Below are 57,671 nucleotides of genomic sequence, written 5' to 3'. Positions count from 1 at the left end.
TTTTTGCTCCATGACCACGAAGACAGGGATCTTTTGCAGCAGCCATGTCAGACGCCCTTTGGTCTCAAAGGTCTTTCTGAAGTCGGATCTGATCAGAAAAGGGAGGATTGCAGGTGCTATCCCGCCCGTTATATATACACCGCCTGAAGCAAGGCACTTTAACGCCAAGTTTCCTGCTTCTGCACCGTATATCGAACAGAATATTTCAAGCGCCCTTGTGCAGAGTCCGTCCTTGTTTGCCATGGCGGATGCAGTTATCTCGGCAGGGTTGTGATATGATGGGTTGACGCCGTTTTTGTCTGCCAAAAAGCCGTAGATATTCATAAGGCCGGGTCCTGAGAGCACCCTTTCGACGCTTACATGGCCGAATTTTTTAGCAAGACTTTCTAAGAGTTCAATCTCAATAGGGCTATTTGGTGCAAAATCGACATGCCCTCCCTCAGTCGCCAGTATCTTGAACCTCATATCATCCAATGGGACAATTAATGCCTCGCCAAGACCTGTCCCTGCACCGATTACCGCCTTGGGCCCACGGTCTGTAGCCTCAAGACCACCGATCTTCACCATCTGGTGCGAGCCGAGCGACATGACCCCGAAGGCAGCGGCCTCGATGTCGTTTATAAGCATGACCATCTGATTAGGGATGTTTAGTATGTGAGACATCTCCAGGCTGGTTATAGTCCACGGCAGATTAATGGTGGAAGCCTCGCCTTTTTCCTTGTCGACAACACCTGCAACAGCTAGACATGCCCCTTTTATCTTGATCTTTAACGGACCGAGTATGCTCTCGGCGTCTCGAAGAAAGGCGGTCAGACATTGGGCAAGTGAATCGACAGCAGTAGATGGATAGCTGCGCTCAAAAAGTATTATATCGTCTCTGAAGATGGCAAGCCTACCATTGGTGCCACCTATGTCGCCCGCCAGTATCAGCATCTTATGTTCATGGAGAGATTACGGGTAAGTGCCATTGCCTTAACGGCCAGGTCCAATGGCAGAAGCCCTGTCCCGCAGCTTGGTGTGATGAGGCCTTGTGAGAGGATCAATGAGCTGTCGGCCCCGAGTCCGTCTACGCATTCTTGCCAGCGTAGAAGTAATCCGTCTGTATCGGCATTCCTTAGATCTTCTTCATTTAGCGTTGGCACAAGACCCCAAGCTATAACCCCACCCCTTTTGAGAAAATTCATCAGTTCGTTTTTAAACAGGAGGATGCGGTCAAGATAACCAAATGCATCGAAGCTCAAGATATCTATAGGCAAGGAGAGCACCAGCGGCCAGTCGGTATTGGCGCAGACATGAATTCCGGCCAGACCGCCCGCCTGGTGGACCGCTGAGATCACCTCTTTGAGGTCCGACGCCACATCATCCCTTGGTATACCGATCAGGGCGGATGAACCAAAGCCTGCCAGTGCAGGTTCGTCAAGGAAGATGATCACCCGCTCGACCTCGGTCTTTAGTATATGGACTTGATAAGCAGCCTTGAGGCCCAAGGCCTTTACCACTGCTTCCCTAAGGGTTGGGTTGAAATAGACGGCACGGCCCGAGCTGTCTTTGAGCCCTATGAGCATAGTGAACGGCCCAGTGATCTGACCCTTCAAGGCCAGAGGTCTAGTCTCGATCTTTCGAAGTGCCGCAAGAAGGGCATTGAGTCCCTTGCCGGTCGTCTCTGAAAAGGCAAAGATCGACCCTTCAAGCGGTGCAATGCCCTCTGTAACTGCCAGATATTTTTCATAAAAGGTCACGAGATCCTTTTCAAAGTCGGGTCCGCTCGTTTCGAAATATATATTATCTCCTTCGCCCCTTATACCTGGAAGACCTTCCGAGAATTGACTCAGCAACCTCTCGTTGGGATGGCACGGAAGCTGCACCCAGAGTGGGATTTCAGGTGTATATTTCATCATCAGCTCCGTCGCCTCAGCGTGATCTGTAAGCGGCAGGCTTCCTATGAGGAGAGGGAGCGAACCAGGTTTAAATGTCATCGTTACCTCGCTTTAAAAAGTGGTCGGATTATAAGTATGTTATTTCATATTGCTCAAGATGAAATGCAGATTTTGAGACAACGATTATCTCATGACCAGTATATTTCTCAAGTGTTGTAACATGTTGACTCTCTTCTTTTAAGAGCATATCGGCGATAGCTGGATGCACAGCTATTTCTATCTTGTTTGACTTGGATTGCCTTGATTTTCGCTGGATTAAACGGAATATCTCATAACAGATGGTTCTCTTGGCCTTAAGATAGCCCATGCCTTCGCAATAAAAACACGGTTCGCATAAGATGCTATTGAGGTCTTCCCTGTTTCTCTTTCTTGTCATCTGGATGAGGCCTAGCTCGGACATCCTCAATATATTGGCCTTGCTCTTGTCTTTTTTAAGGGCCTCCTTAAGGGTCTTAAAGACCTCCTCCCTGCTTGCAGGGTTCTCCATGTCTATAAAATCAATGATGATGAGACCGCCTATATTCCTAAGCCTAAGCTGATAAGCTATTTCCCTGGCGGCCTCAAGGTTTATCTTGAGTATGGTGTCTTCAAGGTGACGTTTTCCTACAAATTTACCGGTATTTACATCTATTGCGGTCAAGGCCTCAGTGCTTTCGATTACGATATAACCGCCTGATTTGAGCCATACCTTTTTTTCAAAGGCGCGGGAGACCTCGACCTCTATGCCGAATGCGTCGAATATAGGCAATGTTTGGGTATAGAGTTCGATTTTGGGCCTTAGATGTGGGGCAAATGCCTCTACAAAGGCCAATATGCGCCCATGCGCCTCATTTGAATCGACAACTAGTCGCTCCACATCGCCTGTAAAGAGGTCTCTGATGGCGCGAAGGGTTATGTCAAGGTCTTCGTAGACAAGGCTTGGTATGGGAGCGACGGCACTTTTCCTCTGAATATTTTCCCATAGATGTAGTAGAAAATCCATCTCGGTCTGTATATCTTTGGGGCCCAGACCTTCGCAGGCTGTTCTTGCAATAAAACCATAGCCCTTCGGCCGCATGGAGTCTATCGTCTCTTTGAGACGCTGCCGTTCGTTTTCATCTTCTATTTTGCGCGATATACCAACCTGATCAATGGTGGGCATGAGCACCAGGTGCCGCCCTGGGATGGAAATGTGCGAGGTCACTCTGGCGCCTTTTGTCCCTATAGGTTCCTTTATAACCTGGACCAATATCTCCTGCCCTTCATGCAGGAGATCTTCGATGCGGAAAGGGGTTGAGATATAATCGATCCGGTCATCTTCATTGCAATTGCACCCATTAGGATCTTCCGCGCATTCGGCCTGACCTAGCATGGCCTCGAATTCAGACAGATGGTCATATACATCCGTTACATAGATAAATGCGGTGCGACAGAGTCCTATATCGAGAAAGGCCGCCTGCATCCCTGGCAGTACCCTCACCACACGGCCTTTGTAGATGTTGCCAACATAACCCTTTTCAGCCTGTCTTTCTATGTGCAGCTCAGCTACCGAGCTGTTTTCAAGCAAGGCGAGTCTGGTCTCCCAGGGCGTAGTATTTATAATCAATTCGGAGGTCATAGATCTAAAATATGCCGCTCTTCATGAATATTCAAGTAATTATAAAAGGTGATTTGCTCGGTGGTGATGGTCTGGGACGATCTTCCATAAGTCTAATTGCGCGCAAGCACTTGCCGCCGCCCCATTGGATCTGCAGGTCCGACTATGCCGTCTTTTTCCATCTGTTCTATCATACGTGCGGAACGGTTGTATCCTATCCTGAGCCTTCTTTGCAGCATGGAAATGGATGCCTGACCGCTTTGTCTTACAATCTCGACCGCCTCCTCATAGAGCTCATCTTGCCAGTCAGGGCGGCACCCCCCGCCATCGCCTTCATCATCTTCGCCTGGGATGGCGTCCACGACGGACAGGTCATATTGTGGTTGGCCTTGGGCCTTCAGATGTTCTACTATCTTCATTATTTCATTTTCCGATACATATGCCCCATGTATACGCTGAAGGGTCGCCGTGCCGGGTGGAAGAAACAACATATCTCCCATGCCCAAGAGCCTTTCGGCCCCGATCACATCAAGGATGGTGCGTGAGTCAACCTTTGATGAGACCTTGAAGGATATGCGCGCAGGAAAGTTGGCCTTTATGAGGCCAGTTAGCACATCAACCGACGGCCTCTGTGTCGCTATAAGGAGGTGGATGCCAGCAGCCCTCGCCATCTGGGCAAGGCGGGCGATCGCCGATTCGACTTCTTTAGAGGAGACCATCATTAGATCTGCAAGTTCATCAATGATTACAACTAGATATGGGAGCAACTCATCGGCTATTTTATTGTAGCTATCCAGATTTCTGGCCTGGGCCTCTTCAAGGAGTTTGTATCGGCGCTCCATCTCCATCACGACCCATCTGAGGGCCCTTGTGGCATCTTTTGGTTCACTGACTACCGGATGGAGTAGATGGGGTATGCCGTCATAGAGAGAGAGCTCTATCCTCTTTGGGTCAACCATCAAGAACCGCAATTTCTCAGGGCGATGGCGATAGAGCATGGAACATATCATAGCGTTTAGGCCTACGCTTTTACCTGTGCCGGTTGCACCGGCGATCAGAAGATGCGGCATCCTGGCGAGGTCGGTCACTACAGGTTTGCCGATTATATCTTCTCCTAGTGCCAGGGGCAGGGCATACTTATTATCTTGGAAGGTCCCACTCTCAAGTATTTCTTTTAGATATACGGTCTGCCTTTCCTGGTTGGCAAGTTCAATCCCGATTACGGCCTTGCCTGGTATCGGGGCCACGATCCTAACGCTCTGGGTCTTTAAGGCCAGTGCCAGATCGTCGGCAAGGGACGCTACTTTGTTTATCTTTACGCCTGGTGCAGGGACGTATTCATACATAGTGACGACCGGGCCTGGACATATCTCGTCCACCTTGCCTGCAACGCCGAAATCCAGAAGTTTTTGTTCAAGCACACGGGCGTTTTCACGACAGGCCGATTTGTTTATTACATTAGTCTTTGAAGGCGGTGTATCAAGAAGGGAAAGGGGCGGCAGACTGAATTCACCCTTTATTGAAGTGGCCTGAAACACAGAGGCGTCTTCTGCCCCTGCGGTCTCTCTGCGTTGTTTCTTTTCACTTCGTTCTGTCTTAGGCTCGACGATCCTCGGATATCCATCATCATCTTTTACGGTCGTCCGTCCGGGCGTTTCTGGATATTCCAGGTTTTTTACCGACCCAGCGTTTGATTTCTTAAGATCAAGCCTGCCATGAAACACGTAACGAAATACGAACAGGAGGCGATTCACCCCCTTTTTGAGCGAAAATGGCGTTACGGCCATGAGCCCGGCAATAAAAAAGGCGGATAAAAATATAGCCGCTCCGCCTGTGCCGAGCAATTTTTTGGTTTCCTGCAAGACATAGGCGCCCAATATCCCGCCAGCGCCATTTTCGGAATGAGATTGAAACATCTGCAGTATAGCGCTCGCAGAGATCAAGGTTATCGTCCAGCCTGGTAGAAACCATGACGCCGGCTGTGCCTTGTCGGTCTGTGGCCCACTGAACAAAGAAAAGGCGGCGAAAAGCAGAGGCACTGGAACGACCCATACTGTATAACCGAACACATCGATAAGAAATGAGGCGATGATGGTGCCAGCCGGACCCATCCAATTTTTAAGATCGCTACCGTATAGATGACTTATTATCGAAACGAAGATGAAAACAGCAGTTGCAATCAGGAAAAGCCCTGTAACCTCCCTGAAGAAGTCCCTGCGCCTTTGAGATTCATTGTTTATGATCATATCATCTTTTGATTCGTTTGCCATCTTACCTTTGTCGGTCTTCTTGAGGTTTTACCTTGTTTTCCGAGTTGATGGTTAGTTACGGAGCGACCTATCCTTTTGCGGCAAGGCGGAACGCCGAGATGATCAGGCCAATTTTGTCATTTTCCATGCTTGATTTATTATTTTATCATTTTATGATGTATAATCATACCTATCTAAATGATTATTTTTATGTCATTCAGCCTTACTTTGCAGCCTCATGAAATCGTGTAATCGGCAATTTAATCTTAGTTTTTATCCAAATGGAATGCAAAAAAAACAAATACAAAAAAGATCCAACATCTCAGAACTTGAACAAAAGATAGGCTATCGTTTTTCCAATAAGTCATTACCAAAACAGGCGATTACGCACCGTTCCTATGCTGTAGAGCAGACACCGAGGGTGCTGGACAATGAACGTCTTGAATTTCTTGGGGATGCAGTCCTTGGTCTTGTGGTCAGCCACATGCTTTATTTCAGGTATGGGAGCGGATACAAAGAAGGCGACCTCAGCAGGATAAGGGCATTTCTTGTAAATGAGTCTCAATTGGCCAGGCAGGCCAGAAAGCTAGGACTTGCAAGCTGCATTCTGCTTGGTAAGGGGGAGGCGAGATGCAACGGCAGCAACAAGGATTCTATCTTGGCTGATGCGTTTGAGGCCTTGGTGGGCGCTATATATCTCGACGGCGGGATTGAGCCGGCGTTCCTTTTTATTAAAAGGTGGTTTGATGATCTATTTGATATTGCATTAGATTTCGGCCTGGAACAGGACTATAAGACAAATCTCCAGGAGATCACACAGCGGCTCTATCATGAGACGCCGGTTTATGAGGTTGAGCAGGTCTCTGGGCCTGACCACGAGCGGCTGTTTACAGTAGCCCTGTATCTCAGGGGCGATATGCTTGCGAGGGCTACTGGTTCCAGCAAAAAAGAGGCCGAACAGAGGGCGGCCGAGATCGCAATCGGAAAATTGAAGTGATGCGCAGTGAATTGGATGAAAAAGGGCCTTTCAGATCGGGGTTTGTAGCAATAATTGGTGCGCCGAATGCCGGTAAATCGACCCTTTTGAACCAGTTACTCGGAGAGAAGGTGGCCATAGTTACGCCCAAGCCTCAGACCACCAGGCGCAATATCAAAGGGGTTCTTACCGGCCGAGATTATCAGATTATATTTATCGACACCCCAGGCATCCATCGTCCTAAAAGGCCTTTAAACAAACTGATAGTAAAGTCGGCCATAGATGCCATGCGCGATGCGGATTTATTGCTCATGCTTGCCGATATATCCTGTAAAAAAGGGGTGGAAGCTGCGCTCTCGCTCGTAGATGTCATCAGGGAAAACAGTCGATGTGATACAATTCTTGCTTTTAACAAGATAGATATGGTCAAAAGAGAGACTCTATTGCCATTAATAGATCTTTTCAAAGATGCATATCCATTCAGGGCCATAGTCCCGGTTTCGGCCAGATGCAACAACGGCATGGGCAGGCTTGTCAGCGAGATACTGCGATCGCTTCCTGCCGGTCCTCAGTATTATTATGATGGCTCTTGTATAGTCGATCAGGGTATGGATGAGTTCGCTGCCGAACTTGTTCGTGAAAAGATATTTTTGACGACGAGGGAGGAGGTGCCCTATTCCGTTGCGGTCGAGGCTGAGAAGTTCGATAAAGGGAGGGATGGCCTGATCAGGATAAAGGTCGTAGTTTATGTAGAGAGGCAGTCTCAAAAAGGGATCATAATCGGCAAGGAAGGGGTCGGCCTGAAAAAAATCGGTACGCTTGCCAGGGTCGAAATGGAAAAAAGATGGGGGTGTAAAGTTTATTTGGATATATGGGTCAAGACGCTTAAAGATTGGTCTAGAGATAAAAGGCATCTCAGACGCTTCGGATTTGGCGATTGACATGTCAAATGTGACATTTTAGTCTCTTTTTTCTTTTAAGGCATGAGGTTAAAATGTCACACCACATTAATTTTTCTTTAATTCAGTTTTTTATCCTATTGATTTAATGCGCTATTCTTTTAATCATTTTTTGGCATATCTTTTGCTCTTCTTCTTTTTAAGAACTCTTTAAGAACCTCAAAAATAAAATAAGGGTTGTTGCCTGTGTAACTAACAGGGGATGTTGAGTGTGTTTATTTATAAATAATGTGGAGAGAGCAGGTGGTTTTTCAAAATACGCTTAAAAAATATGTAATGGCTTCAGGTATCGGCCTTCATACAGGGGCCAGGGTGACCATAAAATTGCATCCAGCGCCAGTTGATTCTGGCATTAGGTTTGTGCGGACGGATCTTGATCCAGTGGCACTTATACCTGCCAACATTGGATATGTCACAGAGACATCGCTTGCTACAACAGTGGGCAATGCTGCTGGGTCTGTTTCAACTATTGAGCACCTCATGGCTGCCTTTTTTGGGATGGGTATAGATAATGCCATTGTGGAGATAGACGGGCCTGAGGTCCCAATTATGGACGGTAGCGCCTATCCTTTTGTAGCCATGATTAAGCAGGTTGGTTTGAGTAGCCAGAAGGCGCCTAGGCGTTATATCGAGATACTTGAGCCTGTAACCGTTAGTTCGGGTGATAAGACTGTCACAATCTCACCGTGTGATAGTCTTTATGTGTCCGTCGGTATAGATTTTGATCACCCTATGATAGCAAGACAGCAATTCGATTCCAGGGTTACGCCTCATATTTTTGAACGACGTATAAGCAGGGCAAGGACCTTCGGTTTTTTAAAAGAGGTTGAATATCTCAAAGAAAATGGTCTGGCGCTGGGAGGTTGTCTTGACAATGCCCTTGTGCTTGATGACAAGACCATCTTGAACCAAGATGGCTTAAGATTTTCAGACGAATTCGTGCGCCACAAGGCCCTTGATTTAATTGGAGATATATACCTTTTAGGTAATCCGGTCTTGGGTAAGATAGATTCATTTAAAAGCGGTCATGCCATCCATCACCTTTTAAGCAAAGAACTTTTGAACCGCCCTTATACATGGCGACTGGTTGAATTGGATGCAGAAAGGCCGGCAGATCCATGGGCGGTACAGGCTATATCGGGAGAAAAGGGGATCTTTACATCCGTTTCTGTGTAAACTTGAGATTAGGGGGTGTCATGGATTCAAAGGAACTCTGTGAAAAGATCAGAGAGATATACCCTGATATCGGTAAATGCCATATAGACCTTGATGTAAGATACGATCAAGCAAAAAAAGCCTGGGTGGTTCGTTTGGAAAGGGGCGGCAAAAGACTTGAAACGTATTTAGAGCCTCAAGAGGCAGATGCATGTATGATCGGCAAGGAATGCATATCACTTGGCATCCAAGTCGCCCAGCTTGTAAGGGATCTGGAGGAAAGACCTGAAACTAGACAGTCCGAAGGTGTATAGACTATGTCTGGCGTGTACGGTGTGTCGCTTTGCATGTGAGACAAGTACCCTGGAAAAGTCTTTTTTTTACCCAACGAATCCCGTATTTGAGGAGCTCGAGCTCGTCATTAGTAATCTTTCTGATTATCTCCCCTGATTCTAGATAGCGATCAAGATTTGGACCTTTCAGAAAAAAACGTCTGAATTCATCAAGATCGTAACAGCCGCGGTAAAATATCTCTATCTGATCTGCCGTGAGGCTTGGGTCGCCTACTTCTATCTTTGCCTGCAAAAGCTCTCCAAATATATCGTTTATTTCGTTATACGGTTTTATCTCTTGGTTTTTGACCCATTCTTCTACTGTCCATTCCACCCCGTCTTGAAAGCCTAGACAATCCGGTTCCTTAACTATATAATAAAATTCTTCAACACCGTTTCTATCTTTGGAACGGCAGGATATCCTTGCAAGGGGATATGTCCTGCAAGCGCCGGGTCTGTCGTCATAAACTGTGCATCCCTTGCCGGTTTCAAGAAACGGGCACTTCATGTCGGCGCCTTCCATTTTAAGCATCACCACCGGAAGGCCTGAACCAGGCCCGACATGCACGCTTGTATAGCGCTTCAGGAAATCCCATGATTTCAAGCCCAGGCATTTTTTAAGTCTTAAGATATCATAGGGGGTCAATATAAGATTGAGATCGTGGCAACAGGCTGTAAAACAGGCCCTTTCAGGGGTGCACGAAAAGCGGAACGTATCCCTGCCCACCATCTTTTTTGAAGAGTCGAAACAGATTTGAGGTCCTTCGGCCATCTGATTCTCCATTTTATTTTTATGCATCGAGATGCCAAATTAAAATACGAAATTTTGCGGCATCGGACAAGGCGCCTTTTGTTTGATTGTATTGTATGACGATCATGTTACATAAAATGGTATCATCGATTTTTATATGGTAAAAGAAAAAATTTGGTTTAATATCAGATAGCATAAATAAGGCTGTGAAATTTTTATCCATCAAATAGGTTTGCAAACGGGGATCCGAGGCTTGTTTCGCTATTTAATAGCTAAAAATGACAAATCAGGTTCATGGGCGCATCTCCCCATTTTTGACTCGGCCTTCAGATTTATTACGTTAGCTGCGGCCCTTTCCATACTGATCTTGCTTGTAATGATGCTTGCAGTGCTTATATACAACGCTTGGCCTTCCATTCAACGTTTTGGTTTGAAATTTCTCATATCCACCACATGGAACCCAGTTACCTCTGAATTCGGGGCCCTTACAACAATAATAGGTACATTGGTATCCACAGCGCTTGCCATGTTGCTTGCAGTCCCTGTCGCCCTTGGAGTGGCCATATTTCTTACCGAACTCTCGCCGCTTGCGCTGAGACCCATCTTCGGTGTGGCTATAGAACTTCTGGCTGCGATACCGTCTATTATATATGGCATGTGGGGCCTTTTTGTCCTTGCGCCCTTCATGTCGGATTACATACAGCCGTTTCTTGGGAGATATTTGGGGTTTTTGCCGCTTTTTCAGGGACCGCCCATGGGCATAGGGATGTTCACGGCCGGCGTAGTGCTGGCCATAATGATATTGCCCTTTATGGCATCTATCATAAGAGATGTATTTTTAATGACGCCAAGGGTTATAAAAGAATCCGCCTATGGACTTGGTGCAACGATGTGGGAGGTGGTTAGACAGATAGTACTTCCCTACGGTATGAGGGGTGTAATAGGTGGGCTACTTCTAGGCTTGGGCAGGGCTATCGGCGAAACGATGGCGGTAACGTTTGTGATAGGGAACGCCCATGAATTGTCACTTTCCCTGTTTGCCCCTGGTAATACCATTGCCTCAACGCTTGCCAACGAATTTACAGAGGCGTCGGACAGAATCTATCTCTCGGCCCTTATAGAACTAGGGCTCGTTTTATTTTTGATCACCTTTGTCGTGTTGGGACTTGCAGAATGGTGGCTTAAAAAAAGCACGTCAGGGGGATATAAGGCATGAAGAAGAAGTCTATGTTGCCCAGACGGCTTGTAAACAGCGTGGCCTTGGTCGCCTCCTCAATATCCGCCTTTATAGGGATATTTTTTCTCGTATGGATACTTTTTGAAATACTAGCCAGGGGTTTTTCAGCCATAAATTGGGCGTTTTTTACCGAACTCCCGCTTCCACCCGGCGAGGCAGGCGGTGGACTTGCAAACGCCATGTTGGGCACCGTCATTATCACCGTTCTTGCCATGATAATGGGCGTTCCGCTTGGGATCTTGGCAGGTACATATCTCTCAGAGTTTGGTCACGGCAGATTTGCAGGGGTTACCCGTTTCTTGTCCGGCATATTCGGTAGCGCCCCTGCGATTGTAATCGGGATATTTGTTTATGCCATCATTGTCGTGCCGATGAAAAGTTTTTCCGGTCTTGCCGGGGCTGTGTCCCTGGCCATCCTTATGTTGCCGGTCATTACAAGGACAACCGAAGAAATGCTGAAGCTTGTGCCATCCGGGCTGAGGGAGGCGGCGCTTGCCTTGGGTGCGCCCTACTGGCATATGGTTGTCCAGGTGGTATATCGTGGTGCAAGGGCTGGCATGTTGACTGGTATAATTCTCGCTGTAGCCAGGGTCTCGGGTGAGACCGCACCGCTCTTGTTTACATCGCTGAACAGCCCTTATTGGCCGAGCGGGATACTGCGTCCGATGCCGAATCTTACGGTCACTATCTTTAATTATGCGATGTCACCTTATGATGATTGGCAGATGAAGGCCTGGGGGGCGTCATTTATTATTGCCTTTTCAGTCCTTGTCATGAATATAATAGCCAGATTTTTGGTTCATCGCATGGAGAAATAAAAATAGGGGGAAAGAGGGGTGTTTCTTCCACCGGATACGCCTGTCAAGATAAAGGTTAGAAATCTCAATTTCTTTTATGGTAAGGTCCAGGCGCTGTTTGATAATAGCATAGACATAGCCGAATATAAGGTTACGGCCTTCATAGGCCCATCAGGCTGTGGAAAGTCCACACACATTAGGACATATAACCGTATGTATTCATTATATCCTGATCAGAGGGCGGAGGGCGAGGTCATCTTCGACGGTGTAAATATCCTTTCATCCGATGTCAATTTGATTGATCTTAGGATGAGAATTGGGATGGTCTTTCAAAAACCAACACCGTTCCCTATGTCGATATTTGACAATGTAGCCTATGGCATCAGGTTAAAGTACAGCCCGAGCAAATCGGAACTAAACGACAGGGTGGAGCAGGCCCTTAAAGATGCGGCATTGCTGGATGAGGTTAAAGACAATATCCATGCCGTCGGGACGGCCTTGTCCGGTGGACAGCAGCAACGCCTCTGTATAGCAAGGGCGATCGCTGTCGAGCCTGAGGTGATATTGATGGACGAGCCATGCTCTGCCCTTGATCCTATCGCTACATACAAGATTGAGGAATTGATAGAACGTCTGAAGGAAAGATTCACCATCGTGATCGTAACACACAATATGCAACAGGCGGCACGTGTTTCTGATTATACTGCCTTTTTTTATCTCGGGCGATGTGTGGAATTCGGGCCGACTGACAAGATGTTCACCAATCCTACAAAGAAGGAGACAGAGGACTATATAACAGGTAGATTCGGCTAATTTTTCATTGAAGCGACTAAGGTCTTAGAAATGACGATAATTACAATAGACGGACCAGCGGGTGCCGGAAAAAGCACCATAAGCAGATTGTTGGCAGCGAGGCTTGGTTATAAGTATCTCGATTCAGGCGCTATGTATAGGGCTGTGGCATGGATTGTGAAAAAAAACGGTCTAGACGTAACAGATGAGGAGGCTGTTTCTGGGTTGTTAAAAACTATACGGTTAGACTTTGATTTTAATAACAATAAGATTATTATGAATTGTAAAGATATCTCTGATATCATCCGCGGTCCCGAAATGGACGCCCTTTCCTCTGCGGTATCGAGGCTTAAGCCTGTTAGGGATTATTTGACCAGGTGTCAAAGGGAAATCGGCGGCAAAAATAATATCGTCGCCGAAGGAAGGGACATGGGGACGGTTGTCTTTCCTGCAGCTGATTTTAAGTTTTTTATTACCGCCAGCACGCCGGAGAGGGCTATGAGGAGGATGAGGCAGCTTGAAGCAATCGGCAAGACCGTAAATTATCATGATATGTTATTACAGATCGAGGCAAGAGATGCCGCGGACTCTACGCGCGACCTTGCCCCATTAAAAATGGCGCCTGATGCGTACTTTATTGATACAACAGGGCTTACGGCAAACGATGTTCTTGAAAAGATATTAATTTTAATGAGTCATAAAGATAATTATGAAAAATGATTTTAATATTGATAATTGTCTAGGTTTTATTGCAAACAGACTGGTCAAGGAATTTCAAAGAAGTTTTGATGAAAAATTGTCTCAATACAACCTTACGTGCGCCCAGTTTTGTGTGCTGATGAAGCTTTTTGACGGTGACGGGCTTACGCAGACGGAGCTTGCCGACCGCCTTTATATAGAAAATCCCACCCTTGTCCGTACATTGGACCGCCTGGAGGCATCGGGCCTTATAGAGCGTCGTAGAAGTCCGAGGGATAGGAGGGCTTATCACGTATATCTACGACCCAAGGCATTGGAGCTGAAGGCCATAATGGAAAAGGCCGGCGAAGAGATGAATAAAAAGGCGACCGACGGTCTTTCTCCCCAGGAAGTCTCCGAGGTGAGGAAGCGTCTCATCTTTATTTGGCAAAATCTGGCCAAAAGAAGCCAGCTTTAATCAAACTCGAATCGGATATTAAATTTCTTGTTGATTTTTTTTAAAGAATAAAGTAGTAAATTTATTAGAATACTAATTTTTATTCTAAATATTAAAAGGATACTATATGTTTAAAAAGAAGGGCCATGTCGCCGGTTCGGTTTTTTTTGCATTTTTTATCATCCTTTTTTCCGGTTGTGCAAAACCTGGGGTGGCGATTCATACGACACATGATATTGGAATGGCAAATGCAGAGAGGATTACATTGCTCGGTTCGGGTAGTTCAAATAAAGACATAGAGGCGCTTTGCAACGGAGATCTTGAAAAGATTCTCGCCGCCGTAAGCTCGCTTGATGGTAAACAAAAAGAGATGGTCCGTTACTACATATGTGGAGGGAAGGATTTGACAAAGGCCTTCAGGGATTTCTATTACGGCCTCCCTGATGCGTCGCGGCTGGACCTTGCTAGGGCCTTTGCGCTCTACGGGTATCAGATACGTGGTTTCAGCTGAGGAGGATGATCTTCGGCTGCGCGGCGCGCAGAGAGATTGTTCTATGAAAAGTTCGTTTGTTATTAATAAGTTATTTGAAAGGAGGTTTTGCTCTATGTCGTTAGTCAAGAGAAATGTATTGTCTATGGTGTCCATAGTCTTTCTCTTTATGGCGGCCATTGTCCTTTCCGGCTGCGCAAGGCGTGCCGTTATAGTAACCTCGACACACTGGCTTGGGATGGCCAGTCTTGAGAGGACTACTTTGCTTGGTTCACCTAATAAAGGCAAGGACAGGGATGCCCTTTGTCACACCTATTTGAAAAAGATTCTGGCCTCCACATCGCTCAATCAAGGACAACAACAAAAGATCTATTCATATGCATGCTCGGATAAGGATTATGTAAGTGAATTCTATAATTTTTATTACAGCCTGCCCGATGATCAACGTATAGAACTTGATAAGGCCTTTGCCCATTATGGATATTATGTCCAGGGGTATGGCTGTTTTAATAGCTACGGCTGATAATCTACCCAAGCCTGCGCGGTGCGCAGGCAGCTTTTAGAATCATGACTGGTTGACTACCTCTGATATTGCGCAAATAAGTCCATCCAGCTTGAACGGTTTGCAAAGGACCGCAGCTATGCCTCTGGCCTTGAGGTCTTTCCCGTCATAATCACATCCCCAGCCAGTAAGGAGGATTACAGGTACAGGGGGGGATTTTGCATGGGCTGCTGCGGCTATCTGCCAGCCGTTTACCAGCGGCATGCCTAGATCTGTTATTATGAGATCGAATCTTTCAGTTTCAATGAGCGATAAGGCCTTTTCGCCGCTTGAGGTACCTGTTACGATGTGGTTCATATCTTTTAACATGACAGATAAAAGATCGACAAGGGGCGCTTCATCGTCTACCACAAGTATCCGCAGCGCATTTATGGCGGCAAGACCTTCCTTGTTTGCCGCGTCCGGCTGATGGTGTTTGACGACAGGCAGGGACAAGATAAATGTCGTGCCCTTGCCTGGTTGGCTTTTTACCCTTATATCTCCACCGCTTCCAACGATGAGACCATACGATATGCTGAGCCCGAGGCCGGAGTTTTCAACGCCTTTTGTACTAAAGAATGGGTCAAACACCTGTCTCTTTATATCATCGGACATACCTGAGCCTGTGTCCTCGATCTCGAGGAATGCTGTCGAACCGTGCTGATAAGTGCGCAGCGTGATGTCACCCCCATCTGGCATGGCCTCAATGGCGTTGAATATCATGTTTATCAACACCTCTCTCAACTCGGACTGCTGGATGGATACCGGCCCGGTATCATCAAGTTGTTTAATAAGATTTATCTGGATCCCCTTTCTCTGACAAATATCTTTCCATCGCGGGCTTGTGAGTTCTATTGCATCTTCTATGGCTGTCTTTACATCAGTCGGGGCATAATTTTCTTGTTTTAAGGCATTGAACCTAGTAAAGGTCTGGAGCCGGCGTATCATCTGCGCCCCGTCAAGCACCGCCCTTTCTATATTCTTTATACGTTTGAGCGCAATAGGGTCTGTTATGCCTCTTGCGAGAAGCTCTATATTACCAAGGATGGCTGTCAAAAGGTTATTAAAGTTGTGCGCTATCCCACCTGCCATGGTGCCGATAGCCTTAAGTTTTTCATCACGCAATAGATCTTCACTTATGGATTGCCTAGTCGAAGGGTCATAGATGACCAACATAACCCCATCGATATGGCCGCCCCGGCCCTTCAATGGATGGAGAAATATCTCAACCGGCAGCGCCGATCCGTCTGCTTTCGCAAGATGTACGTCAGACGCTCGGGTTATCTCTCTTTTATAGAGGACGTGCTTAAACACCTCATCAAAGCCTGCCGCGTCAACAACTATCTTACTTATCGGTTGGTTCCTCAGATGGTTGATCTCACTGTCAAGCATATTCAAAAGGCGCTGGTTTGCATAAACAATGTCGCCGTTTATATTGATAATGCATATGCCCTGGGGGATATATTGCATGACTGATTCTAGATATGATGCTGACTCCTTTAGCCAGGCGTCCGCACCATGACCGATGATGCCAGCCTCAACGAGTTGCTGCAGATTCAGATGTCCGCTGTTGAGATGGTCTTGAAGGTCTGCCTGTCGAAGCAGATGTCCTGCGAGATCGGCAAGGATTATAAGGCATCTTCTCTTGATCTCTGGGAGCATCCTTTTTCTGGAAGCACTCATATTGATGACCCCTTGGTCCCCAAGAGGGAGACAGACAAAGGATCCGGGATTTATTTTTGCCCCCTTTTTATTGGGTAGCGGTTGGCTTTCGCAATCTTCTATAAAAAATGGGGTTTGATACTTGAATACACGCCATGCAATACCCTCATCCCTTTGAAAAACAAGATCTTTATTGTAATCGATTTCGATATTGTCACCCAGGACATCCAAAAACCCAGTCGCCTTATTTAACCTTAGACAATCATGCTCTTTGTCATAAAGAAGAATAGATGCGTTTTCAAAATCTGTATCTTCTATGAGTATCCTTGTGATATGTTGTGCCAGTATATCGCGCGGTAAATTGGCGGTTGCCGTTCGTATCATTCTTAGAATGATACCCAAGGCATTGATCGTTTCTAATTTTTGGCTTCTCAATTGCAAAAAATCATCTCTGATCGATGCTGATACAGGATCAGCAGTGATCGTGGATTTTCTAACATTCTGTCTGTTGTTGTTCATGTTTCAATAGTTCGATTATGGTTGATTTATTAGATGGCATCATTGATGAATGCCTCTATCTTGTTTGTTAGATTTTTGAGCGTATCCATGGAATCCTGCAATTTCCATAGATTTATATCTGCAAGAGATAAGATTTTTTCATTGGGGACTATTTGCGGCACTATAACGGACTTTCCAATAGTGTTAGCAAGATAATCCGCTATATATATAAGGGCCACCTGTTTTGAATAGATGCCTTCCTTTATTGGATCGTGGTGCCAGCGGATCACTAGGCAGACAGGTTCCGGCAGTCTCCATTTTTTTGCAAGTGCCCATCCCAAGAATGAGTGTGTTATACCTAGATCATTTTCAGCCTCGCAGAGCGATTTGCCCCCATTAAGTGAAGACGTAACGGCCTTATTAAACCAATCCGGCAGCAATGCGGCCATGGCCAACCTGCCGATATCGTGCAGAAGACCATAAAGTTGCGCCTCATCCCTTTTGATCCATGTTTTGTCCATCGCAAGTTCGCTTGCAATGAATGAGGTCAGCATAGAATGACGCCAAAATTTTATGAGATCGAAGGCAGTGGGCAGCAACGCCTGAGAGAATTGCTGCATCAAGGCCGTTGACAGACATATACCTTTTGCCTCTCTCAGACCTATTGTCATTACGGCCCTGCGGACATCATGTATTTGCTTGGTCGCACCATAAAATGCACTGTTTGCGACCTTAAGGAGCTGCGAACACAGGCTTGTCTCTATCCTAAAGGCCTCTTCTATCATATTTAAAGAGACATCTTTTTCAGTAAAGAGCCTCAGGCACCTTGATAGCGCCTGATCCGGACATGGCAGCCATTCGGCGGAGTTGATTTTTTCAAGGCACAGAGAGAGATTGGGGGTAGGGATATCCATGAAAGGTCTTTAGTAGTATTTTTAATGTTATTTTTTATAATTTATCATTCATTCTCTAAACATCAAGGCCGGCCTTTGTTTGGGTCTGTTGTCAAATGAGTTTAGCGACGCCTTGGGCCAGATCTTCAAGACCCCTGCGGTCAAGGATGGTTATATCGGCCCCTTCCATCCTGATAAGCCCGCGGCCTGATAGGCGCGCAAAAATCCTCGAGAGCGTCTCGGGTATGGTCCCAAGGAGGCCTGCAAGTTGGTTCTTTGTGATGTCAAGCCTTATCTTGTCAGACCCATGGCCCTTGTCACTCAAAAGCAGGATGTATTTAGCAAGCCGCCCTGGTGTGTCTTTTAGCGAGAGGTCTTCTATGAGGTGGGTGAATTTTTTGAGCCTAACTGATAATACCGATAGCATATTCAATGTGAGCGCTGGGTCTCTAGCTATCAGTTCTACAAAACGTTCCTTCGGTATGAATATGGCTGTGACATCGTCCATCGCCTGGGCATAGGCCGGGAAATTTATACCCTCGAACACAGCAACCTCTCCGAACGGCTCGCCCGGCCCGAAGACATGCAGTATTTGTTCCTTCCCATCAGGGGAGAGTTTGAATATCTTGACCCGGCCCGAAAAGACCGCGTAGAAACCAGCCGCCGGGTCACCCTCGGAAAAAATGGTCTGTCCTTTGCGGTAAAGGCGGAGTTCAGTGATGCCAGCGATCAACCTCAGCCTTTCAACGGAGAGCCCATCAAACATGGGTGTCATTGAGAGGCCGTCCATGATATTTTTCAGTCCATCATTTTTTATCCCATCCTGCCCGCTGTCTTTTTGTATGCCGTTTTTTTGAAAGGCAACCATCTGTATTAAAGACCTAGACATTGAATCTGAAATTTACTACATCGCCGTCTTTTATTACATAGTCCTTGCCTTCAAGCCGAACCTTGCCGGCCCTTTGCGCCGCGACATACGATCCATGGGACATGAGATCTTCGTACGAGACCACTTCGGCCCTTATGAACCCTTTTTCTATGTCTGAATGGATGACGCCAGCGGCCTTTTGGGCATGCGTGCCGGCTGCAATATCCCATGCCCGTACCTCATCCTCACCGACGGTAAAGAAAGATATGAGCCCTAGAAGGGCATAAGATTCTTGGATGAGTCTGTCGGTGGCCGGTATTGACAACCCTAGATCTTTTCTGAATGCCTCTGCCTCATCAGGCTGGAGCTCTTTGAGCTCCATCTCGAGGCGCCCTTTGATTTCAACAGTTACTACGCCTTCGGGTGCAACAAGATGAGTTTCGCCCACACTGAGTTCATCTGCGCTGTTTAAGACTACGATGCACGGCTTTGCGGATAAGAGTGCGTAGCCCTTGAGCAAAGGAGACATTGCGATCTTATTTAAGGACCTTAGGGCATGACCGCTATTTAATACCTCATATGCCTTTTTGAGCAACTCAAATTCGTTTGGATCCCCTTTTTTCCCTTTAATGATTTCTTTTTCAACCTTTTCGATACGTCTTTCCAGGGCAATGAGGTCAGTCAACACGAGTTCCGATTCAAAGGCCTCGAGGTCTCTTTGCGGATCAGCGGCATCCCCTGGCCGTTCAAAATTTCTGATTACATGCACCAGGGCATCGACAGGTCGGAGGAGCCTCAAAATTTCATCCATAGAGGCGTCTTTGGCGCGGCCGTCGGCATCTTTTCCGGAAATGCCGCCACCGACATCGACATATTGCACCTGGGCATGAATGGTCTTTTTGGGTTTGTACATATCAGACAAGGCATCGAGGCGTTTGTCCGGGACGTTTACTATCGCAAGATTCACCTCTTTTTTGGCGCCGCTATATGAAGAAGTCTCGGCATGGCCGCCGGTAAGGGCATTAAAGATGGTGGTCTTGCCGCTCCCAGGCAGACCTACTATACCTATTTTCATAAATACTCCTGTTTAAAGATGACACGAAAACATTTTTTATTTCCTCTTCAAAAGATGGAGGAATCACTATTTATTGTTAAAGCAAGGAAGCATTTCTTATCTTTCACAGCATGGGGTATTGTCACCTTTTATTTTATCGATCGCGTGCTTCAGAATGGGCATGATCACAGAAAGGCCGGTCTCAACCCCGGCCGGGCTACCTGGCAGGTTTATAATGAGCGTCCGCTTTCTGACCCCGGCCACTGCCCTCGAGAGCATGGCCCTTGGGTTTTCTCCTATACCCGCAGCGCGCATCGCCTCTGGTATGCCTGGAATAAGCCGTGTGATCACAGCCATTGTGGCCTCTGGCGTTGTATCTCTCGGCGTAAGCCCAGTGCCGCCTGTCGTTACGATTATATCCACCTCCTTTTCATCTACCCATTCCATGAGGATTTTACTGATGGTCTGTTGTTCATCAGGCACTATTTTATGTATAAGCACATCGAATCCTTTCTTACTAAGAAGTCTGGATATGACGGTACCGCTTGCATCCTCTCTGTCACCCTTGGATGCGCTGTCGCTGATCGTGAGTATACCAGCTGTGTACATTCTATTTTTCTCCTTTGCCCCTTTCCTCGTTGATCTTAGCTATGAGTTTGTCGAGTAGATTCCCGGGCACCTCTTCATAGTGGGATATCTCCATAGAGAATGTCCCGCGTCCAGCGGTTAAGGCGTTTAGGTCGAGTACATAGCGCTGGACCTCGGCCATCGGGACGAGAGCGGTTATTACTTGGCGACCGTCTTGTCCCGGCTCCATACCCATCACCCGCCCCCTCCTTGAATTTAAATCCCCGATCACATCTCCTACGGCATTGTCTGGTATCTCAATAGTCATCTTGACTATAGGTTCAAGGATGGTCGGCTTGGCATCCAGTACGCCTTTTCTGAAGCACTGGATCGCTGCTATCTTGAAGGCAGTTTCGGATGAATCAACCTCATGCGACTTACCATCGTAAAATCTTACCTTTATATCTACTACCGGCAACCCGGCCAACGGACCTGACTGCAGCGCTTCATGAAGCCCTTTTTCAACAGCCGGTACAAAGTTTCTTGGGACATTCATGCCGACAAGGGCCTCTTCAAATTCAAATCCGGCCCCACGTGAAAGCGGCGTGATGTCAAAATGGACCTCGGCAAACTGACCTGCCCCGCCGGTCTGTTTTTTATGTCGATAGATTACCCCTTTTTGTGCAGCCTTTATAGTCTCATGATAAGGGATTTTCGGAAGGGCGAGTTCGACCTGTACCCCAAACTTGCGTTCCATCTTTTCAATGGTGACGTCTATGTGTATCTGTCCGTTTCCGGCTATAAGAAGTTCTCCTGTCTGTTGATCCCGCTGTATCGCGAGCGTCGGGTCTTCTTCTTTGAGCCTTGCAAGTACCTGTGTGATCTTTTCTTCATCCCCTCTTGTCTTGGGTCTAATGGCATAGGTCAGCACAGGCGGTTGTATATCAACAAAGGGGTATATTACGGGATTTGCACGGGTACAGAGGGTGTCGCCCGTTGCCGTCTCTTTGAGCTTCGTAATGGCGATTATCTCGCCGGGTGTCGCCTGCTCGACTGGTTTTTGGGCCTTGCCTTCGAGGAGGAATATCTGGCCGTAGCGTTCATCAACCTCCCGGATACTGTTATAGAGAACGCCGTCCGGCTTGATGGTGCCGGAATAGATCCGTAGGATCGAGAGACGCCCTGCATATGGATCTATCAAGGTCTTAAAGACGATGCCGGATACAGGCGAATCATGCAGCGGTTTCATGATGATCTCGGACCTTGTGTTTGGATTGAGGCCCTTAACGTCTCCCCTGGCCTGAGGACCAGGCATAAGATTGACTATAAGATCCAAGAGATTTGGGCTTGCTATGTTTTTTATGGCGGATCCGCATGCTACAGGTACAAAACCGCCTTCGCTGACGCCCTTCATGAGGCCTGATATTATTTCTTCCGGGCTCAGCTCCACCCCCTCCAAAAATTTTTCAAGCAGGCTGTCTTCAGATTCTGCTGCATATTCGATCAAATTTCCACGCAAGACACCTGCTTCGTCTTCGAGGTCGGGAGGGATGTCGATTTGGGTCGCCTTCCCGCTCCCATCCGGGGCAAAGACAAAGGCCTTCATTTGGATGAGATCAACTATACCTTTAAACCCCTCCTGTGCCCCTATGGGCATAAAAAGCGGTACCGGCCTTATGCCGAGCGTCTTTATCGTATCGACAGCCCTTTTGAAATCCGCCCTCTCCTTATCCATCTTATTTATGAAGATCATAGCCGGAAGTCCAAGCTCCTTGATCATGCGCCATGTCTTTTCCGTTTGTGGCTTCAATGGATCAACCGCATCCATCACATAAAGGGCATTGTCCGCAACCCTGAGGGCCATTTTTGTCTCTGGCAGGAAATTGTCTTCCCCTGGGGTGTCGATTATGAAGACCCTTGTCTTTTTCCATGTGAGGTTATGAAGGGCGGCGCTTATTGAGATGCGGCGTTTGATCTCCTCCGGTTCAAAATCAAGACACGAGCTCCCGTCATCCACCCTGCCCAGGCGTTTTGTCGCCTTGGCAGTAAAAAGCACGGCCTCTGCCAGAGAGGTCTTGCCGCTCCCGTTGTTGCCAGCAATGGCGATGTTCTTGATGTTTTCATTTTCCATGCTCAATCCCTTCCTCTCTTGGAATTAAAGAACAGATAGATTTGATCAAGATAATGAATGGTTGCTGTCTGCGTCAAGGGTTCCTGCAAAAAACCCTTGTTGAGGCACGATATTTTTTGTCGGATTTGCATTAAAAGGCCCTTGTACAACCGTTTGATCTGGACGGATCCCTCCTGACAGCTATCATGCTGTTACACAAATCAGATTAACAGTGCAGATGGGTGATATCCTAATAGTCTTTTTATTGATGCTTGACTTAACATGTCTTGCTCTTTTATGTTATGTAGTATTTGTTACAAAATTAAAAAGGTCATGTCTCATAACTCCCTTGAGGTGGAAGTAATCATTTTAAACCGACTCGGCCTTCACGCCAGACCAGCGTCACGCTTCGCCAGCCTGGCTAGTGAATTCGAATCCGATGTGCGGCTGATAAAAGACGACGCTGTTGTGGACGGCAAGAGCATCCTTGAGGTGCTGACGCTTGCTTGTCCTATGGGCAGTCGTCTCAAGGTCAGGGCGAGCGGTCCTGATGCATCAGCCGCTGTCTTGGCGCTCAAGGCACTGATCGAAAGTGGTTTCGGTGAAAGGGATTGACCATGACCGCCGCCAGACAAAATAATCACAGAGAAATTGTCTTCAACGGCGTCGGTGCCTCTCCAGGCATCGCGATAGGCCGTGCTTTCTTTCTGGACAAATATAAATTCAAGATACCACAGACAGTGCTGTCAGGGCATGAGATTGGGCCCGAGATCCGTCGTTTCAAAAAGGCTGTTTCAGACGCAGAAAATCACATAAACATGCTGATGGCCGGATTGCCTGATGAATTGAGTAGTCACAGTGAGATATTTAAGTCGCACCTCTTGATGCTCAAAGATCGAATGATATATAATCAGACACTCAAACTTATCGCCGAGAGAAAGATCAATGCCGAGTGGGCGCTCAGCCTGGCTGTCGAGCATGCAAGAGGGCTTTTCAGCAAGATAACGGACCAGTATATCAGAGAACGGGTCAAGGACCTTGACTATGTCGTAGAAAGGATATTTGGCCTATTATCTGGGCATGCCGCAGGAGACTTGAGTAAGGTCAGGGAACCGGTCATTATCGTGGCCCATGACCTATCGCCTGCTGATACGGTACAGATTGACCCATCCAAGATACTTGCTTTTGTGACTGACATAGGGAGCCGCACCTCTCATACTGCCATCCTTGCGAGGTCTCTCGGGATCCCAGCCGTAGTCGGTCTTGAAAATATCACATCTGAGGTATTTTCGGGGGAGGTGCTGGTTGTTGACGGCTTGACCGGCGAGGTGGTCATAGCACCAGAAGACGATACCCTTGCACTTTACAAGAAAAAACAGACCTGCTACATCAGATACCGTCAGGATATCATCTATAATAGCCACCTGCCGGCCGTGACCAGAGACGGCTTTGCGGTAAAGGTGAAGGCCAATATAGAGCTGGCCGATGAGATCCCGTCCGCGAGATTTCACGGCGCTGATGGGATAGGGCTGTTGCGTACCGAATATCTTTATTTGACACGCAAAGAACTCCCGGGCGAGGAGGAATTGTTCACTGCATACAGGGACATAATAACCGCCATGGCACCCAACCCTGTTACCATACGCACCCTTGATATAGGCGGTGACAAGCTCGCGGCGCCGGTCTCATTCGGAGAGGAATTGAACCCGGCCCTCGGATTGAGGGCCATTCGTCTTTGCCTAAAGGCCCCAGATCTGTTCGATGTCCAACTGAGAGCGATTTTGAGGGCCAGCGTCTATGGACGGGTGAAGATGCTCTTCCCTCTCATCTCAGGAAGGCAGGAGCTCTTTGAGATAAGAAGGCATCTCGATGAAATCAGAGAGAAATTCAGGGGCCTTGGCATCCCGTTTGATGAGCATATGATGATCGGCATCATGATCGAGGTGCCAACGGCGGTCATGATAGCGGATATACTTGCAAAAGAGGTGGATTTTTTCAGCATCGGCACGAACGATCTCATACAGTATTCCTTGGCCATAGATAGGGCAAACGAACATGTGGCGCATATGTATGAACCGCTTCACCCTGGCATCCTGAGGATGATACATTATACGGTAGAGGCGGCCCACAAGGCCGGTATAGAGGTGGCCATGTGCGGGGAGATGGCCGGTGAACCGATGTATATCCCTATTCTTGTCGGGATCGGGCTTGATGAGCTGAGCATGAACGCCATCGCCATACCAAGGGTGAAGCGTCTCATTTGTTTGTGCGATAAGGATGAGTGCTCAGTCCTTGTAAAACGGCTTCTTGAGATGCCTGGGCCTCAGGATGTCATGGCAGCCCTTTCGGCCTTCTTTCATGAAAGGTTTCCTGAGGAGCGCTGGCTCGATCCAGGTCTGTGTCAAGACATAAATGCATGAGTTGAAGACCTTTTATTATCCTGTTTATTTATGATATGGCTGCTTTGTATATCCATATCCCTTTCTGTGCCCGAAAGTGCCCGTATTGTGATTTTGTCTCCAGGCCGTTTCCCGAGGAGATTAAGCGGCGTTATCTCAATGCCCTGCTGAAGGAACTGGATCTCTATGCCGTCCGGGATGATATTCGTGCCCTCACATTCGATACCATGTATATCGGGGGTGGGACTCCTTCCACAATTCAGGCTGACGGTCTTGCCAGGGTCGTCAAGGCGGCCTTTGAAGGTCTTTCATGGTCTTTGTCCTCTGGCGTAGAGGTCACTGTAGAGGCTAATCCTGGGTCTGTCAGCGCTAAATGGCTGGAAACTGTAAGGGCGGCCGGTGTAAATCGCCTGAGCCTCGGCGTACAATCTCTATCAGAGAAAGGACTTTTGGCCCTGGGGAGGAGTCATACTGTTTTAGATGCTATAAATGCCTTTAAAATGGCCAGAGCTGTAGATTTTCAGGTTATAAGCATGGACCTGATCTATGGCTGGCCGGGCGATAATCCAGTCCTGTGGCAGAGGACGCTTGAAAAAGCGGCGGTGCTTGGGCCGGAACATATTTCCTGTTATGAACTCGCTGTTGAAGACGGAACCGATTTCAAGGCCTGGGTTGAGCAGGGTAGGGTGGTGTTGCCTGACGAAGATACCATTTTGCTCTTAACAGATATGACTGAAGGATTTTTGTCTGAAGTCGGCTACAAACACTACGAGATATCGAATTTTGCGCGCCCAGGCCTTGAATGTAGGCATAATCTTACCTATTGGCAAAATAAGACCTACTTGGGGCTTGGTTGTGCAGCTGTTTCATATCTCCCTCCGACGCGGTATAAAAACGAGGCGGATGTCCTTTGTTACATGGAAGCTGTCTTCTCTGGAAAGATACCAATTAGGTCAAGGGAGGTCCTAGATGAAGACGCAAGGTTTCGTGAGTCCGTCGTTATGGGTCTGAGGCTTGTGGACGGTATCCATTTCAAAGACCTTCAGACGGAATGGAGACGCGACGTCCTTGGCTATTACGGAGACGAGATCGATCGACTTACTGAAAACGGGCTCATTTATCATGATTCGGAAAGGCTCTTTCTTACAAGACGTGGCAGACGCCTCGCCAATCTGGTTCTGAGCAGACTGGTTTAGGTTTTATCTTTTTATATGCAGATTCGTGCTAGAGATTGCAATTTCTCAGGCTTTTTGTTAAAAATTTTTAATAGCTATTATCAAATTTAAACAAAAGGACCCTATTATGAAACGCTACGCCAGCTACTTACCTTTGATTTTTTCTTTTGTATATGCCTTGTATCCAGTGGCGGCATCGGCAGGACAAGGCGTCTATCAGCGGGTTGATAGCGCCTTCAGGGTCCTTTACGAGTTGAACGCTACGCCCGAAAAAGGTATACCACATGATCTTCTGTCAAGCTGTGCTGGCATAGCCATTTTCCCAGGTGTCATAAAAGGCGGTTTTATTCTGGGCGCAAATTACGGCGAGGGCATCCTGGTTGTTAGAGATCAAAAGACTAACAAATGGAAAGGGCCTACATTTCTTACCATGGGTGGTGGGAGTTTTGGTTGGCAGATAGGCCTTGAGTCGGTCGACTTTGTCATGGTTATTATGAACGAAAGGGGGGTAAGGGCCTTTTTGAGCAACAATGCGACGCTGGGTGTTGATCTCTCAGTGGCGGCAGGACCTGTAGGGAGGAAGCTCGAGGCTGCAACAGACGCTTCACTTAAGGCCGAGGTCTATTCATATTCAAGGGCGAGGGGATTCTTTGCAGGGGTATCCTTACAAGGGGTATATATTTACAATGACTATGACGCAAACCAGGCCTTTTATCTGCATCCTTATCTGCCAAGCGAGATATTATATGGAGATATCCCAAAGGTGCCAGAGGAGGCCCAAAGGCTTTTGACATATCTGGAGAGATTTCATTAAAAGACTGCCGTAAGACAAAGAGATGGCATGAAGGTAACAATCATATGTGCGTCCACTGCCTGCGGCAGGATAGGGCCGATCGTCTCGGGCAGCCCGCTCGACAGAGAATATCTTGAGAAAATGCGCCTTGAGACGGATGCAAGCCTGATTGGTGCAAACACGCTGCGTTTGGGCGACCCAGAGATGCTTGGTCCAGGCGGGGTGACGTTGAGGAATCGTATACGTGCCATCATAACGGGTTCAGGGCGAATACCTGTTTACGGAAAGCGACTCTTTCTAGAGGGTCGCGGGCGTAGACCTATTATATTCACAGGGCTGGAAATAGCTCCAGATCTCAGGCTGTCGGTCGGGAGAAAGGCCACAGTTGTCGGTATAAATAAAGGCCCTTTTGGGCTTTCAATTGCCGACGCCGTCTCTGCCCTGGCAAGGCTCGGGGTTGAGGGTGTTTTGATTGAGGGCGGGGCCGGACTTAATTACAGTGCGCTTTATGAAGGCATAGTGGATGAACTTCATTTGACTATAACGCCCAAACTTTCCGGTGAAAAAGGGGCGCCAAGTCTTGCCGACGGCCCGTTGCCTTTGGGAAGACCTTTCTTGGATATGAAACTCTTTGAGTCCAGGGTTGAGGAAAGTGGCGAGGTCTTTTTGCGATATAAGATAAAAAAGAGGTGACGATTATGACTTGGATGCCTGTTCCTGAGTGTCAGGATGTCGCTATTCTATATTCAGGCGGCACCGATTCCCTTTCTCTCTATGCGCTTGCCTTTTCGGGTAGGCATCCGCTTATACCGAGACCAAGACGCATCCATCTTTTGCATATGTTGAACGGCATGGGGCGGTTTCCGGCCTTTCCCAAAAACCGCATGAGAGTGGCCAAGCGGATACTTGCAGCCCAGGCGCCAGAGCCGGACAAGGTCCCGAAGACGTCATATGTAGAGCTTGATATGGGGAGACTCTTTCAGGGTCTGTGGCTTGACGTCTATGAAGACCTGATGCCTAAATACGGCGGAAAGAACCTCGTCTGTGTAGCCTGTAAACTTGCCATGCACGCCAGGGGTATAATCTATTGCGTTGAGCATCTGGCGCCTACCATGCTTGCCGGTTATACGAAAAAACAGGGTTATTATCCTGAACAGACCTATGTCTTCATGGAAAAAACAGCGCATCTTTCAAAGAGATTCGGCATAAGAACGGCCTTTCCACTTTATGAAGACCTGGATATCGAATCGGTCGGCAGGCACCTTCTTGAGGACCTCGGTCTTCCATCAACAGGTGGGGGTGAACGCAAGTGCCTATTTTGCCAGACAAAGACCAGTGCCACAGAAAAGGAGATAGGCGCATATCTCGATGATATGTTCCCTATGGTTTCATCTTATATTGAATATAGGCTTGAGGGTCGCATAAAAGATGCGGCCATGTGTTTTCCTCCTGGACGGGATGTAAGCGAAAAGAAATGAAGATTAGCTGTATTATACCTGTAAGAGATAGGAAAGATTTGGTCTTAAGGGCCATAGAAAGTGTAGTTTGCCAAACCAAGGCCGTTTCTGAGGTGATAGTCGTTGATGATGGCTCAATTGATGGAACACCTTCCGCCGTAAAAAAACGATTTCCACAGGTCAAGGTCATAAAAACAGGTGGCATTGGTCCAGGTCTTGCCAGGAATATGGGGGTAGCGGCTGCAGCCGGCGGACTTTTGATGTTTCTCGATTCCGACGACCAGTGGCTCCCGAATCATGTCTCGGCGTTAATGTCGGCTATAGCCAAGGGACTCAATGTGGCGTACGGCATCACTAAAAATATCGACATGATTTCAAGACCGGAAAGGGAATTTTTTATCCCTGAACGTGGGCGCGCCATAGAAGGGGATGTCTTTAGGGAGCTCGTGAGGTGGTGTTTCCTGGTGCCATCGTCGGTTTGTGTGACCAGAGAGGCGTTTGAAAAGGCTGGCGGTTTTGAAGGCGGTGTACTCGGTGAGGACTGGGTATTTTTTTTAAGGCTGTCGGTCCTATTTCCTTTTGGTTTTGTGTCCGAGATCATAACCATTAGGACGTTGCACAGCGGGTGTCTTTGTAATACCAATGGGGTGGCGGACAATATCCTGAATCTCATAGGCAAGATCGAAAAGACAGTGATGGCGTCTGGTCTGGCAGGACAAGAAGAGATCTTACGGCTCAAGGGCATGCATGAGTTTGCAGCCAAGGAGGCTTGGAAATGGAAGAGCGTACAGGACTGGTATGTGGGCATGAAGGCGCAAGGGTTAATAGAGCCTTGACGATCCCAGTCGAAGAACATTCGAGGGTCCTGGCAAATGCCCACGATGTCCCAGAGGAGGCCCCTTCGTTCAGGATAGGGCTTACATCTGTTGGTATCTCAGGCAAAACACTCTGGGTACGTCTTCCCTTCGGGCAATTACCCTTTGATGCAAATATCGGGGTAAGCCTTCCGGCTGATTCGCGCGGCATACACATGTCAAGGATGGAAGAGGCGGTCTCGTCCCTCTGCGGCAGGCCGTTTAATGATCTCTGTTTCTATGCAAGGGCACTTGCAGAGCTGGTAATCAAGCGACAGAGAGGTGGGATTGCATACGTAAACCTTAAAGGGAAGGTCCCAGTCCGGCGCATCGCCTCGGTAAGTAACAGGATATCCACTGATGCACTCGATATAGAGGCAAGGGTCGAGGTGACAAGACTTGAAACAGAACTGGATTTCAAGGAGACGATAGGTCTTTCTGTTTCGCATATAACCGCATGTCCATGCACCCAGGTATATAACGAGGAGTTGTTTAGCGCGAAGGGCAACTCATTCCCGCTCATAACCCATTCACAGCGTTCCTTTACGCGCCTTTTTATTGAGAGATACGGCGAAGATCCATCCTACGAAGACCTTCTTAAGTGTCTTGAGGCCGCGCTTCATGTCACCCAAGACCTCTTAAAGAGGTCCGATGAGGCCGAGATGGTGATGAGGGCGCATCTTGCCCCACAGTTTGCAGAAGATGCAGTGCGGCAAACGGCCAGGGAGGTGGGTATACACTTTGGGACGGCAATGCCTGCCAGGACAGAGGTTATGATAGAGTCAAGGAGTCTCGAGAGCATTCATATCCACGATGTCTGCTGTACCCTTAAGACAACGCTTGGGGATATAATTCATGCCCTTTAGGATCGTGGTTTTTGAACAACATGGTTCAGGGTGGTTGAAAACCGCCGGGATAAGTGAATTCGGCCGGGATATAATCGTAGAAAAGGTTTTTGATCTGCCTGCAAACCTCCCGTCGGTAATAGACGAGCCCGAGGAATTCATAACTGAAGACTTCGACGGGGACCTGGTGCTCGATTTTCTCAAACACCCCGATCTTTCTGAACATCTGGTAAGGCTCTGCAACAAAAAGGGCATACCGGTGATTGCATCCGGGCAGCACATTCAGGGCGCCATAGCGCCTTTTACATGTTGCGGCCTTGGAAGACTGTATGCGGCAGGGGCGTACGGCGAGCAGTTCGGTATCCCCGAATATGATGTTGAAATGAGAGATGGGCGCATTGAAGGCATTAAGGTCAGACGCGGCGCACCGTGCGGTGCAACTTGGAAGGTCACCTCAAGGTTGATAGGCATGACCAGCAAGGAAGCCATAAGCGCCGTCGGCAGAGAGGTCCAATACCTCTGCTGCGCAAATCCATCGGCCTTTGATCCCGTCTCAGGCAAGAGCCCCCTTCACTTTGCAGGCGAGGTTCACATAATTGCGTTAAAAAAAGGAATCGCGGCCTGCACATAGCCGTCTTCGTATGGCGGCCGATACCTCTCTGAATTCCGGCAGTCTCAAAACAAAGAGCATAACCGCATATATTGCCGTCCCTGCAGCTACATATCCGGTTATCTGAAAGGTGAGTATAATAGGGTTATTTGAGGGCCTGTAGTAGGATTCCATGAATAAAAGCAATACTCCCATGACGGCCCCTGCAAGGCATATCCTGCCAAGGCCTGAGAAGAGCCTTCCTACAGGATAATGCCCCATCTTTTTGTATAATATCATGGCGAGGAGGATAAAATTCAAGGTTACAGTGATCGAGGTGGAGAGTGCTATCGCCTTGTGGGCAAGTCGGTCGATGGTCATGGATATCGTTACGATATTCAACAGGACTGTTGTAAAACTCACTATCACAGGCCAGCGTGTGTCGTTTAATGCATAGAATACCGGAACTACTATCTTTACCGCCGAATATGCAATGAGTCCTATGGCATAGTATCTGAGCGCTTCGGCGGTCATGATTGTGTCAAAGGCGGTAAATCGCCCGTGTTCAAAGATAAGCCTTATAATTGGTCCTGCCAGTATCCAGAGTCCTATGGCCGCCGGTACCGTCAGGGCAAAGGCCATTATAAGTGAAGATACAAGCGTGTGCCCAAGGGCATCGATGTCCCTCAGTGCGGCAAGCCTCGAGACCGCGGGCAGGGTTACAATAGAAAATGCCACTCCGAAGAGGCCTATCGGAAACTGCATGAGTCTGAATGCGTAGCTCAACCATGCAACACTACCCTCCGCGCACCTGGATGCGAAGTTTGTGTTCACGAAGATATTTATCTGCACAGCCGAAAGCCCGACTATGGCCGGGATGATGAGACGGGCTATACGTCTAAGTCCGGGGTCTTTGAGGTCTATCAACGGCCTTATACTCAAATTTTCCCGCAAAAACAGTGGGATTTGAATTACCAATTGGGCGAGACCACCAGCAAGTGTCCCTATTGCCATGCCAAATATGGCAGGTATCCCCCATTTTGGGAGGAGGTATGCAAAAATAACACCGACGGCGATGGAGCCAAGATTAAAGAAACTGGACGAGAGGGCAGGTATGAAAAAGTGGCGTCTGGTATTTAAAATGCCCATAAACAAGGCGGCTATGGATACAAGGAGCAGGAACGGAAACATGATTACCGCAAGATGGGTGGTCAGTTCAAGCTTTCCAGGGATCAGAACGAAATCCGGGGCAAGCAGGCGCACAAGTTCGCCTGAGAATGCCATCCCGATAAACATAATCACCGATACGACGACGACGAGACAGGTGAATACATTGTTTACGAGACGGGCCGCATCTTCTCTCGAGCGCCTTGTCTCATATTCCGTAAAGACCGTCACAAAGGCCGAACTCAACGCCCCTTCGGCGAATAGGTCTCGAAGCAGGTTGGGTATTCTGAATGCGACCACAAATGCATCTGTGGCCATACCAGCCCCAAACAACCATGCGATAACCTGCTCCCTTACGAGTCCGAGGAGCCTTGACAAGAACACCGCGATGGTCACTGGACCGGCGGAGCGGACAAGAGAGGCCGCGCTTACTCCTTTTTCAGCCATCTTACACCATCGCATGTATCCATGACTTCTACGCCCATCTTCAAGAGCTCATCCCTCAATCTGTCCGCCTCGGCCCAATTCTTGTTTTTTCTGGCCGCCTCGCGAAGACCGATAAGGGAACGGATATTTTCGAGCCGCTGGTCTTCTTGTCCGGAAAGGTCAAGGCATGCCATGACATCATCCAATTTCTTGAGGGCGTTAAAAATAGTGGTTGCATCAGGACCTGTAAGTCCATGGTTCTTTTGATAGTAATTTACCTTGCGGATCATACGGGCAAGCGCACCGATGGCCCCTGAGACATTGAGATCGTCGTTTAACGCAGTGCTCCAGCCATTTTCCATCTCCTTGACCGTTTCTTTTATATAATCAGCGGTATTCTCAATATTAGTCGATGGATCGATCAATGTCTTTATACCTGCTGTAAACCTGTCTATGCGTCTCAATGCCTGGACCGCTTCACGCACCGCTTTAAATGAAAAAATAAGGGGTTTGCGATAGTTTGTCTTCAAGAGAAAGAACCTTATCTGTCTGCCTGAAAATCCCTTCTTCTTCAGGTCTCTCAGGGTTATTATGTTTTTGAGGCTTCGGGACATCTTCTTTCCATCCGCATGGACAAGTTCGCTGTGAATCCAGTATTTGGCGAGTGGCTTGCCTGTCAATGCAGAGGCCATGGCTATCTCGTTTTCGTGATGTGGAAACACGAGATCGCAACCACTCGTATGTATGTCGAAATATTCTCCAAGGTACTTCATAGACATGGCCACGCATTCGATGTGCCAGCTAGGGCGTACCTGCCCCCAGCTTGTCTCAAACCCTATCCCCTTTTTCAATTCTTCAAGGGTTACCCTTTTGAAGAGGGTGAAGTCCACCGGACTGTCCTTGTCGTAGTTGTCGAGATCGACGGTCTTGCCCACATGGATCTTTGATATGTCTATACGCGACAGACGGCCGTAGGACGGCAGTTTTGATATGTCGAAATAGACGGAGCCGTGTTTTACATAGGCATATCCGGCATCCAGCAGGCGCCTTGCAATATCTATCATCTCGGGTATGTGGGCGCTTGCCTTCGGGTAAAAGGAAGCTGGAAGGATATTCAGCTCCGAGACGTCTTCTAGAAAGGCCTGGAAATAGCGATCAGTAAGGTCATCAAGCCCCATGTTGTCTTTGAGGGCGGCCTTTATAGTCTTGTCGTCTATGTCTGTAATGTTTACCACATGGGTCACATCATAGCCTTGCATCAGGAGTAGTCTTTTTAAAAGATCCGCAACAACCATCCGTCTGCATAGGCCGAGATGCGCATATTCGTAGACAGTGGGTCCGCAGGAGTATATACCGACCTTTCCTGCAAGCAGCGGTTCGAATCTTTCTTTTTCCCTAGTGAGCGTGTTGGTGAGTTTTATGACTGGCCCTCCTTGCTCTTCGCCTTTGTTCTTGCGCCGTGGCAGAAATAGATTGGTACTCAGATATCTCTCGCCGCCATCAGGAAATATCACTACGATCACGCCTTCCTTCATGCTTGATGCCTGAGAGAAGGCCGCAGCCATTGCAGCGCCTGAGCTCATGCCTACAAAGAGCCCTTCTTCACTCGCAAGCCTGCGTGCAAATTCAAAGGCCTCTTCGTCATGGATGTTTACTATCGTATCGGGCAGGGTCTTGTCGAATATCCCAGGCCTGTATGATTCTTTCATGTTTTTGAGACCTTGGATCTTGTGCCCGAGATAGGGCTCCACCCCTATGATGCGTACATTTGGACCCAATTCCCTTATGCGCTTCGTGATCCCCATGAGGGTGCCGGTGGTGCCCATTGTAGCGATGATCATGTTGACCTTTCCATTCGTGTCGCGCCATATCTCAGGCGCAGTGCCTTCATAATGGGCAAGCCAATTGTCGGGATTGTTAAACTGGTCTGTACAGAAATAGCGGTCAGGCTCATCCCTAATGAGCTTATAGATCGCCTCTATAGCCCCGTCGGTGCTTAATTTGGCTGGGGTCAGGAGTATTTCGGCCCCGTATGCCTGCATGATCTTGCGTCGCTCTATGCTTGCTCCTTCACTCATGGCAATTAGGCAACGGTAGCCCTTGACGGCACAGACCATTGCAAGGCCTATGCCAGTGTTTCCACTGCTTGCTTCAATCACGATTTTGTCCTTGGTTAGCTCGCCCCTTTTTTCAGCTCGGCTGACCATTGAGAGGGCTATGCGGTCCTTGATGGAGCCTCCTGGATTAAAGGATTCCATCTTGGCGAGGATTGTCACATTTTTGTTAGGGTTCAGTCTTTTGATTGGTATAAGCGGGGTATTGCCTATCGCCTCGAGGATATTGTTTAATACTGGTCTGCCGTACAAGATTTTCACCCGTTTTTTAAATTTAGTAAGTTATAGTATCATCGGTCGGTTCTTGACAAGATGTAAGATATGAGATTCAGGAGGAGTGTTATGAATATCTGGATGGTTGCAAGGGAATACAGTGGCGTCGCAGGCGCCGGCGGGATAAAAGACGTGGTGCGCGAGCTATCGGAGGCCTTGGTAAGGGCGGGGCACGATGTAACAGCGGTTGTCCCTTGTTACGGTTTTATTGAGCCGGGTAAGATTGGATTTGAGTCGTTCGGTCCTGAGCTTGAAATAGATATGAATTATGCTCATGAAGAAAGGCGCGAGAGGATTGGCTTTTTTAAGGGGGAGATAAACGGCGTTGACATAATACTTGTCGAGTCTGGGCGTTTCCATGAAAAACTTGGTGTTTATACCTATACAGAAGAAGAAGAAAGGCGGGATCCGTCTCACAAGATGGGCGAGGGGCATTATGATTACTTTGCTATGAACGTGCTGCATCAGAAAGCGGTCCTTGCACTAGCCATCTCCATGGGTCTTAGACCGGATGTATTCCACTGTCATGACGGCCATGCAGCCTTGACGCCGGTGCTGATGAAGGAGATCGAGGGATTTAGGCACTATTTTCGCAGCTCGAGAGCGCTTGTCACTATTCACAACGCAGGGATCGGTTATCATCAAGATGTAGCTGATCTACCGTTCGCAAAGGCCAATACAGGTCTACCTTGGCGGGTAATCTATTCCTCCCTGTTGAACGGAAGCTTCGATCCCTTTTTGGCCGGGGCGGCATGCGGGGTCATAAACACGGTAAGTGAGAATTATGCAAGAGAGCTCAGAGAGACGGAGCTGGACGCCATGACAGGCTGGTTGGGGCATGCCCTTATGGACAGGGGGATTAGGCTTGTAGGGATCACGAACGGTATAAACCCTGATGATTTTGATCCTTCACGGCCTGAAAGGCTCGGTCTCCCAGCCGCATTTAATCCTGCACAGGGCGAACTACGTGGAAAGATTGAATGTAAAAGGTTCTTATGCGAACTTATACAAAAAAGAGAGCTTGACGGCCTGAAATTATACGGCGGGCTGAAATATCGTCCTGATCAGCCATTGGTTACGGCAATAAGCAGATTTTCTGAACAAAAAGGGATTGATGTCCTCGCCGATGCCATCGACGCCCTATTCGGTGAAGACAATGCCTTTCAGTCTGTCATTCTGGGTGATGGGAAAAAAGAAATTGTAACGCAACTTGTCAGGATTGCGGAGCGTCCCGATCTTAAGGGGCGCATGGCGTTGCTGACAGGTTACAGCCAGAGACTGGCTAATTTGATATATGCGGCAGGTGATTTCTTTGTGATACCTTCACGTTATGAACCATGCGGTCTTACAGATTTTATGGCCCAACTTATGGGCAATATCCCTGTAGTCAGGGCTACAGGAGGTCTTGTAAAAGTGAGGGATGGATTCAATGGCTTCTCTTATATCGAGCACAGCCCGGCGGTTCTAAAAGAGGCCATAAAAAGGGCGCTTGACGTTTTCAGGAATTCACGGGAGTTTAAGAGGCGCATAATCATAAACGCCGTTGCGGATATTCGGGAAAACCATACATGGGATAGGGTGATGGAGAGATATCTAAGGCTCTATTCCGGCCAAAAGGAATAGAAGACGGGCGTTGTTGCCCGATTTGACATTGAGTAGTTGCCTAGATAAGCGATGGTCTTTTTCTCTTCATGCGGCCAAAGACAAAACCTGTCAACATTCCGATCAGGAATATGCCACCACCTGCCATAAACCACCTGATACCGTTATTGTCTCTTGGATTTTCGTTTTTGTTTTGAATGGAAGTCAATTGCGTCTGCAGCCCTTCCAGTTCCTTTTTCATGGTATCGAGCGTCTTGTTTAGGGCCGCTGTCTGCATCTCCTCCACCGGCCTCTTTTCCAACTCTTTTTTAAGGCGTGTATTCTCCTGTTCCATATCAGAAAGATTCTGTTTCAGCCTTTGAAGTTCTTTTGAGGCCTTGTCGAGGTTCTGTTTGAGTTCGGAGCACTGCATATTGGCCTGCGGCTTGACCTGGGCGTTCTGGTTGGCTGGTGTTGCTTCTATGGTGTTTTGCGATTGAAGCGGTTCATTTGCAGTGTCGGGTCCGCTTAATTCTGCATATACAACCTGTATGGAGAGAAGAAACGGGATAAATTGAAAGAGAATGGATGCTAGAAGAAATAATGCGGCACCGAGGACGCTATTTCTTGTCTCTCTGATTATTACGACCATTTCAATACCCCCCATTTTGATTGGATTCCGCGGACTCCAAGGGTCAGGCCGATCTTATGGTCATTTAATTTGTACAATAAGTCTTTATAGAAGTAAAGGGCGCCTGTATCAATATGGCGCCAGCCGATATCTTTATAAAAGTCTCTATGAAATAAAAGAGAATCATGTATTATATCGGTCGAAATGCAATGTGGTCTGTGAAGTCGAAGAATTAAATCAATATATCAATTTTATTCAAATTTAAAAATACCCCAAAAACAGACCGGATTAATCGGTGATATATGCCTGATATCCATACAGATTCCTTTGTTTTTTTGGATGCCCGCGGCAAGCGCTGGCCAAGGCTTAGATTGATTATGTTTTTGGCCGGCGTAATCTTTTTCGTCTGGTCGATTTTGTTTGTACAGGCCTTGTTTATCCCTTCCCAATTAAGGCTGCCCTCCGCGGTTCAGCAACTAAAAGAACGCCTGCGCGTGTTTCGGAACAAGGAAAATAGGCTCAGCCAAAATATTACAAGGCCGCTATGGCTCATGTTCGCCAAAGGCAAGGGCGGGATAGGCGGCTTTTTGTCAATGGAGCTCCAAAATGGGGCGTCGTTGCCCTTTAAAAATAAAAACGAATCCAGCGCTGCAGCTTCAAAAAAGATATGCCTCGGTTTTTATGAGAGCTGGGACCCGAATAGCTTTGATTCACTAAAGAGGCACGCCGGTGAACTTACCCATCTTTGTCCTGATTGGATGGTTATTAAGGATGGCCTTGGCAGACTAGAGGTCTCAGTGGAGCAAAAGGTCCTTGATCTGGCAAGGGATCGCAAGATTGTCCTTATGCCGCTTTTGAGCAATCTCTCAGGCGACGCTTGGTCTCCAGAGGCCGTGGAGGGGCTCATCAACGGACCGGTTTCAAGACAGGATCAATTTGTAGCAAGGCTAAAGTCTCAATTAAAAGAGATGGGCGCCGGCGGTGTGGTCATCGACTTCGAACAGGTCGATCCTTCATATAAGACCGCCATGACTGCGTTTCTTGTCAGGGTCGCCTCGTCCCTTCATGACGACGATATGGAGTTGTGGCTATGCGTACCAATGGGGATGGATTTGGCCGTATTTGATCTGGACGCCCTTGCCCAGGAGATAGACCGGTTTGTCGCCATGCTTTACGACGAGAATTCTGAACACGATATGCCCGGCCCGATTGCATCATGGGAGTGGTTCAACGGCTGGCTCGATACCTTAGTCGATGAATATGGGGAGCCGTCCCAGTGGGTGATTGCACTCGGCGCCTATGGTTACGACTGGGCTGACGGTGATGGTACGGCTGAATCGATAGGTTTCGCAGACGCCATGAGCATGGCCGGCCGTTCCGGACTTGATTCTTGTGAATTCGGGGCACCGTACTATAATCCACATTTTGCATATGAAGACGCAGGGGTTGCCCACACCGTTTGGTTCTTGGATGCCGTAACCTTTTTGAACCAACTTAATGTCTCGAGATCCCATGGGGCAGGCGGAGTTGCTGTATACAGGCTGGGCACAGAAGACCCCGGCATATGGGATGCCCTGCATATAGCGACGAAGGTTGCACCTGAACAGCTCGGTCAACTTGAGACCATAAAACAGGCCGATATGATAGCAAACCTCGGTAGGGGAAACTTCATCACTATAGATGACGTGCGTTCGGATGGAAGGCGTCGGGTTTATCTGGACAAAAGTGGTTTTGTGATTGAACGTTATGAAAAGTTTCCAAATTATCTTACAGTGGTTCATCAGGGCAATGGTTGTAAAGAATGTGTTTCTATGACATTTGACGACGGACCTGACCCTGAATGGACTCCAAAGATACTTGATATCTTGAAGGCAAAGGGTGTAAAGGCCACTTTCTTCATGATCGGTTCAAATATGGAGAGATATCCTGATATAGTAAAAAGGGTATTGGAAGAAGGACATACCGTCGGCATACATACCTATACCCACCCAAACATAGCAAAGGTATCGAGCGAGCGGGCCTATCTTGAATTCAATGCAACCCAGCGTCTGTTTGAGGTCTTGACGGGTCACTCAACAGTGCTTTTTAGACCTCCTTACAATGCTGATACAAATCCACACGACCCTGGCGAGCTCGTGCCGGTCAAGCTTGCGCAGAAGCTGGGATATATTACGGTTACAGAGGACATCGACACGGAAGACTGGTCGCGACCGGGTGTAAAAAAAATGATCGAGGCCGTAAAAAGGGGTAGGATTTCAGGCGGAAACATCATTCTGCTCCATGATGCGGGCGGAGATCGCAGCCAAACCGTCAAGGCGCTGCCGGAGATCATCGATTATCTTTCTGCAAGGGGGGATAAGATCGTATCTCTTGCGGAGATGCTCGGCGTCTCCCAGGATCAATTGATGCCCACTGTACCCGCCGATCAGCAGCCTATGACAATGATGTTAAGCGGAGGCAGTTTCAGATTGATCCATGTCGTTGAGAATTTTTTCTGGGCCTTTATGATAGCGACGACTGTCTTGATCATACTAAGGACATTTATTGTGGCGTTTTTCGCTGTTAAAAACCGTAGACGTGATCACAAGGTGACGGATCTTCTTGATTTTTGTCCGGCCGTAACAGTCTTGATAGCTGCATATAACGAAGAAAAGGTAATAGGACAGACCTTAAATGCCGTTTTGAACGCCGACTATCCAGGTGGAATCGAGGTTGTCGTGGTAGACGATGGTTCAAGCGATAGGACATTTGAGATAGCGGCCAGGATGTCGCAAAGAGACGGGCGTATACGGCTTATATGCCAGCCAAATCTGGGCAAGGCTGCGGCCTTGAGGACCGGGCTTGACACAGCCTCAAACGAGATCATCATTATGCTTGACGCCGATACACAGCTTGAGCAGGGTGCCATTCGGCACCTTGTTGCGCCTTTGCGAAAGAATGATGTAGGTGCGGTTTCCGGACATGCCAGGGTAGGGAATCCATATACACTCATCGCAAAGATGCAATCACTGGAATATTCATGCGGATTCAATCTAGATAGGCGTGCTTATCATGAACTCAATTGCATCACTGTAGTCCCGGGGGCCGTAAGTTCATTTAGAAAAACTGCAATCGCTAAGGCTGGCGGTATAAGCACCGACACCCTGGCGGAGGATACGGATCTGACCTTGAGCCTCCATAAGAGTGGTTTCAAGATATGCTACGCCCCTTCGGCCTTGGCCTGGACAGAGGTCCCCTTGACGATCGGCGCCTTTGCCAAACAACGATTCCGCTGGGCCTTTGGCACGCTGCAATGTCTATGGAAACACAGAGATATGTTGTTTGATCCGCGGTATAAGGCGCTAGGGTTTTTCAGTCTACCAAGCATCTGGTTTTTTAATATCTTGTTGATCGCTGTCGGGCCGGTTGTGGATGCCATCTTGTTCTTTTCATTGATATTCGGCCATGCAAACGGCATCCTCTATTTCTATTTCCTGGCCTTTTTATTGGTGGATATCGCCCTGGCTGCGGTTGCCTGTCTTATAGAAAGGGAAGATCTTGGGCAGATCTGGCTTGTGCTGCCGATGAGATTCATCTATAGACCTGTTTTGAGTTTTGCAATATTAAAGGCCATTTCTAGGGCCATAAAGGGCGTTTGGGTGAATTGGGGCAAACTGGAACGCACAGCTTCGGTTTCCTGCAGGATCTAACAAAGTAATTTTATGATGACGAAATCTGCCATGGACATGAAAAAGATGACTATATTTTTTTTGATTCCATCTATTTTTCTCTTTTTCATGGTCGGTTGCAGACACGCCAATAATGACATAAAGGTCAAAAAAAATGGCCCGCAGGTGCTAATTATGCCTGAAAAAGGGGCTTATACCGGTGCATATGTCGATTTCGGCGATGGGGAATCTCATGTCACCTTTGATGCTTTGGAAGATTTTGAAAAGATGATCGGCAGGCACCTTGCTGTGGTGGCCTTTGGGAATTTTTGGGGGGAGCAGACATTCCCTCAAAGACAACTAGAGATCATATCGCGATATGGTGCAATCCCCCTTGTTTTTTGGTCGCCGTGGGACAGGCCGTATCAAGAAAGCCGTGGACCAGATCGATTTAATTTGCGCAGCATTCTTAAAGGCAGGTGGGACGGCTATATCGACAAGTGGGCGGATGCGGCGCGGCGATATGGTAAACCCATTCTTGTCTCATGGGGCCTGGAGATGAATGGCACGTGGTTTCCATGGTCAGGTTACTTCTATGGTGGGGGTAAGGTCGTAAGGCGTAAGGGCTCGGTTGTCCTATATCAAGGACCCGAATTATACAAAAAGGCATATAGGTATGTGGTCGACAGGGTAAGGGCCAGGGGTGCAGACAACATCCTATGGGGGTTTCATGTAAATCATTACGGTCTCCCGCAGGCTGCATGGAATAGGATTGCAAATTACTACCCGGGTCCGGAATATGTAGACTGGCTGGGCCTGAGCGTCTATGGAAAGATGTTTAAGTGGCAGGACTGGGCCTCTTTTTACGATGTGATGGATAATGCCTACAAAGAGATCTGTGGGCTTGATCCGATCAAGCCCGTCATCGTTGCAGAATGGGGGGTGGGTGAATTCCCGCCGGCTGACAAGGCAGGTTTTGTAAAAGAGGCCTTAAGCGGGTTTGAGACCAGGTATACGAGGGTCAAGGCGGCGATCTATTGGCATGAACGCTGGCAAAATGAAGACGGGAGCTTCAGCAATCTCCATGTGAATTCGTCACCAGAGGCGCTTGAGGCGTATAGGGAAGGGATCGCCTCTCCATACTGGATAGACAGGCCGAAATTTCGCTGCAAGGATAGCGAGCGTTGATATCGCGTCTCTGGGCAGACAGGCCTCTTAAAGGGCGTGGGCAACAAAACCCTTGACATAAGGCCTGTGGCATCCCACAATTAAAATTTGATTTTTAATCAAATTTTAAGGAAACCAGTTGATGCCACGGCCTGATTACGAAGAATTTAAAAGACTTTGCAATGGCTCGAACCTTGTTCCGTTGTGGTGCGATATCCTGGTAGATATGGATACGCCAGTTTCCCTTTTTACAAAGCTCCTACATGGTACCCATGCCTTTTTGCTTGAAAGCCTTGAGGGTGGAGAAAAATGGGGGCGTTATAGTTTCATAGGTCTGAGGCCGCTCTTCACCTTCGGGTGTCAGGGAAATGAGGTCTTTATAGAAGAAGGCGGTAGGCGCAGCCGTTTTGAGCCGATATGCTCCTCTGAAGGCCTTGTAGATCCCATCAGCGCGTTTAGACGTATAATGGCCGATTTTAAGGTGGCTGAGACCCCAGGGCTTCCTCGTTTTTATGGCGGTGCAGTCGGTTATCTGGGTTATGATATGGTGCGTTTCATGGAACGTCTGCCCAGCCGTCTGCAGGACGCCATGGGTTTCCATGACGCGTTCTTTATGATACCGGAGTTGCTCTTGGTCTTCGATAATCTCAGACATACGCTCAAGATAATCTGCAACATAAGACCGAGCTGCTTTGGCAGTCTTCGTGCTGCCTATAGTCATGCCTGCTCCTCCATTGAAGGCGTTGTGAATGACATTCAAAAAGGCGTTTATTATCCCGCCTCCATATCTTCCAAAAGAACAACAGGTGCGCTCCTAACGCCTGAAGTGTCCAGGGAGCGTTTTGTTGATATGGTTGGTAGGGTAAAGGCCTACATCGAGGCCGGAGACGTAATTCAAGTGGTATTGTCTCAGAGATTTTCCGGAAAGAATATCATACCCACCTTTAATCTCTACCGAGCCTTAAGGCGCATCAATCCCTCGCCTTACCTTTATTACATACGTTTTGGAGACGAGACCTTAATAGGCTCGTCGCCTGAAATATTGGTGCGGCTTACCGGCAACGAGATAGAGCTGAGACCGATCGCCGGTACAAGACCTAGGGGTAGGGACGATGAGGAAGACAGACGGCTTGAGGCAGAGTTGTTGGCTAGCGATAAAGAGAGGGCGGAACATCTCATGTTGGTAGATTTGGGCAGAAACGACGTCGGGAGGGTAGCCAAGATGGGCAGTGTAAGGGTGGACGACCTTATGACCGTGGAACGCTATTCACATGTAATGCATATTGTAAGTGGGGTACGAGGGGAATTGGCGCCGGGCAGAGACATGTTCGACGTCCTAAAGGCCTGTTTTCCCGCCGGAACAGTCACGGGTGCACCAAAAATCAGGGCTATGGAGATCATTGAGGAGCTTGAACACGCCAGACGAGGCCCATATGCAGGGGCGGTGGGATATTTCGGCTTTTCTGGCAATATGGATATGGCCATCACCATCAGGACGCTTTGTCAGAAGGGTGAAATGCTCTATCTACAGGCCGGTGCAGGGATTGTGGCCGACTCCGATCCCGACAAGGAGTGGGAGGAGACCATCAACAAGGGCAAGGCGCTCATGAAGGCCATAGATATGGCGGCAAGGCCCTTTGCGATGACCGAGGAAGAAGGATGCTGATAGTTATAGATAATTATGATTCCTTTACCTACAATTTGGTCCAGGCGCTGGGTACGCTCGGCGTTTCTTTGAGGGTCTTTAGAAATGACGAGATCACTCTAGATGGACTTGAAAGACTTGGGCCCGATCGCCTTCTCATATCGCCAGGTCCTTGCACACCTAAGGAGGCTGGTATCTCCATGGAAGCCATCAGGCGTTTCGCTGGCCGTATCCCCATTCTTGGTGTATGCCTGGGGCACCAGGCCATCGGAGCGGCCTTTGGGGGTGAAGTGGTAAGGGCTTTCAGACTTATGCATGGCAAGACCTCCATGATCTATCATGACGACAGGGGTATTTTTAAAGGCCTTCCAAATCCATTTGAAGCGATGCGTTATCACTCCCTTGTGGTGGATGAGGCCACATTACCAGCCTGTCTCGAGATATCCGCCAGGTCTGAGCTGAGTGAACTGATGGGTTTGAGGCACAAGGAGTTTATTATTGAAGGTGTTCAGTTTCATCCCGAATCCATAATGACGACTGAAGGCGTAAGGCTTCTTGAAAATTTCCTGGAGATGTGACCTGGTGGACGTCGTTAAACAGGCAATAGCCGAACTTTCTCAAAGGAAAGACCTTTCAGAGTCCGTAATGGCTGCCTTGATGCAAGATGTCATGGAAGGTAATGTCACTGATGCCCAGATAGGCGCCATTCTCATGGGTCTCCGCATTAAGGGCGAGACCGTTCAAGAAATCACTGGCGCGGCAAGAATTATGCGGGCGAAGGCCCTGAAGGTCCAAGTGGTGCTTGCGCCTGGTGAGCATCTGGTTGATACCTGCGGGACAGGAGGTGATGCCTCAAGGAGTTTCAATGTCTCGACGACAGCTGCCTTTGTGGCTGCCGGTGCCGGTGTTAAGGTAGCTAAACACGGGAACCGCTCTGTGTCAAGCCGTTCGGGCAGTGCCGATTGTCTTGAGGCCATGGGCGTCAATTTGAACTTACCTCCTAAGAAGATCGCAGAGATTATTAGGGAGATAGGTATAGGTTTTCTCTTTGCCCCATACCTTCATCCGGCCATGAGACATGTAGCCGGACCCAGAAAGGAGCTTGGGATACGGACTATCTTCAATATCCTGGGTCCGCTTACTAATCCAGCAGGAGCAGATGTGCAACTTATGGGCGTCTTTGATCAAGGTCTTCTGACTATTCTGGCCGAGGTCCTTGGGAGGCTGGGGGCCTTTAGGGCCTGGGTGGTTCATGGTCATGGAGGTCTTGATGAATTGAGCCTTCTTGGTCGGAGTAAGGTTGCACAGTGGTGGCAGAATAAGGTAGAGACCTTTGAGATATCGCCCCAAGAACTTGGATTAAAACTTTGTACAATGGATGAGATATTAGGCGGAACAGCTCAAGAAAACGCCAAAATTTCTATAGCAATATTGTCAGGGGAAGAGACAGGGCCAAAGAGGGATATGGTGGTGTTGAACGCAGGGGCCGCTATACTCCTGGCGGGGAAGGCAGGCGATCTCAAGGAAGGACTCCAGATCGCCCGCGAATCCATCGACTCAGGCAGGGCACTTGCCGTGTTGAATGAATTGGTTGCGAGGTCATGGCGGTGAATATTCTGGACACAATAGTGGCCCAAAAAAAAGAGGAGGTATCGGCGCTTAAAAGAAATGGGCTGAAGAGTCCCGACGGCGCGGTTGATAAACCGAGAGGTTTTAAGAGATCCTTGATGGAAGACCGTGGTCTTTCAGTGATTGCAGAGATAAAAAAGGCGTCGCCTTCAAGGGGGCGCATCTGCCATGATTTCGACCCCGTTGCCATAGCCGGCGATTATCAAAATGGCGGGGCAAGGGCCATATCTGTCATCACCGATCAAAAGTTCTTCGAGGGCGATCTCACCTATCTCTTTGCTGTAAGAAATACCGTCAGCCTGCCCTTGCTCCGCAAAGATTTCATTATAGACCATCTTCAGGTGGATGAGGCCAGGCGCTGGGGGGCCGATGCCATCCTTTTGATAACGGCTATATTAGACAGGGTATTGCTGTCCGAGCTCATTGTTCACGCCAGAGAGCTGGGGATGGACACGATGGTCGAGGTCCATGACGAAAGAGAGGTCGATTCTGCCATGGCGGCGGGGGCCGATCTCCTGGGGGTGAATAATAGAAACCTCAAGGATTTCTCCGTAGACCTACAAACCACGTTCAGGGTCAAAACCTATATCTCTGATGCAGTTCCGCTTGTAAGCGAGAGCGGTATCTCCGATCAGAGTCAGATCATGAGTCTCGCGCGGGCCGGGGTGGCGGCGGTTCTGATAGGAGAAGGGCTTGTAAGGTCGCCTGATCGCCTCTATACCCTGCGCGGTCTCGTTAGGGCCGGGGGGTTGCAATATGGAGATGATCGACATGTCTAAGGTCCTTATAAAGGTCTGCGGTCTTACAGATCTCGACGAGGCGAGAGATATCGCACGGCTGGGCGTGAATGCCATTGGTTTGGTCTTTGCCAGGGGTCCCAGACAGGTGGGTCTAGACAAGGCGCGAGAGATAATCTCAGGACTCCCGCCTTTTGTGCAGTCCGTAGGGGTATTTGTTGATGAAGATCTGGACCATATCAGGCATGCCATAGATTATTGTGGACTTGATCTCGTCCAACTCCATGGAAAGGAGCGGCCTGAAATGTGCTTGGCCCTTGCACCGAGGGTCATTAAGGCGTGGAGGATCAGCAGCAGGGAGGACATTTATGACCTTCTGCCGTATAAAGAGGCGGTAAGGGCGTTTCTTCTCGATGCATGGTCGCCACATGCCCACGGCGGCACAGGCCGGACCTTTGATTGGTCGATTGCATTGGAGGCTAAGGAGATGTTGGTCAGGCCCATCATCCTTGCCGGGGGTTTGAAGCCGGAGAATTGTGCAGGAGCTATAGGATTTGTTAGACCCTGGGGGGTCGATGTCAGTTCCGGCGTTGAGCTCTCACCGGGCAGAAAGGATATCAGGCGGGTAAAATGGTTTGTCGAGGAGGTGGAGGCTATCTCAAATGTTAAAATATAAAAAAGAGACTATATATGGATAAATTAGCAAAAAAAAATAAAGTAATTTTTACATCGTCGTTGGTTGTGTCCGGGGAAAAGGCAATGGTTCGTGGGCCTGATACAAAAGGACACTTCGGCCCCTTCGGCGGCCGCTATGTCCCTGAGACGTTGATGCCTGCCCTTTTCGAGCTTGAAAAGGCATACCGCGATGCTGTTAGAGATAGCGGATTCAGGCGTGAGCTTGCGTCGATCCTCAAGGACTATGTCGGCAGACCCACCCCTCTGTATGAGGCGAAGAGGCTCGGTGAGGCCCTTGGGGGTAATGTGCGGGTATTTTTGAAGCGTGAAGACTTGACTCATACCGGTGCCCACAAGATCAACAACACCATAGGCCAGATCTTGCTGGCCAGGCGTATGGGTAAGAGGCGGATAATAGCTGAAACTGGCGCGGGTCAGCACGGCGTGGCTACGGCCACGGCGGCGGCCCTTATGGGCATGAAATGCCAGGTCTATATGGGCCGCAAGGATATGGCAAGACAGGCCATGAACGTCTTTCGTATGGAGCTCACCGGCGCTGATGTAATACCTGTGGACTCCGGTACTAAGACCTTGAAAGATGCCACCAACGAGGCCATAAGGGACTGGGTCGGGAATGTACGAACTACCCATTATATCATCGGCTCTGTAGTGGGACCTCATCCCTATCCTATGATGGTCAGGGATTTTCAGAGCGTCATAGGGAAAGAGGCCAGGACACAGATATTGAGGCTGACAGGCAGACTTCCGGATGCGATAGTAGCCTGTGTAGGCGGTGGCAGCAATGCAATGGGCATCTTCTACCCTTTTATCAAAGACAAAGGGGTTGGTCTCTTCGGCGTGGAGGCAGGCGGACGTGGCCTTGATTCAGATCAGCATTCAGCCACGCTTACAATGGGGTCGCCTGGTGTGCTTCATGGCGCCATGAGCTACCTCCTTCAGGACAGGTGGGGTCAGATAAAGGGTGCCCATTCCATAGCACCTGGCCTTGACTACCCAGGTGTAGGACCAGAGCACAGCTTTCTTAAAGATGTCGCAAGGGTTACCTATGAAGCTGTAGGAGACGATGACGCCCTAGAGGGTTTCAGGCTCCTATCAGAGACTGAGGGGATTATCCCTGCACTTGAGAGTGCCCATGCAATTGCTTATCTCAGAAGGCTTGTGCAGCGCCTAAAAAGAGGTTCGGTGGTAATCGTCAATCTGTCAGGTCGCGGCGACAAGGATGTTGCAGCTGTCTCCGAGATATTGAAGGAAAAGGGATCCGATGAATAATAGAGCCAGCAGTAGACGAAGAAACAGGATAGATCAGGCATTTTCGAGGCTGAAAAGGGTCGGGGAATCAGCTTTTATTCCTTTTATAACGGCTGGTGATCCGGACATCGCTGTTACAAAGGCCTTGGTCAAGGAATTGGTCAGCCAAGGCGCTGATATTATAGAACTTGGCCTGCCGTTTTCCGATCCATTGGCGGACGGGCCAACTATCCAGGCTGCGAGCCAGCGGGCCTTGCGGAACAATATAAATATCACCCATTTATTTGAACTTGTTAGCGGATTGAGGTCTGAGGGTATAGATGTCCCGTTGGTGCTTATGGGTTATTATAATTCCATTTTGCAATACGGCCTTGAGAAGTTTGCGGCCGATGCCGCATCAATCGGATTTGATGGGACCATTGTACCTGATCTGCCGCTTGAAGAATCAGTCGAATGGGTAAGGGCGTCAAGGAGACACAATCTTTCCACGATTTTCTTGGTGGCACCCACCACCCCGCCTGAACGGGCAAGGCGCATCGCCAAGGCGAGCAGGGGTTTTATTTACTATATTTCAGTGACAGGCATCACCGGCGCAAGAAATGATCTGCCTTCGGAATTGCTAAGCGGCATCAAGACGGTCAAAAACCTTACATCCCTGCCAGTAGCGGTAGGTTTCGGCGTCTCGCGGCCTGAGCAGGTAGCCATGCTCTCGGCAGTGGCCGACGGCATCATAGTGGGAAGCGCTATCGTCAGGCTTGTCGAGGAAAATCTCATAAAAGACGGTGGGACATACAGGCCTGGCCGTGAACTCATCAATAAAGTTGGTGATTTTGTTGAAAGACTAAAGGCCGAAACGAGAAAAAAGACGCGGTCTGTCGCCTAAGTGAATTTATTTCCATGGGGCTGCATACAATCCTCTTTATCTAAGGAATATGGGCAATGGCTTTTAATTGGGCTGGCGAAAGCTGTCTTTGCTGGTTTAGGGTTTAGCCGCTGATTCGGCACATCAGACCCTTTAGATATGTCCCTTCAGGAAAATTCAAGGCGGTAGGATGATCCTTGGCCTGGGTCAAACGGGTGATGATCTGCGCCTCAGTCTCGGCATCAATTGCTGCATCGAAGACTATCTTTTGAAAGAGATCGTGCTGCATAAGACCTGAACATGAAAAAGTAAATAGTAGTCCTCCCGGCCTTAGGAGTTTAAAGGCCGACAGATTGATATCTTTATAGCCTCTTGCAGCTACGGGAAGGCCTGCCTTTGACATAGCGAATTTAGGTGGATCCAGCACCACGATGTCGAATTTTTCTCTTTCATTAGTAAATTCTCGCAGAATCTTGAAGGCATCGCCATGGATGTTTTGCATTCTTCCCTGGTCAAGGTTGTTGATCCTGGCGTTTTCTTCAGCCAGGTCAAGCGCGATCCTTGAGGAGTCAATATTTATGACCTCCCTGGCACCGCCTTTGATGGCCCATACAGCAAAGCCGCCGGTGTAAGAAAAACAGTTCAATATCCTTGCACCTTCAGAGAATCTGGACAAGAGTATCCTGTTTTCACGTTGATCCAGATAAAATCCGGTCTTGTGACCCGATTTTATGTCTACTAGAAATTTGCAACCCTCCTCCATTATTTCGATAAGATTAGGTGGTTTTTCGCCGATAATCAAACCTGTCTTTATCTCAAGACCTTCTTTTTGTCTCACGTCTCCATCTGATCGTTCAAAAATGCCCTGGTTCGGCACGAGCGAAATTAATTGCGCAATTATACCATCTCGCCAATATTCGACCCCCTGAGAGAGAAATTGACATACCAGAAAATTGCTGTAGCGGTCTATGACCAAACCGGGTAGGCCGTCGGATTCTGCATTTACCAGACGGTATGCATTAGTGGTCGAGGGTATGGCCAGATCGAAGCGCGATTTGATGGCCGCTTTTAGACGTTCATAAAAGAAACTGTTATCTATTTCTCTATCTTTGAAGGCCCAGAAGCGAACCCTTATTTGAGAAAAAGGAGAATAGGCACCTACGCCAGAGATTGCACCATCTTCCGACCTTACCGACACTGTTTCGCCAGGCCCAGGATTCCCTATAACCTTTTCTATAGCACCTGAGAATATCCACGGATGGTGTCTGACTACCGAGGCATATCTGCCTTTTTTCATGACGATAGACCCCAAAGATCGCTTCATCTAGGTCTTGAATACAAAATAGACAGCCCCCAATATGCAGAGCGCTGCCCATAGATAGTCCAATTTTATAGGTTGCTGCATATAGAGAACAGAGAACGGCACAAAGATTGAAAGGGTTATGGCCTCCTGAAGTATCTTGAGCTGTGAAAGATTCATCTCCTGATAACCTATGCGATTTGCCGGAACCTGCACAAGATATTCGAAAAGTGCGATTCCCCAGCTTAAAAGTGCAGCTACATACCACTTTTCCCCTCTAAGATTTTTCAGATGTGCATACCATGCAAATGTCATAAAGACATTTGATATGACGAGCAGCAGTGAGGTTTGCAATATCTTGGTCATATGATTTTTGTTATCGATATTATCCAAATCCGCCGAATTTTTGAAAAGCCTATTAGTCTGGTTTTTGACCTGCTGAAATTTAAATCTTTTTAGCAGGCTTTCAAGGGGAGTTACAGAACACAAAAAAGGGCATGGTCGATAAAAATCCATAGCCCCTTTTATCTTTCCAGGTTTAAAAAAATTGTAAAAATAGGCGGTAGTTAGCCCAAATCTTTTATTAGGTCTTTCATCATTGCGCCTGCGACCTTGGCTGGATTGATCTTATATGTATTTTGCTGTACCTGTGCGGCGATTTCCTGGACCTTTTGTGATCTATTTGTATCCAAGATATTTTTTATTCGATCCGTGCTTTGTAGGATTTTGGAACGCGTGGATATCTCAACCTTGTCTTGAAGGCCACCTTGTTGTCTGTTTGTCTGCTGAACATCCCTTTGACGTTGAACTATTTGGGTCTGCTGAGTTTGATTCAGGTATGGGTTTATTTGGTTTTGTTGATTCAGTTCTGTGATTTTCATGATATATCTCCTTTTAAATATTAATTCCTTAAAAATTCCCTTAATCCATTGTTATCATTATTTAAATGAAAATTCCTTTATTGTCTCTTCGTTATCAGGACTTAGCAGCTTGAATCTGAATCCTCCCTCTTCTTTAGAAACGACGTCTGGTTCAATCCGATCCGTACCATCTACAGCCAATCTCTTGATAAACCTCTTGGCCGCTTCTATCTCATTTTTGTCATCTTTATTGCTAGACAAGGTCTTTTGGGCAATAGTTTTTGTCAATTGTGCAGCCAATTGGGCATTTTTGGCGTTTGCAGATATAGATATGGTATCCAAATTGCGATCTGAACCAGAGTCGGTCCGTTGGGATGGATTTTTTCGCCCCATCCTCTGGCTATAAGACCTTATTACATTTTGAATATGATATGCAGAGATGTTCATCCGACTGCCTCGTTACAATATCTTGTTATTAAAATCGGCACGTATACTAAATAACTTAAATTTTATTCAAACAAAAACCCCCGCCATTAAACTAAAAACGGTCGGGGGCTTTGTGGAAGATTTAAAGATAATCTAAGGGGAAGGTTTATACCGCCTCGGCAAGCCTTGCGCCTGGCTTGAATTTGACCATTTTTTTCGCAGGTATCTGCAATTTGGCGCCTGTTCTAGGATTCCTACCTGTCCTGGCCTGTCTTTCAGAGACATGGAATGCACCAAAACCTATTAATGTCACTTTGTCTCCGGACTTCAATGCCTCGGCCACAGCATTTGTAAATTCGGTAAGCGCCTTATCTGCCGCTGTTTTTGATATGCCGGCTGCCTTGGCCATGCGGTCTATGATTTCTCCCTTGTTCATGTTTTCCTCCCATTTTTTGATTTTGTGCGATTATTATGCTAATTATGTTCAATAACTAAAATTATGCAAGCAGGCAAGTAAAAAATGATGCAATCACATTAAAAAATGATTGTAATTTTATATTATGCATATATTTTACCTCAAATCAAGGCCGCCCGGTCGACCCAAACAAACCCTGTTGACTATTGCATACCGGCCTATGTCAAAGATTAAAGCTTGTTGACGATGAATCTTTTCCTGTATTTGTTGTTTAAGCCTCAAAGGAGTTGCCGGAATCGATCAGAAGGCAGAAGGCAAGAGCTCCTGTGGCTCTCCAAGCAGAAAACTTCCTTGTTTTATCCATGTTTTCAAGATCTCAGCGATCTCTTTAGCCTTGACATAACTTGAAAGCGGCGATGTCGGGATTTCTTTTCCACCGATGACAATAGAACCGCTTTTAAGTTGAGCGTAGCTTACCTCGCCAAGCGGCGTCGCCTTCCCCTCTGGATAGTCTTTCCCGTAGTCGATCACTTGGGTGACTATGTCTTCATCAGAAACCCCTGTCCTAAATGCCATCTCTTCGTTTAGAATAGGTATCGGGATTCCAAGGCCTACAGCGAGCGAACAACCATACCCAAGGATACTCACCCCCACCAGCCACTTATTATTCATATTTTTTAGGTCGCCGAGCACCATAAGCGTGCCGGCCGGTCTTTTTGGGAGCCCCTTTTCGTTGTATTCTACATTAGGCTTGTGCTGGGTTCCAGCTGATACGACATATCCTATTCCACCGCCCAGGAAGATGCGCGTACCAATACCTATAGTTCTGTAATGCGGATCGTTGAACAAAGGACTCAATTGACCTGATGTGCAATAATTTGCATTTCCGAGATTAGGGCGCAAGGTCCCCATATAGGTATATATGGTTTTATTGGTTACATTTACGGCACAATTATAGTTCTGATAGGCATTTCTTGGGTTGCATAGCTGTGCAAATGGAAGATCTTTTAATGTAACCCTCTTTTCAAGGCGCTGCCTTGGATAGCAGTGTGTTCCATAGGCCTCCGCCTTGAGCTGAACCGCCTTTCCGGCCACAAGGTCATGTATGACATGTCCACCGCCATAGAGGAATTCACCCGGATATACCTTATTTAAAGGATCGTCCTCCACAGGTTCAGTAGCTCCAATATATATATCGACAGCAGCAAGGCCTGCATAGGCTGGTACACCATTCAACCATACCTTTGATGCCTTGATGCCTGGTACGCTGTGCCCGAAATTTATAAATGCGCCTGACGAACACATGGGAGAGAATGTGCCCGTAGTCACCACATCAACCCTTCTTGCCGCCTCAACCTCGCCGTAGGATCTGACAATCCCTATCATCTCTTCGGCAGTAACCACAACGGCCTTGCCCGAGCGTATCTTTTCATTTATCTCCTGAAAGGTTTTGTTTACCTGATAGCATGCCATTATCGAGTCCCTTCAATCCAATACCGACAGGACTTTGTGCCCTTTTTCTTCCAATGTTTTGACTATAGACGTCAAGTCACTTTTTTCAAGTCTGATATAGTGCACCTTTTTTCTCGGCGACTGGGCATCAACTACCACGCTCAAGATCTTTCCGCCCATCTCTCTGATCAGCCGGATCACGTCGTCTAGCGCCCCGTCTTTTTCGGAAAGGACCACATCCAGTCTCGAACTCTTTTTTAAAAGACCTAAAAATTCAATAAATGCACCGACTATGTCGGTGTTAGTTATTATGCCGACAAGCTGCCTTTTCTCAAGCACGGGGAGGCCGCCTATCTTGTAGTGTTGCATCAATCTTGCAACTGAATCAAGACTTGCATTTGGATCGGCTGTTATGGGGTTCAAGATCATGATGTTGGATACTGTAAGCTCATCCAGCATGGATGGATAGAGATATTGCCTGATATTGCTCTCTGTCACTAGACCTTGCATCAGGCCATCTTTTACTACTGGCAGATGTCGTATCGAATGCCGACTCATCAACTCTAGCGCTTCATGTAGAGAGGCTTCAGGTTGGATTGTAACGACGTTTTTCGTCATCCAGTTCTTGACCTTCACAACAACTACCTCTCCTCACCGGTTCGGCCGGATCAATCAGCGGCCGTTTTTTAAATTTAAACTTATCATAGGATAAGGTTTTGGTCATTGCAAGTAGTGTTTTTTTTCATTATATTTTGCGGCGCAATCCAAATTTAAAAAGGAGAATGTCGTGGCCAAGCATAAAAAAATAGAACGGATCAGAGAAATCGAAAGAAGGCGGAGGCGGCGCGAAAAGAGGCTTAAGATGAGGGCCAGGGCTCAGAAGTAGGCAAGTAGGTCTATTTTTTGAGCCGCGTCTATATTATTTATTCCTGTCCCCTTCGCTTACAAGCTATGCTGGCAGTAAAATCATAGCTCAATGGTTAGATTATGAGCAGGCCTGCAGGACAACGAGGGAACTAGATTGTCCGATGATTTTGGGCCGACGGCTCTTATTTTTATGATGAAACAGGAAGCCCTTTGATTTATTGGTGGGAAGAAGTCACGAGGCCAGATATGCCTTTAATTGTTGCAAATGGCGGTTGAATTGTTCGTTTATATCAGAAGAAAGTTTTGACCATTCATTTTGGAACTCAGGGAGGGTCTCTATGTTTATTGATGCGGCAATGGCAGTGCCGTATTGTTTTGCAAGCGACTGTTGGATCCCGCCAAGCCTTCCTTGCATCTGGGCCTTGAGCTGGTCATAATAACGTTTTTTAGTAACCTCATAGGTCTTCAACAGTTGCTCGATCTGCGAGACGATTTCTTTAACTGGACTGCCTTTTAAGGCAATGATACCCGAGAACGCCCTATTGATGGACGACCATTGATCTTTATCCCTTGGGAGGATGATATTCCTCAAGATGATCTCGATAGCGCCGTTGATTACATGAGGAAGATCTTCTTTTTTTATGTCTTTAAGCCCTATCGTAAGGTCTTTTTCTTCACCGTTTATATACCTGGCCGCAAGGCGCCTACCTTTATTGAACAGTTCCTCGGAGACGGCTTCATTTTTATTGGCCGCACCTAACCTCTCTGCCTTTTCCAATGCGATTTCAAGGGCACTTCGAATCTCCGCCATATCGAACTCCGTGTTAATTCATTATGCTTTTTTGCATTAATATATCAAAATTTATAAACGAATCAACGTATAAAGATTAATTATAAAACTTTGGTTGTCCGTGTATCTTATAAAAGATATTTTGTAAGGAATTTTGGTAACACTTTTTTAATATATTGACTACAAAATTTATCTATGTTAATATTTTTTAAACTTGATAAGTTCTGAAGGGAGAAGAAGACGGCCATGCACATACCAGACGGCTATTTAAGCCCTCAAACATACATACCATTATACGGCTTAACAGCAATATTTTGGGCTGCTGGCATCAAAAAGATAAGGAAATCTCTATCCGCAAGATATATCCCTTATACGGCCATGGCAGCGGCGTTTTCATTTCTCATAATGATGTTTAACATACCGATCCCTGGCGGGACAACGGGCCATGCGGTTGGAGCGGCTATTGTGGCAATCCTGCTTGGTCCATGGACGGCCGTAATAGCCATATCAATAGTCCTTATAATACAGGCCTTTGTATTTGGAGACGGCGGAATTACCGCCATAGGCGCAAATTGTTTTAATATGGCTGTGGTGGCACCATTTGTATCATATTGGATATTCATAATGATTAAAGACGGGAAGACAAACGGTTCAAGGATTAAGATAGCGGCCTTTCTATCAGGCTATATCGGCCTGGTGACTGCCTCATTGTTTGCCGCCATTGAATTCGGCATCCAGCCTTTAATTGCAGCAGCCCCTGATGGCAGGGCCTTATATGCCCCATATCCTTTATCAGTAGCTATTCCGGCGATGGTCGGCGAACATGCACTTGTATTTGGTATTTTAGAAGGTGTGGTAACACTTTTAGTATTTAATTATTTTTTTAAAAATGAGCCAGGATTAATTTATGGACTCCGAGATAATCAGGAGGCGGCATGACTTTATTTCAGAAAAAACTTTTGGTAGGTCTTGTTGTAATGGCGTTCATATCTCCTATAGGGATCATCCTACCTGAAAAATTCAAGGCGGGTGATGCATGGGGCGAATGGAATATTGACACCCTTAAAGAGCTTGTCGGATATGTGCCTGAAGGTCTAAGAAGATTGGCAGATATATGGAAGGCCCCCATACCTGATTACAATCTGGGTGGAGAAAATGCATCTTTTGCCATTCAAATCTGGTCTTATATTGTGTCAGGTATAATTGGTATATTGCTTGTAGGCTTCATCAGTTATATATTATCAAAAATTATCTTAAAAAATCACGAATGAATGTCCTTTATTGATAGCGGACTGATCCATATAGGTAGGATTATAAAAACATTATTCCTACAATGGGAATTTGCATCTAAAAACGCATTATTCCAAAGGATTGATGCGCGCATAAAACTTATTTTCTTAGTTTCTTTTATTATTATAATTTCTCTAAAAAATGAGATACATACACAGATATTTATCACAATATTCATATTTTCTCTAATGCTGTTGTCTCGATTGAACCCAATCGTTTTTTATAAAAAAATTCTAATTCTTTGGTTTATATTTGGCTTTTTAATTATTCTGCCATCCGCTTTTAATGTAATTACAGAAGGAAGAGTTGTTTTGCCAATCTTAATGCTTTCCAAATCCTATGATGTTTGGATCTATCATATTCCACAAATAATTGGTTTTACGAACAAAGGTATAGTGATTATTGTGATGTTTACATTACGAATAATAAATTCTCTTTCTCTTTCATTTTTAATTGTCTATACTACGCCATTTCATGAAATTATAAAGGCATTAAAGGTTTTTAAGATACCTGATACAATTTTAATGATTGTTATATTGTCATATAGTTATATATTTATATTTAGTAAGACAGTAGAAGAAATATATTTAGCAAAAAAGGCAAGAACATTAATAAGAAATAATGATAAAGAGTCAAGACAATGGATCGCAGGAAGAGTTGCATATATTTTTCGTAAAACACAACAGAGATATGAAGATATATTTAAAGCAATGCTAAGTAGGGGTTTTGCTAATGAAATTATGCTATATAATTTCAAAAAAATTAATATATATAATTATATAATAGCATTATTATTGTTTAGCCTTGAACTATATTGTTGTTTCATATAGATTTCATTGATGTTATAAATCAGCAAGATATAAATGAAACCTATTATAAAAATAGAAAATATATCTTATAGGTATTATGACACAATACTTGCGCTCAATGAAATATCATTCTCAATAAATAAAGGTGAAAAATTAGCGATAATAGGTGCTAACGGAAGTGGAAAATCAACATTATTACAATTAATAAGTGGGTTAATATTTCCAAATTCAGGGAAAATCTTCTTTGAAGATAAAGAGATAAATGGCAATACGTTAAAAAAAGATGATTTCTTAAAATTTTTCAGATCAAAAGTTGGATATGTTTTCCAGGAATCTGATATCCAACTATTTTGTCCAACTGTTCTTGATGAATTGTTGTATGGGCCTATGCAATTAGGACTTAGCGAAGATCAGGCTATGAAGAGAGCTGATGAAATCATGCAGCTCCTTAATATAGAAAGATTAAAACACAGGCCGTCATATATGCTTTCAGGTGGTGAAAAAAAACGAGTTGCTATAGGCTCAATATTAACGATGAATCCAGAGGTTTTGCTTTTTGACGAACCTACCAATGGACTTGATCCAAAAACACAATCATTTATTATAGATCTATTATATGCCTTAAATGATGCAGGAAAAACAATTATAATAGCAACGCATGATTTATCTCTTGTAAATGAATTAAACGCAAATATTGTAGTACTTTCAGAAGAACATAAAATTGAAAAAATAGGAAAAGCAGAAAATATATTGAAAGATCAAGACTTATTATTTAAAGTCAATCTTGTGCATAAACATGTCCACTCTCACGGCCAGATTATGCATAGGCATATACATTCCCACTACCTATTTCATAAACATTAACAGCTATTAAGAATCCGATATTGGACCTCGCTGTTTGTATTGTTTCCCTATATTCCTAAAAAACACTATTGCCTTCATAACAAA

At 47.1% G+C, this 57,671-nt stretch carries 56 protein-coding genes (1 of these 56 running past the window's edge); 34 read left to right on the top strand and 22 right to left on the bottom strand.

Annotated features, from left to right (window positions below; translation table 11 throughout):
- From glk to LGS26_RS07440, 4 genes are all read right to left on the bottom strand, one after another.
- Positions 1 to 933, bottom strand: the 5' portion of a protein-coding gene (gene glk, locus LGS26_RS07455; protein WP_237888260.1) for a glucokinase. It extends 54 nt beyond the left edge of the window; 933 of the gene's 987 nt are visible here — the first part of the coding sequence; its start codon is at positions 931 to 933; its stop codon lies off the left edge, out of view.
- A complete protein-coding gene (locus tag LGS26_RS07450; protein WP_237888259.1) occupies positions 927 to 1,976 on the bottom strand; it encodes a uroporphyrinogen decarboxylase/cobalamine-independent methonine synthase family protein in 1,050 nt (349 codons plus the stop codon). Before LGS26_RS07450 ends, glk begins: the two co-directional genes overlap by 7 nt.
- 28 nt (positions 1,977 to 2,004) lie before the next feature.
- Positions 2,005 to 3,534 carry an Rne/Rng family ribonuclease gene (locus tag LGS26_RS07445; protein ID WP_237888258.1) on the bottom strand — a complete coding sequence of 510 codons (1,530 nt, stop codon included), beginning with the start codon at positions 3,532 to 3,534 and terminating at the stop codon, positions 2,005 to 2,007.
- A 92-nt stretch (positions 3,535 to 3,626) separates the two neighbouring features.
- Entirely contained in the window at positions 3,627 to 5,783 is a 2,157-nt protein-coding gene (locus LGS26_RS07440; protein WP_237888257.1) for a DNA translocase FtsK, read from the bottom strand.
- A gap of 265 nt (positions 5,784 to 6,048) precedes the next feature.
- On the opposite strand from LGS26_RS07440, the gene rnc reads away from it, so the two are divergent.
- From rnc to LGS26_RS07420, 4 genes are all read left to right on the top strand, one after another.
- Positions 6,049 to 6,759 (top strand): ribonuclease III, encoded by a 711-nt coding sequence (gene rnc / locus LGS26_RS07435; protein ID WP_237888256.1) that lies wholly within the window; start codon positions 6,049 to 6,051, stop codon positions 6,757 to 6,759.
- Entirely contained in the window at positions 6,759 to 7,679 is a 921-nt protein-coding gene (gene era, locus LGS26_RS07430) for a GTPase Era (RefSeq protein WP_237888255.1), read from the top strand. The genes rnc and era overlap by 1 nt, the downstream gene beginning before the upstream one ends.
- Before the next feature lie 261 nt (positions 7,680 to 7,940).
- Entirely contained in the window at positions 7,941 to 8,873 is a 933-nt protein-coding gene (gene lpxC / locus LGS26_RS07425) for a UDP-3-O-acyl-N-acetylglucosamine deacetylase (protein ID WP_237888254.1), read from the top strand.
- 20 nt (positions 8,874 to 8,893) lie between these two features.
- The gene (locus LGS26_RS07420; protein WP_237888253.1) at positions 8,894 to 9,166 is read left to right on the top strand and encodes a hypothetical protein; all 273 of its coding nucleotides are present in this window, start codon (positions 8,894 to 8,896) and stop codon (positions 9,164 to 9,166) included.
- Between the two features lies 1 nt (position 9,167).
- Here the strand turns inward: LGS26_RS07420 and LGS26_RS07415 are convergent, their stop codons facing one another.
- Complete coding sequence (locus tag LGS26_RS07415; protein ID WP_237888252.1) at positions 9,168 to 9,956, bottom strand: YkgJ family cysteine cluster protein; 789 nt, start codon at positions 9,954 to 9,956, stop codon at positions 9,168 to 9,170.
- 232 nt (positions 9,957 to 10,188) lie between these two features.
- On the opposite strand from LGS26_RS07415, the gene pstC reads away from it, so the two are divergent.
- The 7 genes from pstC to LGS26_RS07380 all read left to right on the top strand — a co-directional run bounded on the left by pstC (position 10,189) and on the right by LGS26_RS07380 (position 14,909).
- Entirely contained in the window at positions 10,189 to 11,151 is a 963-nt protein-coding gene (gene pstC / locus LGS26_RS07410) for a phosphate ABC transporter permease subunit PstC (RefSeq protein WP_237888251.1), read from the top strand.
- Positions 11,148 to 11,990 (top strand): phosphate ABC transporter permease PstA, encoded by an 843-nt coding sequence (pstA, locus tag LGS26_RS07405; RefSeq protein ID WP_237888250.1) that lies wholly within the window; start codon positions 11,148 to 11,150, stop codon positions 11,988 to 11,990. Before pstC ends, pstA begins: the two co-directional genes overlap by 4 nt.
- An 18-nt stretch (positions 11,991 to 12,008) precedes the next feature.
- Positions 12,009 to 12,782: a phosphate ABC transporter ATP-binding protein PstB gene (gene pstB / locus LGS26_RS07400; protein WP_237888249.1), complete on the top strand. Its 774-nt coding sequence runs from the start codon at positions 12,009 to 12,011 to the stop codon at positions 12,780 to 12,782.
- A 30-nt stretch (positions 12,783 to 12,812) separates the two neighbouring features.
- Complete coding sequence (gene cmk / locus LGS26_RS07395; RefSeq protein WP_237888248.1) at positions 12,813 to 13,481, top strand: (d)CMP kinase; 669 nt, start codon at positions 12,813 to 12,815, stop codon at positions 13,479 to 13,481.
- Positions 13,471 to 13,917, top strand: coding sequence for a MarR family winged helix-turn-helix transcriptional regulator (locus LGS26_RS07390; protein WP_237888247.1), 447 nt, complete (start codon positions 13,471 to 13,473; stop codon positions 13,915 to 13,917). Before cmk ends, LGS26_RS07390 begins: the two co-directional genes overlap by 11 nt.
- A 106-nt stretch (positions 13,918 to 14,023) precedes the next feature.
- Complete coding sequence (locus tag LGS26_RS07385; RefSeq protein WP_237888246.1) at positions 14,024 to 14,407, top strand: hypothetical protein; 384 nt, start codon at positions 14,024 to 14,026, stop codon at positions 14,405 to 14,407.
- Between the two features lie 94 nt (positions 14,408 to 14,501).
- Positions 14,502 to 14,909 carry a hypothetical protein gene (locus tag LGS26_RS07380; RefSeq protein ID WP_237888245.1) on the top strand — a complete coding sequence of 136 codons (408 nt, stop codon included), beginning with the start codon at positions 14,502 to 14,504 and terminating at the stop codon, positions 14,907 to 14,909.
- 42 nt (positions 14,910 to 14,951) lie between these two features.
- Here LGS26_RS07380 and LGS26_RS07375 read toward each other — a convergent pair whose 3' ends face one another.
- From LGS26_RS07375 to fusA, 6 genes are all read right to left on the bottom strand, one after another.
- Positions 14,952 to 16,973 (bottom strand): ATP-binding protein, encoded by a 2,022-nt coding sequence (locus LGS26_RS07375; RefSeq protein WP_237888244.1) that lies wholly within the window; start codon positions 16,971 to 16,973, stop codon positions 14,952 to 14,954.
- Positions 16,974 to 17,137: 164 nt separating this feature from the next.
- Entirely contained in the window at positions 17,138 to 18,001 is an 864-nt protein-coding gene (locus LGS26_RS07370) for an HDOD domain-containing protein (protein WP_237888243.1), read from the bottom strand.
- Positions 18,002 to 18,092: 91 nt separating this feature from the next.
- Complete coding sequence (locus LGS26_RS07365) at positions 18,093 to 18,869, bottom strand: Crp/Fnr family transcriptional regulator (protein ID WP_237888242.1); 777 nt, start codon at positions 18,867 to 18,869, stop codon at positions 18,093 to 18,095.
- On the bottom strand, positions 18,862 to 19,923 hold the full coding sequence (gene ychF, locus LGS26_RS07360; protein WP_237888241.1) for a redox-regulated ATPase YchF: 1,062 nt from the start codon (positions 19,921 to 19,923) through the stop codon (positions 18,862 to 18,864). Before ychF ends, LGS26_RS07365 begins: the two co-directional genes overlap by 8 nt.
- A 96-nt stretch (positions 19,924 to 20,019) precedes the next feature.
- Positions 20,020 to 20,511: a MogA/MoaB family molybdenum cofactor biosynthesis protein gene (locus tag LGS26_RS07355; protein ID WP_237888240.1), complete on the bottom strand. Its 492-nt coding sequence runs from the start codon at positions 20,509 to 20,511 to the stop codon at positions 20,020 to 20,022.
- A 1-nt stretch (position 20,512) separates the two neighbouring features.
- Positions 20,513 to 22,600, bottom strand: a complete 2,088-nt coding sequence (fusA, locus tag LGS26_RS07350) for an elongation factor G (RefSeq protein ID WP_237888239.1) — start codon at positions 22,598 to 22,600, stop codon at positions 20,513 to 20,515.
- Between the two features lie 312 nt (positions 22,601 to 22,912).
- Here fusA and LGS26_RS07345 point away from each other — a divergent pair, with 312 nt between their 5' ends.
- From LGS26_RS07345 to dfsP, 9 genes are all read left to right on the top strand, one after another.
- Positions 22,913 to 23,194: an HPr family phosphocarrier protein gene (locus LGS26_RS07345; RefSeq protein ID WP_237888238.1), complete on the top strand. Its 282-nt coding sequence runs from the start codon at positions 22,913 to 22,915 to the stop codon at positions 23,192 to 23,194.
- Between the two features lie 2 nt (positions 23,195 to 23,196).
- Positions 23,197 to 24,999: a phosphoenolpyruvate--protein phosphotransferase gene (gene ptsP, locus LGS26_RS07340; protein ID WP_237888237.1), complete on the top strand. Its 1,803-nt coding sequence runs from the start codon at positions 23,197 to 23,199 to the stop codon at positions 24,997 to 24,999.
- 35 nt (positions 25,000 to 25,034) lie between these two features.
- Positions 25,035 to 26,174, top strand: a complete 1,140-nt coding sequence (gene hemW / locus LGS26_RS07335; RefSeq protein ID WP_237888236.1) for a radical SAM family heme chaperone HemW — start codon at positions 25,035 to 25,037, stop codon at positions 26,172 to 26,174.
- 106 nt (positions 26,175 to 26,280) lie between these two features.
- Entirely contained in the window at positions 26,281 to 26,967 is a 687-nt protein-coding gene (locus LGS26_RS07330) for a lipid-binding SYLF domain-containing protein (RefSeq protein ID WP_237888235.1), read from the top strand.
- Between the two features lie 27 nt (positions 26,968 to 26,994).
- Positions 26,995 to 27,639, top strand: a complete 645-nt coding sequence (locus LGS26_RS07325; RefSeq protein WP_237888234.1) for a RibD family protein — start codon at positions 26,995 to 26,997, stop codon at positions 27,637 to 27,639.
- A 5-nt stretch (positions 27,640 to 27,644) separates the two neighbouring features.
- Positions 27,645 to 28,424, top strand: a complete 780-nt coding sequence (locus LGS26_RS07320; protein WP_237888233.1) for a hypothetical protein — start codon at positions 27,645 to 27,647, stop codon at positions 28,422 to 28,424.
- Entirely contained in the window at positions 28,421 to 29,239 is an 819-nt protein-coding gene (locus LGS26_RS07315; protein WP_237888232.1) for a glycosyltransferase family 2 protein, read from the top strand. The genes LGS26_RS07320 and LGS26_RS07315 overlap by 4 nt, the downstream gene beginning before the upstream one ends.
- Entirely contained in the window at positions 29,179 to 30,123 is a 945-nt protein-coding gene (locus tag LGS26_RS07310; RefSeq protein ID WP_237888231.1) for a GTP cyclohydrolase, FolE2/MptA family, read from the top strand. The genes LGS26_RS07315 and LGS26_RS07310 overlap by 61 nt, the downstream gene beginning before the upstream one ends.
- Positions 30,113 to 30,733 carry a DUF166 family (seleno)protein DfsP gene (gene dfsP / locus LGS26_RS07305; protein ID WP_237888230.1) on the top strand — a complete coding sequence of 207 codons (621 nt, stop codon included), beginning with the start codon at positions 30,113 to 30,115 and terminating at the stop codon, positions 30,731 to 30,733. The genes LGS26_RS07310 and dfsP overlap by 11 nt, the downstream gene beginning before the upstream one ends.
- Here dfsP and murJ read toward each other — a convergent pair.
- Positions 30,704 to 32,305 carry a murein biosynthesis integral membrane protein MurJ gene (gene murJ / locus LGS26_RS07300; protein ID WP_237888229.1) on the bottom strand — a complete coding sequence of 534 codons (1,602 nt, stop codon included), beginning with the start codon at positions 32,303 to 32,305 and terminating at the stop codon, positions 30,704 to 30,706. The genes dfsP and murJ overlap by 30 nt on opposite strands.
- On the bottom strand, positions 32,287 to 34,659 hold the full coding sequence (cysS, locus tag LGS26_RS07295) for a cysteine--tRNA ligase (protein ID WP_407932009.1): 2,373 nt from the start codon (positions 34,657 to 34,659) through the stop codon (positions 32,287 to 32,289). Before cysS ends, murJ begins: the two co-directional genes overlap by 19 nt.
- Before the next feature lie 81 nt (positions 34,660 to 34,740).
- Here cysS and LGS26_RS07290 point away from each other — a divergent pair, with 81 nt between their 5' ends.
- Complete coding sequence (locus LGS26_RS07290) at positions 34,741 to 36,294, top strand: glycogen synthase (protein ID WP_237888227.1); 1,554 nt, start codon at positions 34,741 to 34,743, stop codon at positions 36,292 to 36,294.
- 40 nt (positions 36,295 to 36,334) lie between these two features.
- Here LGS26_RS07290 and LGS26_RS07285 read toward each other — a convergent pair whose 3' ends face one another.
- Complete coding sequence (locus LGS26_RS07285; RefSeq protein WP_237888226.1) at positions 36,335 to 36,904, bottom strand: TIGR04211 family SH3 domain-containing protein; 570 nt, start codon at positions 36,902 to 36,904, stop codon at positions 36,335 to 36,337.
- Positions 36,905 to 37,185: 281 nt separating this feature from the next.
- On the opposite strand from LGS26_RS07285, the gene LGS26_RS07280 reads away from it, so the two are divergent.
- The 9 genes from LGS26_RS07280 (at position 37,186) to trpA (ending at position 48,535) form a co-directional block, all read left to right on the top strand.
- Positions 37,186 to 40,572: a polysaccharide deacetylase family protein gene (locus tag LGS26_RS07280; RefSeq protein ID WP_237888225.1), complete on the top strand. Its 3,387-nt coding sequence runs from the start codon at positions 37,186 to 37,188 to the stop codon at positions 40,570 to 40,572.
- Between the two features lie 12 nt (positions 40,573 to 40,584).
- Positions 40,585 to 41,718: a glycoside hydrolase family 26 protein gene (locus tag LGS26_RS07275; RefSeq protein WP_237888224.1), complete on the top strand. Its 1,134-nt coding sequence runs from the start codon at positions 40,585 to 40,587 to the stop codon at positions 41,716 to 41,718.
- Between the two features lie 121 nt (positions 41,719 to 41,839).
- Positions 41,840 to 43,363 carry an anthranilate synthase component I gene (trpE, locus tag LGS26_RS07270; protein WP_237888223.1) on the top strand — a complete coding sequence of 508 codons (1,524 nt, stop codon included), beginning with the start codon at positions 41,840 to 41,842 and terminating at the stop codon, positions 43,361 to 43,363.
- On the top strand, positions 43,357 to 43,920 hold the full coding sequence (locus tag LGS26_RS07265; RefSeq protein WP_237888222.1) for an anthranilate synthase component II: 564 nt from the start codon (positions 43,357 to 43,359) through the stop codon (positions 43,918 to 43,920). Before trpE ends, LGS26_RS07265 begins: the two co-directional genes overlap by 7 nt.
- 4 nt (positions 43,921 to 43,924) lie before the next feature.
- On the top strand, positions 43,925 to 44,953 hold the full coding sequence (gene trpD / locus LGS26_RS07260; RefSeq protein WP_237888221.1) for an anthranilate phosphoribosyltransferase: 1,029 nt from the start codon (positions 43,925 to 43,927) through the stop codon (positions 44,951 to 44,953).
- Positions 44,944 to 45,750, top strand: a complete 807-nt coding sequence (gene trpC / locus LGS26_RS07255; RefSeq protein WP_237888220.1) for an indole-3-glycerol phosphate synthase TrpC — start codon at positions 44,944 to 44,946, stop codon at positions 45,748 to 45,750. Before trpD ends, trpC begins: the two co-directional genes overlap by 10 nt.
- Entirely contained in the window at positions 45,728 to 46,384 is a 657-nt protein-coding gene (locus LGS26_RS07250; RefSeq protein WP_237888219.1) for a phosphoribosylanthranilate isomerase, read from the top strand. Before trpC ends, LGS26_RS07250 begins: the two co-directional genes overlap by 23 nt.
- A gap of 83 nt (positions 46,385 to 46,467) precedes the next feature.
- Positions 46,468 to 47,673 carry a tryptophan synthase subunit beta gene (gene trpB / locus LGS26_RS07245; protein WP_237889905.1) on the top strand — a complete coding sequence of 402 codons (1,206 nt, stop codon included), beginning with the start codon at positions 46,468 to 46,470 and terminating at the stop codon, positions 47,671 to 47,673.
- On the top strand, positions 47,666 to 48,535 hold the full coding sequence (gene trpA / locus LGS26_RS07240) for a tryptophan synthase subunit alpha (RefSeq protein ID WP_237888218.1): 870 nt from the start codon (positions 47,666 to 47,668) through the stop codon (positions 48,533 to 48,535). The genes trpB and trpA overlap by 8 nt, the downstream gene beginning before the upstream one ends.
- A 103-nt stretch (positions 48,536 to 48,638) precedes the next feature.
- Here trpA and LGS26_RS07235 read toward each other — a convergent pair whose 3' ends face one another.
- The 8 genes from LGS26_RS07235 to LGS26_RS07200 all read right to left on the bottom strand — a co-directional run bounded on the left by LGS26_RS07235 (position 48,639) and on the right by LGS26_RS07200 (position 54,645).
- Positions 48,639 to 49,811: a class I SAM-dependent rRNA methyltransferase gene (locus LGS26_RS07235; RefSeq protein WP_237888217.1), complete on the bottom strand. Its 1,173-nt coding sequence runs from the start codon at positions 49,809 to 49,811 to the stop codon at positions 48,639 to 48,641.
- Positions 49,812 to 49,838: 27 nt separating this feature from the next.
- Positions 49,839 to 50,180, bottom strand: coding sequence for a DMT family protein (locus LGS26_RS07230; RefSeq protein WP_237889903.1), 342 nt, complete (start codon positions 50,178 to 50,180; stop codon positions 49,839 to 49,841).
- 200 nt (positions 50,181 to 50,380) lie between these two features.
- Positions 50,381 to 50,695: a flagellar biosynthesis anti-sigma factor FlgM gene (locus LGS26_RS07225; RefSeq protein WP_237888216.1), complete on the bottom strand. Its 315-nt coding sequence runs from the start codon at positions 50,693 to 50,695 to the stop codon at positions 50,381 to 50,383.
- A 57-nt stretch (positions 50,696 to 50,752) separates the two neighbouring features.
- The gene (locus tag LGS26_RS07220) at positions 50,753 to 51,121 is read right to left on the bottom strand and encodes a DVU0524 family FlgM-associated protein (RefSeq protein WP_237888215.1); all 369 of its coding nucleotides are present in this window, start codon (positions 51,119 to 51,121) and stop codon (positions 50,753 to 50,755) included.
- A 145-nt stretch (positions 51,122 to 51,266) separates the two neighbouring features.
- Positions 51,267 to 51,536, bottom strand: a complete 270-nt coding sequence (locus LGS26_RS07215) for an HU family DNA-binding protein (RefSeq protein ID WP_237888214.1) — start codon at positions 51,534 to 51,536, stop codon at positions 51,267 to 51,269.
- Between the two features lie 279 nt (positions 51,537 to 51,815).
- Positions 51,816 to 52,988 (bottom strand): homocysteine biosynthesis protein, encoded by a 1,173-nt coding sequence (locus LGS26_RS07210; RefSeq protein ID WP_237888213.1) that lies wholly within the window; start codon positions 52,986 to 52,988, stop codon positions 51,816 to 51,818.
- Positions 52,989 to 53,000: 12 nt separating this feature from the next.
- Positions 53,001 to 53,603: a CBS and ACT domain-containing protein gene (locus LGS26_RS07205; protein WP_237888212.1), complete on the bottom strand. Its 603-nt coding sequence runs from the start codon at positions 53,601 to 53,603 to the stop codon at positions 53,001 to 53,003.
- A gap of 463 nt (positions 53,604 to 54,066) precedes the next feature.
- The gene (locus LGS26_RS07200) at positions 54,067 to 54,645 is read right to left on the bottom strand and encodes a hypothetical protein (RefSeq protein WP_237888211.1); all 579 of its coding nucleotides are present in this window, start codon (positions 54,643 to 54,645) and stop codon (positions 54,067 to 54,069) included.
- A gap of 225 nt (positions 54,646 to 54,870) precedes the next feature.
- Between LGS26_RS07200 and cbiM the strand changes: the two genes are divergently transcribed.
- The 4 genes from cbiM to LGS26_RS07180 are packed head-to-tail and all read left to right on the top strand — an operon-like array spanning position 54,871 to position 57,587.
- A complete protein-coding gene (cbiM, locus tag LGS26_RS07195) occupies positions 54,871 to 55,563 on the top strand; it encodes a cobalt transporter CbiM (protein WP_237888210.1) in 693 nt (230 codons plus the stop codon).
- Positions 55,560 to 55,895, top strand: coding sequence for a PDGLE domain-containing protein (locus LGS26_RS07190; RefSeq protein ID WP_237888209.1), 336 nt, complete (start codon positions 55,560 to 55,562; stop codon positions 55,893 to 55,895). The genes cbiM and LGS26_RS07190 overlap by 4 nt, the downstream gene beginning before the upstream one ends.
- Positions 55,896 to 56,744 carry a cobalt ECF transporter T component CbiQ gene (cbiQ, locus tag LGS26_RS07185; RefSeq protein ID WP_237888208.1) on the top strand — a complete coding sequence of 283 codons (849 nt, stop codon included), beginning with the start codon at positions 55,896 to 55,898 and terminating at the stop codon, positions 56,742 to 56,744.
- A gap of 33 nt (positions 56,745 to 56,777) precedes the next feature.
- A complete protein-coding gene (locus tag LGS26_RS07180) occupies positions 56,778 to 57,587 on the top strand; it encodes an energy-coupling factor ABC transporter ATP-binding protein (RefSeq protein ID WP_237888207.1) in 810 nt (269 codons plus the stop codon).
- Positions 57,588 to 57,671 lie beyond the last annotated feature (84 nt).

Origin of the sequence: Dissulfurimicrobium hydrothermale, from assembly GCF_022026155.1 — a bacterium.
Lineage (GTDB): Bacteria > Desulfobacterota > Dissulfuribacteria > Dissulfuribacterales > Sh68 > Dissulfurimicrobium > Dissulfurimicrobium hydrothermale.
The sequence above is the reverse complement of the archived record's forward strand: the minus strand, read 5'-3'. Positions and strand labels throughout refer to the sequence as shown.

Bases quoted from the DNA above. Each gene is read 5' to 3' on its own strand.
- LGS26_RS07450 (WP_237888259.1), bottom strand. From the start codon at position 1,976: ATGACATTTAAACCTGGTTCGCTCCCTCTCCTCATAGGAAGCCTGCCG.
- LGS26_RS07445 (WP_237888258.1), bottom strand. From the start codon at position 3,534: ATGACCTCCGAATTGATTATAAATACTACGCCCTGGGAGACCAGACTC.
- LGS26_RS07440 (WP_237888257.1), bottom strand. From the start codon at position 5,783: ATGGCAAACGAATCAAAAGATGATATGATCATAAACAATGAATCTCAA.
- rnc (WP_237888256.1), top strand. From the start codon at position 6,049: ATGCAAAAAAAACAAATACAAAAAAGATCCAACATCTCAGAACTTGAA.
- era (WP_237888255.1), top strand. From the start codon at position 6,759: ATGCGCAGTGAATTGGATGAAAAAGGGCCTTTCAGATCGGGGTTTGTA.
- LGS26_RS07420 (WP_237888253.1), top strand. From the start codon at position 8,894: ATGGATTCAAAGGAACTCTGTGAAAAGATCAGAGAGATATACCCTGAT.
- LGS26_RS07415 (WP_237888252.1), bottom strand. From the start codon at position 9,956: ATGGCCGAAGGACCTCAAATCTGTTTCGACTCTTCAAAAAAGATGGTG.
- pstA (WP_237888250.1), top strand. From the start codon at position 11,148: ATGAAGAAGAAGTCTATGTTGCCCAGACGGCTTGTAAACAGCGTGGCC.
- cmk (WP_237888248.1), top strand. From the start codon at position 12,813: ATGACGATAATTACAATAGACGGACCAGCGGGTGCCGGAAAAAGCACC.
- LGS26_RS07390 (WP_237888247.1), top strand. From the start codon at position 13,471: ATGAAAAATGATTTTAATATTGATAATTGTCTAGGTTTTATTGCAAAC.
- LGS26_RS07385 (WP_237888246.1), top strand. From the start codon at position 14,024: ATGTTTAAAAAGAAGGGCCATGTCGCCGGTTCGGTTTTTTTTGCATTT.
- LGS26_RS07380 (WP_237888245.1), top strand. From the start codon at position 14,502: ATGTCGTTAGTCAAGAGAAATGTATTGTCTATGGTGTCCATAGTCTTT.
- LGS26_RS07375 (WP_237888244.1), bottom strand. From the start codon at position 16,973: ATGATACGAACGGCAACCGCCAATTTACCGCGCGATATACTGGCACAA.
- LGS26_RS07370 (WP_237888243.1), bottom strand. From the start codon at position 18,001: ATGGATATCCCTACCCCCAATCTCTCTCTGTGCCTTGAAAAAATCAAC.
- LGS26_RS07365 (WP_237888242.1), bottom strand. From the start codon at position 18,869: ATGTCTAGGTCTTTAATACAGATGGTTGCCTTTCAAAAAAACGGCATA.
- ychF (WP_237888241.1), bottom strand. From the start codon at position 19,923: ATGAAAATAGGTATAGTAGGTCTGCCTGGGAGCGGCAAGACCACCATC.
- LGS26_RS07355 (WP_237888240.1), bottom strand. From the start codon at position 20,511: ATGTACACAGCTGGTATACTCACGATCAGCGACAGCGCATCCAAGGGT.
- fusA (WP_237888239.1), bottom strand. From the start codon at position 22,600: ATGGAAAATGAAAACATCAAGAACATCGCCATTGCTGGCAACAACGGG.
- LGS26_RS07345 (WP_237888238.1), top strand. From the start codon at position 22,913: ATGTCTCATAACTCCCTTGAGGTGGAAGTAATCATTTTAAACCGACTC.
- ptsP (WP_237888237.1), top strand. From the start codon at position 23,197: ATGACCGCCGCCAGACAAAATAATCACAGAGAAATTGTCTTCAACGGC.
- hemW (WP_237888236.1), top strand. From the start codon at position 25,035: ATGGCTGCTTTGTATATCCATATCCCTTTCTGTGCCCGAAAGTGCCCG.
- LGS26_RS07330 (WP_237888235.1), top strand. From the start codon at position 26,281: ATGAAACGCTACGCCAGCTACTTACCTTTGATTTTTTCTTTTGTATAT.
- LGS26_RS07325 (WP_237888234.1), top strand. From the start codon at position 26,995: ATGAAGGTAACAATCATATGTGCGTCCACTGCCTGCGGCAGGATAGGG.
- LGS26_RS07320 (WP_237888233.1), top strand. From the start codon at position 27,645: ATGACTTGGATGCCTGTTCCTGAGTGTCAGGATGTCGCTATTCTATAT.
- LGS26_RS07315 (WP_237888232.1), top strand. From the start codon at position 28,421: ATGAAGATTAGCTGTATTATACCTGTAAGAGATAGGAAAGATTTGGTC.
- LGS26_RS07310 (WP_237888231.1), top strand. From the start codon at position 29,179: ATGGAAGAGCGTACAGGACTGGTATGTGGGCATGAAGGCGCAAGGGTT.
- dfsP (WP_237888230.1), top strand. From the start codon at position 30,113: ATGCCCTTTAGGATCGTGGTTTTTGAACAACATGGTTCAGGGTGGTTG.
- murJ (WP_237888229.1), bottom strand. From the start codon at position 32,305: ATGGCTGAAAAAGGAGTAAGCGCGGCCTCTCTTGTCCGCTCCGCCGGT.
- LGS26_RS07290 (WP_237888227.1), top strand. From the start codon at position 34,741: ATGAATATCTGGATGGTTGCAAGGGAATACAGTGGCGTCGCAGGCGCC.
- LGS26_RS07285 (WP_237888226.1), bottom strand. From the start codon at position 36,904: ATGGTCGTAATAATCAGAGAGACAAGAAATAGCGTCCTCGGTGCCGCA.
- LGS26_RS07280 (WP_237888225.1), top strand. From the start codon at position 37,186: ATGCCTGATATCCATACAGATTCCTTTGTTTTTTTGGATGCCCGCGGC.
- LGS26_RS07275 (WP_237888224.1), top strand. From the start codon at position 40,585: ATGATGACGAAATCTGCCATGGACATGAAAAAGATGACTATATTTTTT.
- trpE (WP_237888223.1), top strand. From the start codon at position 41,840: ATGCCACGGCCTGATTACGAAGAATTTAAAAGACTTTGCAATGGCTCG.
- LGS26_RS07265 (WP_237888222.1), top strand. From the start codon at position 43,357: ATGCTGATAGTTATAGATAATTATGATTCCTTTACCTACAATTTGGTC.
- trpC (WP_237888220.1), top strand. From the start codon at position 44,944: ATGGCGGTGAATATTCTGGACACAATAGTGGCCCAAAAAAAAGAGGAG.
- LGS26_RS07250 (WP_237888219.1), top strand. From the start codon at position 45,728: ATGGAGATGATCGACATGTCTAAGGTCCTTATAAAGGTCTGCGGTCTT.
- trpB (WP_237889905.1), top strand. From the start codon at position 46,468: ATGGTTCGTGGGCCTGATACAAAAGGACACTTCGGCCCCTTCGGCGGC.
- trpA (WP_237888218.1), top strand. From the start codon at position 47,666: ATGAATAATAGAGCCAGCAGTAGACGAAGAAACAGGATAGATCAGGCA.
- LGS26_RS07235 (WP_237888217.1), bottom strand. From the start codon at position 49,811: ATGAAAAAAGGCAGATATGCCTCGGTAGTCAGACACCATCCGTGGATA.
- LGS26_RS07230 (WP_237889903.1), bottom strand. From the start codon at position 50,180: ATGACCAAGATATTGCAAACCTCACTGCTGCTCGTCATATCAAATGTC.
- LGS26_RS07225 (WP_237888216.1), bottom strand. From the start codon at position 50,695: ATGAAAATCACAGAACTGAATCAACAAAACCAAATAAACCCATACCTG.
- LGS26_RS07220 (WP_237888215.1), bottom strand. From the start codon at position 51,121: ATGAACATCTCTGCATATCATATTCAAAATGTAATAAGGTCTTATAGC.
- LGS26_RS07215 (WP_237888214.1), bottom strand. From the start codon at position 51,536: ATGAACAAGGGAGAAATCATAGACCGCATGGCCAAGGCAGCCGGCATA.
- LGS26_RS07210 (WP_237888213.1), bottom strand. From the start codon at position 52,988: ATGGCATGCTATCAGGTAAACAAAACCTTTCAGGAGATAAATGAAAAG.
- LGS26_RS07200 (WP_237888211.1), bottom strand. From the start codon at position 54,645: ATGGCGGAGATTCGAAGTGCCCTTGAAATCGCATTGGAAAAGGCAGAG.
- cbiM (WP_237888210.1), top strand. From the start codon at position 54,871: ATGCACATACCAGACGGCTATTTAAGCCCTCAAACATACATACCATTA.
- LGS26_RS07190 (WP_237888209.1), top strand. From the start codon at position 55,560: ATGACTTTATTTCAGAAAAAACTTTTGGTAGGTCTTGTTGTAATGGCG.
- cbiQ (WP_237888208.1), top strand. From the start codon at position 55,896: ATGTCCTTTATTGATAGCGGACTGATCCATATAGGTAGGATTATAAAA.
- LGS26_RS07180 (WP_237888207.1), top strand. From the start codon at position 56,778: ATGAAACCTATTATAAAAATAGAAAATATATCTTATAGGTATTATGAC.